This window comes from Mesorhizobium sp. WSM4989, from assembly GCF_029625795.1.
Lineage (GTDB): Bacteria > Pseudomonadota > Alphaproteobacteria > Rhizobiales > Rhizobiaceae > Mesorhizobium.
On sequence record NZ_JARTVN010000001.1, the window covers coordinates 1,353,980 to 1,411,178 of the forward strand.

General features: G+C 64.0%; 47 protein-coding genes, 1 tRNA gene and 4 pseudogenes (1 of these 52 only partly in view). 26 read left to right on the top strand and 26 right to left on the bottom strand.

The genetic code is table 11. From position 1 onward, the window contains the following. On the bottom strand, nt 1–516 hold the 5' portion of the coding sequence (locus P9217_RS06595) for a DNA-3-methyladenine glycosylase I (protein WP_278055314.1). The gene continues 123 nt to the left of window position 1, outside the view; only the first 516 of its 639 coding nucleotides appear in the window; the start codon lies at nt 514–516; the stop codon falls past the left edge of the window. A 216-nt stretch (nt 517–732) separates the two neighbouring features. On the opposite strand from P9217_RS06595, the gene P9217_RS06600 reads away from it, so the two are divergent. Both P9217_RS06600 and P9217_RS06605 read left to right on the top strand, forming a co-directional pair. Then, nucleotides 733–1,473 (top strand): L,D-transpeptidase, encoded by a 741-nt coding sequence (locus tag P9217_RS06600; RefSeq protein ID WP_278086371.1) that lies wholly within the window; start codon nt 733–735, stop codon nt 1,471–1,473. Nucleotides 1,474–1,812: 339 nt separating this feature from the next. Beyond that, nucleotides 1,813–2,733: a bifunctional 5,10-methylenetetrahydrofolate dehydrogenase/5,10-methenyltetrahydrofolate cyclohydrolase gene (locus P9217_RS06605; RefSeq protein WP_095781901.1), complete on the top strand. Its 921-nt coding sequence runs from the start codon at nt 1,813–1,815 to the stop codon at nt 2,731–2,733. Here P9217_RS06605 and glcF read toward each other — a convergent pair whose 3' ends face one another. The 5 genes from glcF to P9217_RS06630 form a co-directional block, all read right to left on the bottom strand. Beyond that, the gene (gene glcF, locus P9217_RS06610) at nt 2,734–4,059 is read right to left on the bottom strand and encodes a glycolate oxidase subunit GlcF (protein WP_278086370.1); all 1,326 of its coding nucleotides are present in this window, start codon (nt 4,057–4,059) and stop codon (nt 2,734–2,736) included. Between the two features lie 69 nt (nt 4,060–4,128). After that, entirely contained in the window at nt 4,129–4,518 is a 390-nt protein-coding gene (locus P9217_RS06615) for a DUF4870 domain-containing protein (protein ID WP_067327357.1), read from the bottom strand. Further along, nucleotides 4,515–5,771 (bottom strand): glycolate oxidase subunit GlcE, encoded by a 1,257-nt coding sequence (glcE, locus tag P9217_RS06620; protein WP_278086369.1) that lies wholly within the window; start codon nt 5,769–5,771, stop codon nt 4,515–4,517. The genes P9217_RS06615 and glcE overlap by 4 nt, the downstream gene beginning before the upstream one ends. Before the next feature lie 64 nt (nt 5,772–5,835). Then, nucleotides 5,836–7,332, bottom strand: a complete 1,497-nt coding sequence (locus P9217_RS06625) for an FAD-linked oxidase C-terminal domain-containing protein (RefSeq protein ID WP_278086368.1) — start codon at nt 7,330–7,332, stop codon at nt 5,836–5,838. 286 nt (nt 7,333–7,618) lie between these two features. Beyond that, a complete protein-coding gene (locus P9217_RS06630) occupies nt 7,619–8,935 on the bottom strand; it encodes a DUF3422 family protein (protein WP_095826933.1) in 1,317 nt (438 codons plus the stop codon). A gap of 208 nt (nt 8,936–9,143) precedes the next feature. Here P9217_RS06630 and P9217_RS06635 point away from each other — a divergent pair, with 208 nt between their 5' ends. From P9217_RS06635 to P9217_RS06645, 3 genes are read left to right on the top strand one after another with little or no spacing between them, the layout of a single operon-like run. Then, nucleotides 9,144–9,947: an FCD domain-containing protein gene (locus tag P9217_RS06635; protein ID WP_278086367.1), complete on the top strand. Its 804-nt coding sequence runs from the start codon at nt 9,144–9,146 to the stop codon at nt 9,945–9,947. Nucleotides 9,948–9,970: 23 nt separating this feature from the next. Continuing rightward, complete coding sequence (locus P9217_RS06640) at nt 9,971–11,107, top strand: alpha-hydroxy acid oxidase (RefSeq protein WP_067327342.1); 1,137 nt, start codon at nt 9,971–9,973, stop codon at nt 11,105–11,107. Between the two features lie 59 nt (nt 11,108–11,166). Continuing rightward, complete coding sequence (locus P9217_RS06645; protein ID WP_067327338.1) at nt 11,167–11,943, top strand: metallophosphoesterase family protein; 777 nt, start codon at nt 11,167–11,169, stop codon at nt 11,941–11,943. Nucleotides 11,944–11,989: 46 nt separating this feature from the next. Here the strand turns inward: P9217_RS06645 and P9217_RS06650 are convergent, their stop codons facing one another. Together P9217_RS06650 and P9217_RS06655 are read right to left on the bottom strand one after the other, a co-directional pair. Next, nucleotides 11,990–12,121, bottom strand: coding sequence for a hypothetical protein (locus P9217_RS06650; RefSeq protein ID WP_275955501.1), 132 nt, complete (start codon nt 12,119–12,121; stop codon nt 11,990–11,992). A gap of 288 nt (nt 12,122–12,409) precedes the next feature. Then, nucleotides 12,410–13,108: a type 1 glutamine amidotransferase gene (locus P9217_RS06655; RefSeq protein ID WP_278086366.1), complete on the bottom strand. Its 699-nt coding sequence runs from the start codon at nt 13,106–13,108 to the stop codon at nt 12,410–12,412. 88 nt (nt 13,109–13,196) lie between these two features. Here P9217_RS06655 and P9217_RS06660 point away from each other — a divergent pair, with 88 nt between their 5' ends. The 4 genes from P9217_RS06660 to P9217_RS06675 all read left to right on the top strand — a co-directional run bounded on the left by P9217_RS06660 (nt 13,197) and on the right by P9217_RS06675 (nt 17,074). Beyond that, nucleotides 13,197–13,844 (top strand): hypothetical protein, encoded by a 648-nt coding sequence (locus P9217_RS06660; RefSeq protein ID WP_278086365.1) that lies wholly within the window; start codon nt 13,197–13,199, stop codon nt 13,842–13,844. Between the two features lie 31 nt (nt 13,845–13,875). Further along, a complete protein-coding gene (locus tag P9217_RS06665) occupies nt 13,876–14,610 on the top strand; it encodes a 16S rRNA (uracil(1498)-N(3))-methyltransferase (RefSeq protein ID WP_095776386.1) in 735 nt (244 codons plus the stop codon). Between the two features lie 105 nt (nt 14,611–14,715). Beyond that, entirely contained in the window at nt 14,716–16,089 is a 1,374-nt protein-coding gene (locus P9217_RS06670; protein WP_127240019.1) for a glutamate--cysteine ligase, read from the top strand. A gap of 100 nt (nt 16,090–16,189) precedes the next feature. Beyond that, the gene (locus P9217_RS06675; protein WP_278086364.1) at nt 16,190–17,074 is read left to right on the top strand and encodes a DUF937 domain-containing protein; all 885 of its coding nucleotides are present in this window, start codon (nt 16,190–16,192) and stop codon (nt 17,072–17,074) included. A gap of 164 nt (nt 17,075–17,238) precedes the next feature. Here P9217_RS06675 and P9217_RS06680 read toward each other — a convergent pair whose 3' ends face one another. After that, entirely contained in the window at nt 17,239–17,529 is a 291-nt protein-coding gene (locus P9217_RS06680; RefSeq protein WP_095801090.1) for a DUF1127 domain-containing protein, read from the bottom strand. Between the two features lie 237 nt (nt 17,530–17,766). On the opposite strand from P9217_RS06680, the gene P9217_RS06685 reads away from it, so the two are divergent. Beyond that, entirely contained in the window at nt 17,767–18,723 is a 957-nt protein-coding gene (locus P9217_RS06685) for a LysR substrate-binding domain-containing protein (RefSeq protein ID WP_278086363.1), read from the top strand. A 4-nt stretch (nt 18,724–18,727) separates the two neighbouring features. Here the strand turns inward: P9217_RS06685 and P9217_RS06690 are convergent, their stop codons facing one another. Then, nucleotides 18,728–20,956: an EAL domain-containing protein gene (locus P9217_RS06690; protein ID WP_127240020.1), complete on the bottom strand. Its 2,229-nt coding sequence runs from the start codon at nt 20,954–20,956 to the stop codon at nt 18,728–18,730. 122 nt (nt 20,957–21,078) lie between these two features. Between P9217_RS06690 and xseA the strand changes: the two genes are divergently transcribed. Both xseA and P9217_RS06700 read left to right on the top strand, forming a co-directional pair. Continuing rightward, nucleotides 21,079–22,644, top strand: a complete 1,566-nt coding sequence (xseA, locus tag P9217_RS06695; RefSeq protein WP_095801092.1) for an exodeoxyribonuclease VII large subunit — start codon at nt 21,079–21,081, stop codon at nt 22,642–22,644. A 1-nt stretch (nt 22,645) separates the two neighbouring features. Beyond that, the gene (locus tag P9217_RS06700; RefSeq protein WP_095825794.1) at nt 22,646–23,764 is read left to right on the top strand and encodes a P1 family peptidase; all 1,119 of its coding nucleotides are present in this window, start codon (nt 22,646–22,648) and stop codon (nt 23,762–23,764) included. Nucleotides 23,765–23,808: 44 nt separating this feature from the next. On the opposite strand, the gene P9217_RS06705 is transcribed toward P9217_RS06700, so the two are convergent. Next, nucleotides 23,809–24,063 carry a DUF768 domain-containing protein gene (locus tag P9217_RS06705; RefSeq protein ID WP_067327302.1) on the bottom strand — a complete coding sequence of 85 codons (255 nt, stop codon included), beginning with the start codon at nt 24,061–24,063 and terminating at the stop codon, nt 23,809–23,811. Between the two features lie 483 nt (nt 24,064–24,546). Between P9217_RS06705 and P9217_RS06710 the strand changes: the two are divergent. Next, nucleotides 24,547–24,821 (top strand): annotated as a pseudogene (locus P9217_RS06710) (ABC transporter ATP-binding protein); the annotation flags it as partial. Nucleotides 24,822–24,932: 111 nt separating this feature from the next. Here P9217_RS06710 and P9217_RS06715 read toward each other — a convergent pair. Continuing rightward, nucleotides 24,933–25,009, bottom strand: a tRNA-His gene (locus tag P9217_RS06715). 342 nt (nt 25,010–25,351) lie between these two features. Then, nucleotides 25,352–25,813: a phasin gene (locus P9217_RS06720; protein WP_067327297.1), complete on the bottom strand. Its 462-nt coding sequence runs from the start codon at nt 25,811–25,813 to the stop codon at nt 25,352–25,354. A gap of 48 nt (nt 25,814–25,861) precedes the next feature. On the opposite strand from P9217_RS06720, the gene P9217_RS06725 reads away from it, so the two are divergent. After that, the gene (locus P9217_RS06725; protein ID WP_127248319.1) at nt 25,862–26,071 is read left to right on the top strand and encodes a hypothetical protein; all 210 of its coding nucleotides are present in this window, start codon (nt 25,862–25,864) and stop codon (nt 26,069–26,071) included. Further along, nucleotides 26,061–29,885, top strand: a complete 3,825-nt coding sequence (locus P9217_RS06730) for a PAS domain S-box protein (RefSeq protein WP_095801094.1) — start codon at nt 26,061–26,063, stop codon at nt 29,883–29,885. The genes P9217_RS06725 and P9217_RS06730 overlap by 11 nt, the downstream gene beginning before the upstream one ends. Nucleotides 29,886–30,141: 256 nt before the next feature. Here the strand turns inward: P9217_RS06730 and P9217_RS06735 are convergent, their stop codons facing one another. Continuing rightward, nucleotides 30,142–32,100: an acetoacetate--CoA ligase gene (locus P9217_RS06735; RefSeq protein ID WP_095801095.1), complete on the bottom strand. Its 1,959-nt coding sequence runs from the start codon at nt 32,098–32,100 to the stop codon at nt 30,142–30,144. A 261-nt stretch (nt 32,101–32,361) separates the two neighbouring features. Here P9217_RS06735 and P9217_RS06740 point away from each other — a divergent pair, with 261 nt between their 5' ends. Further along, entirely contained in the window at nt 32,362–34,254 is a 1,893-nt protein-coding gene (locus tag P9217_RS06740; RefSeq protein ID WP_067327284.1) for an AsmA family protein, read from the top strand. A gap of 32 nt (nt 34,255–34,286) precedes the next feature. Here the strand turns inward: P9217_RS06740 and P9217_RS06745 are convergent, their stop codons facing one another. The 6 genes from P9217_RS06745 to P9217_RS06770 all read right to left on the bottom strand — a co-directional run bounded on the left by P9217_RS06745 (nt 34,287) and on the right by P9217_RS06770 (nt 41,398). Beyond that, nucleotides 34,287–35,105, bottom strand: a complete 819-nt coding sequence (locus P9217_RS06745) for an ABC transporter permease subunit (RefSeq protein WP_067327282.1) — start codon at nt 35,103–35,105, stop codon at nt 34,287–34,289. Then, complete coding sequence (locus P9217_RS06750) at nt 35,102–36,064, bottom strand: ABC transporter permease subunit (RefSeq protein WP_095801097.1); 963 nt, start codon at nt 36,062–36,064, stop codon at nt 35,102–35,104. The genes P9217_RS06745 and P9217_RS06750 overlap by 4 nt, the downstream gene beginning before the upstream one ends. A gap of 10 nt (nt 36,065–36,074) precedes the next feature. Further along, the gene (locus P9217_RS06755; protein WP_278086362.1) at nt 36,075–37,214 is read right to left on the bottom strand and encodes an ABC transporter ATP-binding protein; all 1,140 of its coding nucleotides are present in this window, start codon (nt 37,212–37,214) and stop codon (nt 36,075–36,077) included. A gap of 179 nt (nt 37,215–37,393) precedes the next feature. Next, nucleotides 37,394–38,491, bottom strand: a complete 1,098-nt coding sequence (locus P9217_RS06760) for a polyamine ABC transporter substrate-binding protein (protein WP_095801099.1) — start codon at nt 38,489–38,491, stop codon at nt 37,394–37,396. A gap of 340 nt (nt 38,492–38,831) precedes the next feature. Then, on the bottom strand, nt 38,832–39,782 hold the full coding sequence (locus P9217_RS06765) for a DMT family transporter (protein WP_278086946.1): 951 nt from the start codon (nt 39,780–39,782) through the stop codon (nt 38,832–38,834). Between the two features lie 167 nt (nt 39,783–39,949). Next, nucleotides 39,950–41,398, bottom strand: a complete 1,449-nt coding sequence (locus P9217_RS06770; RefSeq protein WP_278086361.1) for an XRE family transcriptional regulator — start codon at nt 41,396–41,398, stop codon at nt 39,950–39,952. Between the two features lie 249 nt (nt 41,399–41,647). Between P9217_RS06770 and aceA the strand changes: the two genes are divergently transcribed. The 3 genes from aceA to P9217_RS06785 all read left to right on the top strand — a co-directional run bounded on the left by aceA (nt 41,648) and on the right by P9217_RS06785 (nt 43,911). Beyond that, entirely contained in the window at nt 41,648–42,937 is a 1,290-nt protein-coding gene (aceA, locus tag P9217_RS06775; protein ID WP_067327261.1) for an isocitrate lyase, read from the top strand. A 52-nt stretch (nt 42,938–42,989) separates the two neighbouring features. Continuing rightward, the gene (locus tag P9217_RS06780; protein WP_066989302.1) at nt 42,990–43,232 is read left to right on the top strand and encodes a hypothetical protein; all 243 of its coding nucleotides are present in this window, start codon (nt 42,990–42,992) and stop codon (nt 43,230–43,232) included. Nucleotides 43,233–43,494: 262 nt separating this feature from the next. Continuing rightward, the gene (locus P9217_RS06785) at nt 43,495–43,911 is read left to right on the top strand and encodes a response regulator (protein WP_164747267.1); all 417 of its coding nucleotides are present in this window, start codon (nt 43,495–43,497) and stop codon (nt 43,909–43,911) included. Nucleotides 43,912–43,924: 13 nt separating this feature from the next. Here P9217_RS06785 and P9217_RS06790 read toward each other — a convergent pair whose 3' ends face one another. Next, nucleotides 43,925–44,638 carry an HAD family hydrolase gene (locus P9217_RS06790; RefSeq protein WP_095781924.1) on the bottom strand — a complete coding sequence of 238 codons (714 nt, stop codon included), beginning with the start codon at nt 44,636–44,638 and terminating at the stop codon, nt 43,925–43,927. A gap of 182 nt (nt 44,639–44,820) precedes the next feature. On the opposite strand from P9217_RS06790, the gene P9217_RS06795 reads away from it, so the two are divergent. The 3 genes and pseudogenes from P9217_RS06795 (at nt 44,821) to P9217_RS06805 (ending at nt 47,747) form a co-directional block, all read left to right on the top strand. Further along, a complete protein-coding gene (locus P9217_RS06795) occupies nt 44,821–46,254 on the top strand; it encodes a glutamine synthetase family protein (protein WP_278086945.1) in 1,434 nt (477 codons plus the stop codon). A 128-nt stretch (nt 46,255–46,382) separates the two neighbouring features. Then, nucleotides 46,383–46,583 (top strand): annotated as a pseudogene (locus tag P9217_RS06800) (FAD-dependent oxidoreductase); the annotation flags it as partial. Nucleotides 46,584–46,844: 261 nt separating this feature from the next. After that, nucleotides 46,845–47,747, top strand: coding sequence for an SH3 domain-containing protein (locus tag P9217_RS06805; RefSeq protein WP_278086360.1), 903 nt, complete (start codon nt 46,845–46,847; stop codon nt 47,745–47,747). Nucleotides 47,748–47,788: 41 nt separating this feature from the next. Here the strand turns inward: P9217_RS06805 and P9217_RS06810 are convergent, their stop codons facing one another. Then, entirely contained in the window at nt 47,789–48,535 is a 747-nt protein-coding gene (locus P9217_RS06810) for an SDR family oxidoreductase (protein WP_095801133.1), read from the bottom strand. Nucleotides 48,536–48,800: 265 nt separating this feature from the next. Here P9217_RS06810 and zwf point away from each other — a divergent pair, with 265 nt between their 5' ends. The 3 genes from zwf (at nt 48,801) to edd (ending at nt 52,857) form a co-directional block, all read left to right on the top strand. Then, nucleotides 48,801–50,270: a glucose-6-phosphate dehydrogenase gene (gene zwf, locus P9217_RS06815; RefSeq protein WP_095801102.1), complete on the top strand. Its 1,470-nt coding sequence runs from the start codon at nt 48,801–48,803 to the stop codon at nt 50,268–50,270. After that, nucleotides 50,252–50,968 (top strand): 6-phosphogluconolactonase, encoded by a 717-nt coding sequence (pgl, locus tag P9217_RS06820; RefSeq protein WP_278086359.1) that lies wholly within the window; start codon nt 50,252–50,254, stop codon nt 50,966–50,968. The genes zwf and pgl overlap by 19 nt, the downstream gene beginning before the upstream one ends. A gap of 65 nt (nt 50,969–51,033) precedes the next feature. Next, complete coding sequence (gene edd / locus P9217_RS06825; RefSeq protein WP_278086358.1) at nt 51,034–52,857, top strand: phosphogluconate dehydratase; 1,824 nt, start codon at nt 51,034–51,036, stop codon at nt 52,855–52,857. A 93-nt stretch (nt 52,858–52,950) separates the two neighbouring features. Here edd and P9217_RS06830 read toward each other — a convergent pair whose 3' ends face one another. After that, nucleotides 52,951–53,847: a LysR family transcriptional regulator gene (locus P9217_RS06830; RefSeq protein WP_127214509.1), complete on the bottom strand. Its 897-nt coding sequence runs from the start codon at nt 53,845–53,847 to the stop codon at nt 52,951–52,953. A gap of 107 nt (nt 53,848–53,954) precedes the next feature. On the opposite strand from P9217_RS06830, the gene P9217_RS06835 reads away from it, so the two are divergent. Further along, nucleotides 53,955–54,959, top strand: a complete 1,005-nt coding sequence (locus P9217_RS06835) for an NADP-dependent oxidoreductase (protein ID WP_278086357.1) — start codon at nt 53,955–53,957, stop codon at nt 54,957–54,959. Between the two features lie 51 nt (nt 54,960–55,010). Here P9217_RS06835 and P9217_RS06840 read toward each other — a convergent pair. The 3 genes and pseudogenes from P9217_RS06840 to P9217_RS06850 form a co-directional block, all read right to left on the bottom strand. Beyond that, a pseudogene (locus tag P9217_RS06840) lies at nt 55,011–55,136 on the bottom strand (transposase domain-containing protein); the annotation flags it as partial. A 48-nt stretch (nt 55,137–55,184) separates the two neighbouring features. Continuing rightward, nucleotides 55,185–55,373 (bottom strand): annotated as a pseudogene (locus tag P9217_RS06845) (transposase); the annotation flags it as partial. Between the two features lie 93 nt (nt 55,374–55,466). Continuing rightward, nucleotides 55,467–57,128, bottom strand: coding sequence for a VWA domain-containing protein (locus P9217_RS06850; protein WP_095801106.1), 1,662 nt, complete (start codon nt 57,126–57,128; stop codon nt 55,467–55,469). Between the last annotated feature and the right edge of the window lie 71 nt (nt 57,129–57,199).

The following is a 57,199-nucleotide window of genomic DNA, read 5'->3' on the forward strand; positions in this document are numbered from 1 at the left end:
GAAGCTCCAGCCGCGCTTCTTCAGGTCCTTCGAGATCCGGACCGAGACCGCCGTCGTCGGATTGGCGCGCAGATGCGCAAGGTCGACAACCGTCGGCCGCTCGTCAGGCCCCGGCTCGAACTTCCAGAACCAGGCGGCCAGCGAGCCGAATTCATCGGCCATTTCACGGGCGCGCCTAGCGTTGTTGATGGTCGAGACGATCTTGCCGCGATGGCGGATGATGCCGACATTGCCGAGCAGACGCTCGACATCCTTGTCGGTGAACGCCGCCACCCTGTCGAAGTCGAAATTGGCGAAAGCCTCGCGGAAATTCTCGCGCTTGCGCAGGATGGTCAGCCAGGAGAGACCGGACTGGAAACCTTCGAGGCAGATCTTTTCGAAGAGCCGGCGATCGTCCGCTACCGGCCGGCCCCATTCATGGTCGTGATAGTCCAGATAGTCCGGCAGATTGCCGTGCCAGAAGCAGCGCGCGATACCGTCGGGGCCATCGAGCAGGCCGGCATTTTCTTGTTCCATTGTTAGAAATCCGTCCGTTAATGCGCGCAAGCGTCGGTTTTACCGTGGCTTTACCAGATTCCTGAACCGGCCGGTAACCACACCACAAAGTTTACTGACAAGTCGGCATTTTACGCATTCCGATTCATGTTTTGCTTGCCGCTCAGCGCCAAGGATCGCCACGCCGAGGCCTTTTCCCCCTGCCTCGGACGAGTTCGACGATCAAGGTGCGTTCCGATGAAGACAGCGTTCACTTTCGTGCTCGGCGCAGCCGCGGTGCTTGCCGCCGGCGCGACGACCTCTTTCGCCAATGACCGTTATGCCGACAGGCCGCCCGTGATGGTGAGCCCCGATCTTTCAGCGCCTTGGGTGCTGCAGCTCGGCCATGCGCCAGGGATCGTGCGCCCGAGCCGCCGGGCGACCCAGCAGCCGCTGCGGCGGCTTTTCCAGGCGCAGCTCGACCAGCAGCGCACCGCAGCCGTGCGGCAGCCTGCCAAGCGCATGGTGATGCGGCCACAGATCAACCCGATCTACCTGCCTCAGGAAGTCGCCTATGACGGGCCGCAGAGGCCGGGCACGATCGTCATCGATACCCACCAGAACTTCCTTTATCTTGTCGAGAAGGACGGCAAGGCGCGCCGTTACGGTGTCGGCACCGGCAAGCCCGGTTTCGAATGGTCGGGCACGCACAAGATCACCGACAAGAAAGTGTGGCCGGACTGGCGCCCGCCGGCGGCAATGATCGCCCGCGAGGCGGCCAAGGGTCGCTACCTGCCGACCTATCTGGCCGGCGGCATCGAGAACCCGCTCGGCGCGCGCGCACTCTATCTCGGCACCACGGAATACCGCATCCACGGCACCAACCAGCCCTGGACGATCGGGGGCGCGGTGTCCTCCGGCTGCATCCGCATGCGCAACGAGGATGTGGTCGACCTTTACGAGCGCGTCAATGTCGGAACAACCGTCGAGGTGATATAATAACTGCGAATCAGCCGGTTAGGCGGCGCTGAGCAGTTTTGGCGCTTGCTGTTGCCCCCAAGCCATAGCGCGGTTTGGCGAGACATGTTTAGACTGGCATCGAGCTAACGGGGGACGGGCCGTGTGGGGATACGGTCAGTCACGAAGGGCAGCACGGGAGACCGCGCTGCCCTTTTCGTTTCGAGCCCGTCAACGGGTCGCCCCGGAAGCAGCATGTTTCGCATTCGGGGCTGATTTCCCAGCGCACCTCTGCTATTGCAGCGCACAATCTTGGTTTTACGCAATTCCGGACGGAAAACCGCCCTTCTGGAGTTGCTCCAGAAGGCAGAGGTTCCACCTATGACCCGGTCCGACGACAGCCGCTATCTCAGGGGCGGTCCGGTCGCCCAGCGCATCATCGCTTCGGTACGCGAGGAAGCGGCCATCGCCACAGCGGAAGGCTTCCCGCCGAAGCTGGTCTCGATCACCGTCGGCGACACCGACGCGGTCGACGTCTATGTGCGCAACCAGCGCGCCAAGGCCGGGCTTGCCGGCATCGGCTTCGAGGAACGGCGCTTTGCCGCCGACATCACGGCGGGCGAGCTGGAAGCCGCCATTCACGGCCTCAACGCCGATCCGCGCGTCACCGGTATCATCATCCAGCGGCCGGTGCCGGCGCATATCCCGATCAAGACGCTGCAGGCGGCGGTGCACCCGCTGAAGGACGTCGAGGGCATGCATCCGGCCTCGATCGGCAACATCGTCTACAACCAGCTCGATCTCGCGCCCTGCACGGCGGCCGCATCGGTCGAGCTTCTCAAGGAGACCGGCCTGGACCTCAAGGGGCTCGAGGTGGTGGTGGTCGGCCATTCCGAGATCGTCGGCAAGCCGATCGCCTTTCTGCTGATGAGCGAGGGGGCGACGGTGACGGTGTGCCATCACATGACGCGCTCGGTGGCGGCGCATGCGCGGCGCGCGGATGCGCTGTTCGTCGCCGTCGGCAGGCCGCGGCTGATCAAGGCCGAGATGGTGAAGCCCGGCGCCTGCGTCATCGACATCGGCATCAATTCGGAAATCGGCCCGGACGGCGAGAGCCGCATCGTCGGCGATGTCGACACCGAGAGCGTCAAGGAGGTCGCCTCCTGGATCACGCCGGTGCCGGGCGGCGTCGGCCCGCTCACGGTGGCGATCCTGCTGCGCAACACCATGGTGGCGCTCAGCCGTCAGCGCGCGCTCTACCGCGCGACCTACGGTGTGGCGGACCAGCTGGCGGCTGAGTAGCTATTCCGCGCCACCCAGGCTGTTCTCGGAAACGCCATCGGGCTTCGGGCCGCCATAGGCCCAGTCGAGCAATTTTATCGTGTGCACCACCGGCAGCTTCGCCGCGGACGCGATCTGCGTGATGCAGCCTATATTGCCGGTGGCAACGATTTCGGCGCCGGTCGCCTCGATATTTTTCACCTTGCGGTTGCGCAGCTTGGCCGAAATGTCGGGCTGCAGGATGTTGTAGGTGCCGGCCGAGCCGCAGCAGAGATGCCCCTCGCGCGGCTCGCGCACGACGAAGCCCGCCTTGGCCAAAAGCTCCTTCGGCTGACGGGTAATCTTCTGGCCGTGCTGCATCGAGCAGGCGGAATGATAGGCGACGATCGTGCCCGGCTTGCGCACCGGCTCAGGCAGGTCGAGGGCAGCGAGATATTCGGTGATATCCTTAGCCACCGCCGAGACACGAGCCGCCTTTTCCGCATAGGCCGGATCGAGACGCAGCATGAAGCCGTAATCCTTGATGGTGGTGCCGCAGCCGGACGCGGTGATGATGATGGTGTCGAGCCCGCCCTGGTCTATCGCGCGCGTCCAGGCGTCGACATTTTGCCTAGCCGACGCAAGAGCCTGAACCTCGCGGCCCATGTGGTGCACCAGCGCGCCGCAGCAGCCCTCGCCTTCCGGCACCACGACCTCGACGCCGAGCCGCGTCAGCAGCGAGACGGCCGCCTCGTTGATGGCGGGATCGAGCACCGACTGGGCGCAACCGGTGAGGATGGCGACGCGGCCGCGTTTCGTGCCCTGCCCCGCATGCACCCCGGGCGAGGCGATCGGCGATGCCGGCGGGATCGACGACGGCGCAAGCTCTAGCATGGCGGCGACCGGCTTCAGGGTCGGCAGCTTTTCCAACAGGCCGATCAATGGCCGGCCGAGCCGGGCGAGCTTCAGCGCGGCGCGGAAGCGGCCTGGATAGGGCAGCACGAAAGCCAGCATGGCGCGGATCAGCCGGTCGAGCAGCGGCCGTCTGTAGGTCTGCTCGATGTGGGCGCGGGCATGATCGACCAGATGCATGTAATTCACGCCTGACGGACATGTCGTCATGCAGGCAAGGCAGGAGAGGCAGCGGTCGATATGGGTGACGATCTCCTTATCCGCCGGCCGGCCGTTCTCCAGCATATCCTTGATGAGATAGATGCGGCCGCGCGGCGAATCCAACTCGTTGCCGAGCGTTACATAGGTCGGGCAAGTCGCGGTGCAGAAGCCGCAATGCACGCATTTGCGCAGGATCTTCTCCGATTCCGCGACATGCGGGTCAGCGAGCTGCGCGGCTGAAAAATTGGTCTGCACGAAAAATGTCCTTATCGTCTAAGCATGATCTTTTCCGCAAACCGGTTTTCACTTTGCTGGATCATGCTCTCATTGACCGAGAAGCCAGCTTTGCGGGTCCCTGATCGGCTCGCCACGCTGCAGCGCCTGCAGGCCGAGAATGCAGCGGACGATGAACCAGACGGCAACCGCAAACATCAGCAGGAAGCCGATCGCGAGCATCATCAGGACCACCGAGATCAGCGCGTAGAGAAGGCCGATCCAGAACGTCCTGATCAGGAATGTGTAGTGGCTTTCGACATAGCCGCCCGCCTTGCCGCGATTGATGTAGGCGAGCACGATTCCGATAATGCCGGTGACGCCGACGACAAGGCTGGCGAGATAGAGAATGTAGATGACCAGCGCGTTGGTCTGACCCGGCTCAAGCCAGCGATCGGTCTGGCGCGAGCCGCTGCCCGGGCCTGGATTGGCATTGCTCATGGTGCTGCTCCCTCCGTTGACAGAGAAAGAGTAGCAGAGCTGGAAGTAGGCGCCATGCGGCCGGGGTTGAGAATGTGCTTCGGGTCAAACTCGGCCTTCACCCGCGCGGAAAGCGCCGCCAGATACGGCGGTTGCGGTTCGAAAACGGGGAGCGCCGCGCGATGCGAGGCAGATGCGCGCGCCAGCGTCGCGTGGCCGCCGCCATATTTGCGAATAAGACCGCGCAGCAGTTCCGCGTCCGGGTCGTCCTCGCGCATCGAGAGCCACGCGAGACCGCCCTGCCAGTCATAAAAGGCGTCAACCGCCGCCTGCATGCGCAGCGCCATCACCATATGATGCGCCTCAGACGGCGGCATCGAGACGCGCCAGACCGGCCTTGCGGCACCATCGGCGAAGGGCGCGCAGTCGCGGATGTCGCGCCAGATCGCCTTCGACGCTTCGCCGGCAATTTCCTGCAGCGGGCCGGCCTTGCTGAGCAGGTTTCGCAATGCCTCGGTACGGTAGACGACCGAGGGGCCAAAGCCTTCGACGCGCAGCAGCGTCGCGGCATCGCTGCCGAGATGGCCGGCGGCGACGCGCGCCGCGATCCGCTCGGGCAGGTGCGCGGCGCTCGAGACCTCGGCGCTGGAGCCCAGCGCCAGCGCCATAGCCGCAACGGCAGCATCGTCGAGCAGGCCTCGAATGGCCAAAGTCACCTCGGTTTCCGCCGCCGGCAGCACCTTGAAGGTGACGTCGGTCAGCACGGCAAGCGTGCCCCAGCTCCCCGCCATCAGCTTGGAAAGGTCGTAGCCGGTGACGTTCTTGACGACCCGGCCGCCGGACTTGAAGGCTTCGCCGCGGCCGGAAACCGCCGATATGCCGAGAATGTGGTCGCGTGCCGCACCCGCCTTGAGCCGGCGCGGACCGGATAGGTTCGAAGCCAGCACGCCGCCCAGCGTTCCCTTACCCGGCTCGCCGCCGAGCAGCGGCCCGTAATCCATCGGCTCGAAGGCGAATTGCTGGCCGTTCTCGGCAAGCAGCTTTTCGACTTCGGCGAGTGGCGTGCCGGCGCGTGCCGAAAGCACCAGCTCGGCCGGCTCGTAGAGCGTGACGCCGGTGAGCGTCGACAGGTCGAGCGTATGCTCGGTCTGCAGCGGCCGGCCAATGCCGCGCTTGGAGCCATGGCCGAGGATTTCGAGCGGGCTTTCCTCCGCGGCGGCCCATTGGATGGTGGAGAGGACTTCGGCGGGGCTGGATGGGGTGAAGGTGGTCATTGCAATCTCCGGTTCCTCCCCCCGCGAAGCGGGGGCGAGGAACCCAGATTCTGAGACGTTCCCATCAAAACCTCGGAATGTCCGGAAACGCCACCTGGCCCCGATGCACGTGCATGCGGCCGAGCTCGGCGCAGCGGCGGAGCTGCGGGAAGACCTTGCCGGGGTTGAGCAGATGGCTGGGATCGAAGGCGCATTTGACGCGCATTTGCTGCTCGAGATCGGTCTGGCTGAACATTTCGGGCATCAGATCGCGCTTCTCGACGCCGACGCCATGCTCGCCGGTGAGCACGCCGCCGACCTCGACACACAGCCGCAATATGTCGGCGCCGAAACTCTCGGCCTTGTCGAGCTCCCCCGGCACGTTGGCGTCGTAGAGGATCAGCGGGTGCAAATTGCCGTCTCCGGCGTGGAAGACATTGGCGACCCCCAACCCGTATTTTTCGGAGAGATCGCGCATGCCGGCGAGCACCCTCGGCAGCTCCTTGCGCGGGATGGTGCCGTCCATGCAGTAATAGTCGGGCGAGATGCGGCCGACGGCCGGGAAGGCCGCCTTGCGTCCGGCCCAGAAGCTCAGCCGCTCCTGCTCCGACTGCGATATCCGGCAGGTGGTCGAGCCATTGCGGTAAGCGATCGCCTCTACGAGACCGATCAGATGATCGACCTCGACGCTCGGCCCGTCGAGCTCGACGATCAGCAGCGCCTCGACATCGAGCGGATAGCCGGCATGGACGAAATCCTCGGCCGCGTGGATCGCCGGGCGATCCATCATCTCCATGCCGCCCGGGATGATGCCGGCGCCGATGATGTCGGCGACGCATTGGCCGCCCTGCTCGCTGGTCGGAAAGCCGATCAACAGCGCGCGTGCCGTCTCCGGCTTCTTCAGGATGCGCACCGTCACCTCGGTGACGACGCCGAGCAGGCCTTCCGAACCGGTCATGACGCCGAGCAGGTCATAGCCTTCCTGATCGAGATGGCTGCCGCCGAGCCGCACCACCTCGCCATTCATCAGCACCATCTGGATGCCCAGCACATTGTTGGCGGTAAGCCCGTATTTCAGGCAATGCACGCCGCCGGAATTTTCCGCGACATTGCCGCCGATCGAGCAGGCGATCTGGGAGGATGGATCGGGGGCGTAGTAAAAGCCCTCCTGCTCGACGGCGGTGGTGATGCCGAGATTGGTGACGCCCGGCTGGGCGACGACGACACGGTTCGGATAGTCGATCGCGAGGATGCGGTTGAAGCGGCTCATCACCAGAAGCACGGCATCCTCGAGCGGCAGCGCGCCGCCCGACAGCGACGTGCCGGAACCGCGGGGCACGACGCGGATGTTGCGCTCGTTACAATATTTCAGCACGCGGGAGACCTGCGCCACTGTCTCGGGCAGCACGACCACCAGCGGCAGTTGGCGGTAGGCGGTCAGGCCGTCGCTCTCGAAGGCGCGCATCTCGGTGGCCGTGTCGACAACGCCCTCGCCCGGCACGATGATGCGCATGTCGGCGACGATCTCGGCGCGCTTGCGCAGCGTCCCGGCATCTGGCTTGGGCATGGCAAGGCCGGACATCGAAGCCTCCTCCACTCGACTGGTCAAAATCTTTTACCAGCCGGGAGCATTCCTTGCAAACGCTGCTTTGGTCGAAATCGGATGGCGAACGACGGCCGAGCTTTCGCAGCGGCAATCTGCCGCTGGCTTCTGCCCGCTTGAGGGACCCTCGAGGGGAGATGGCCGCGAAGCGGTCAGGGGTTCGCCTCACGTAACCGCCGGCTCGTCTGGCGTCGAGGAAGATCCTGGAGCTTCTCGCGCCGCGGCCCTCTGTTGTCTTCGGGAAATCTCCCGGTCGAGGGGAAGTTTACTCGCCCGGATGCTTGGCCGGCTCGGAGTGCATCTTGCGCACGCGGCGCACGCCCCACCAGACGAGCAGGATGGCGACCGGCACCGAAGCCGCGGTGACGACTTCCGGCGGGAAGGCATGGCCGAAGCTCGACGCGCCTTTGGCGACATAGCCGATGAGGCCGACGACATAATAAGAGACGGCAGCGACGGAGAGACCTTCGACCGTCTGCTGCAGGCGCAACTGCAGCCTGGCGCGATTGTTCATCGAGGCCAGCAGGTCGCGGTTCTGCTTCTCGACGTCGACATCGACCCAGGTGCGCAGCAACGTGGTGGCGCGAGTGAGTTTTCGCGAGAGGTTCGCCTGGCGCTCCTCCACCGAGCGACAGGTTCGCATCGCCGGCGCCATGCGCCGCTGCAGGAAGCCTGCCCAGGTGTCGTAGCCCTGTACCGACTCCTCATCCAGCGCCTCCAGGCGCTCGCTGACGATGCCGTCATAGGCGCGGCTGGCGCCGAAACGGTAGAGGCTGGATGCCGCATCGGCCTCCAATTCGGCGGCAAGTTCGGTGAGGTCGGCGAGCAAGGTCTGGCTATCGCGGGTCTCGACCGCCTTCATTTCAAGCGTCGTCTGCGCCAGCCGGTCCTCGATGCGGCGGGCGCGACCAGACAGCGTCAGCGCCAGCGGCAGGCCAAGCATGGCGAGCGTCCGGTAGGTCTCGATGTCGATCAGCCGTTGCGACAAGGCGCCGGTGCTGGCCGGCGTCAGGCCGCGGTCGAGCACCAGCATGCGGGTCAGCCCGTCACCATCCTGGCGAAAGTCCGTGACGATGGCCGCCGCACCGCGCTCGACCAGCGAATAGCAGAGGCTGGTCGGGTCGAAGCCGGCGATCAGCTTCTCGCTCGCCTGCGTCCATTTGCGGATTTCGAGCCGGATGCCGGAAATCACCGTTCCCGGCGGCGAGAAGCCGTTGCCGAAGGGCGAATCCTCCTGGCCCCGGCTGCTTTCGGCCAGCGGCCCTTCCCAGAGATAGGTCGAGAACTCCGTATGCCGTTCCCAGCGCAAGGTGCCCTTGCCCCATTTCATGGCATGGTGGCGGGCATGGCGTTCGGGCGCTGCGATGCCCAAGCGCCGCGACAGGTCCGACAGCACGGCAAGGTCGACGGCCGAGCCGCCTTCGGTCATGAAGGAGAGTTGGATGAGCACGCGCGGCTTCTCGACCAGCGGGTGCGGACGAGCATGGACCTCGCCTAGCGCGCCGGGGCGACCCTCATGGGCCGGAAAGCCCATGACGCTGCCCTGGGCACGCGGCTGGAATTCGAGATTGGCGTCCGACACGGCTGGTCCCCCTGGTTTCGACCCTTCGTGCAATCGCGTTGTCTTGCGGCAATCGGCAGGGGCCGTAAACAGCAAATTTCAGTTGCAGCCGATTCACAAAGCCGCCGGGGAGTCGACCTGATTCGGCGAATTGGATAAATAATTTGACCAGTTGGCGACGGAGGCTTAGATCTGCGCGACATCCATTCCGTTTCCAGGCGCGCTTCCATTGAGCGATATCTTCTCCAGGATCGAGCATTCGCGCACCGCCGACGAGGTGGTGCAGCAGATCGAGAGCCTGATCCTCGAGGGCGTGCTGCGCACCGGCGACCGGCTGCCGGGCGAGCGCGAGCTGGCGCGTCAGTTCGACGTGTCGCGGCCGATCCTGCGCGACGCGCTGAAGGCGCTGGAAGGACGCGGGCTGCTGACCACCAGACCGGGCGGCGGCACGCATGTCGCCGACGTCATCGGCCAGCTTTTCACCAAGCCGGTGACCGATCTGATCTCGATGCACCGCAAGGCGGTGACCGACTATTTGGAATACCGGCGCGAGGTCGAGGCAATCGCGGCCGAATACGCGGCGCGGCGAGCGACGCCCGAGGATCTGGCGCTGCTCGACCGCATCATGGCGCGCATGGACGAGGCGCACCGTACCGGCGACTTCGACGACGAGGCGGAAATCGACGTCGAATTCCACCACGCGGTCTGCGAATGCGCGCACAACATCATCCTCCTGCACACGCTGCGCTCCTGCTACCGGCTGCTCTCCGAGGGCGTGTTCCAGAACCGGTTGCTGGTCTTCACCGTGCCCGGCGCGCGCGAGGCGTTGCTTGAGCAGCACCGGGCAATCCACGCCGCGATCAAGTCGGCGGATCCTGCCGCCGCCCGCAAGGCGGCGATGGACCACATTACCTATGTCGAGCGCTCCATGGCTGAGGCCGAGCGCAGCGGCGACTGGCAGCGCGTGTCACGGCTGAGGCTCAGGCAGCGCTCGGAAGCCGGCGACATCGAACCGACACGCAAACGCTCCTAAGCACTGATCACGCGGGGACTACCATGAGCGACATCCTCACCATCGCCGACCTCAAGGACATGGCGCGCCGCAAGGTGCCGAAGATGTTCTTCGACTATGCCGATTCCGGCGCCTGGACGGAGAGCACCTACCGCGCCAACGAGGAGGACTTCGGCAAGATAAAATTCCGCCAGCGCGTGCTGGTCGACATGAGCAACCGCTCGCTGGAATCGACCATGATCGGTGAGAAGGTGGCGATGCCGGTGGCTTTGGCACCGACCGGGCTGACCGGCATGCAGCATGCCGACGGCGAGATGCTCGCGGCGCAGGCGGCTGAGGAATTCGGCGTGCCGTTCACGCTCTCGACCATGAGCATCTGTTCGATCGAGGACGTCGCCTCGGTGACCAAGAAGCCGTTCTGGTTCCAACTGTACGTGCTGCGCGACAAGGATTTCGTCGTCAATCTCATCGACCGCGCTAAGGCGGCGAAATGCTCGGCGCTGGTGCTGACGCTTGACCTGCAGATCCTCGGTCAGCGTCACAAGGACGTGCGCAACGGGCTGTCGGCACCGCCCAAGATGACGCTCGCCAACATTATCGATCTCGCCCTCAAGCCGCGCTGGTGCCTGGGGATAGCGGGCACGCCGCGCCGCACCTTCCGCAACATCGTCGGCCACGCCAAGGGTGTCGGCGACGTTTCTTCGCTGTCGTCCTGGACGACGGAGCAGTTCGACCCGCAGCTGTCCTGGAAGGATGTCGCCTGGATCAAGGAGCGCTGGGGCGGCAAGCTGATCCTGAAGGGCATCCTCGACAAGGAGGATGCGTTGATGGCGGCCGAGACGGGAGCCGACGCGATCATCGTGTCCAATCATGGCGGGCGGCAGCTCGACGGCGCCGCCTCCTCGATCTCAGTGCTGGAAGAGATCGCCGACGCTGTCGGCGATCGGATCGAGGTGCATATGGATGGCGGCATTCGCTCGGGTCAGGACGTGCTCAAGGCGCTCTGCCTCGGCGCCAGGGGCACCTATATCGGCCGGCCGTTCCTTTACGGACTCGGCGCGATGGGCAAGGCGGGCGTCACCAAGGCGCTGGAGATCATCCGCAAGGAGATGGACATCACGCTGGCGCTGTGCGGTAAGCGTCTGGTAACCGACATGGGCAAGGACCAGCTGCGGCGCTAGGGGCTTATTCACCGATCCGCCCTAGTTTCCCGTGATGACAGACACGGGAAGACGTCGCCTTGACTGAAGCCGGCATCCACTATCTCGACGCGCGCGGGCCGAAAGGCATACGCATCTATGCCATCGGCGACGTGCATGGCCGTCATGACCTGCTCGCCGCCATGCACAGCCGGATAGCAAGCGATCTGGAGTACGGACCAAAGTCCGATTGGCGCATCATCCATCTCGGCGATTATGTCGACCGCGGACCGGACTCGAGGAACGTCATCGAATTCCTAATCGAGGCGCGGAGCCGTGATCCCCGCAACATCATGCTTGCCGGCAACCATGACATCGGCATGCTCGATTTCCTTGCCAAACCCGATCCGGAGGGTCTGTTCATGCGCTATGGCGGCGTCCAGACGGCGGCGTCATACGGGGTGAAGCTCTCGACCGGCAGCAGCTGGTTCGGCAGGTCGGACGAGGCGCTGGCGCACGGACACGCGGCCTTGGTCGAAGCAGTGCCGCAAGCCCATGTCGACTTCCTGCGCTCGCTGTCTTTTTCAGCGTGCTTCGGCGACTTCTTCTTCTGCCATGCCGGCATCCGGCCGGGGGTGCCGCTCGAAAGCCAGAACGAGCAGGACCTGATCTGGATTCGCGACGTCTTCCACAATTACCCGGGGCTGTATCCCAAAGTGATCGTGCACGGGCATACGCCGGTGCCGGACGTCGAGGTGATGGCCAACCGCGTCAATCTCGACACGCTCGCCTGGCAGGCGGGAACGCTCAGCGCACTTGCCGTCGACGGCGCTGAAAAGCGCATTCTGACGGTCGAGGGAATGGCGTTCTGGCCATGACCCCAAGTGTGGGATCAGCTTTCCCTTTGTCGGGAAGGATCAGGCTCTAGCGAAGCGCGGCGGTGACGCCGTAGCCGTCGACGGCCTGGTGATTGTTTGCAGCGTCGGCAGAATAAATGCCGAGGCCGCACACGACGATGGCAGACAGCATTACAAAGGACAAAAGCGCTGCTTTCACGGACGTCATCTCTGGTTGAGCTTTCTGCATCTGTGCACGAGGCGGTTACCAATGCGTTGAAACGATAAAATGCGTCTCAATGTTTCGACGATTTCGCGCTTCTAAGCAGATTCTGTATCGCCGGTGTGTCGCTTGGATCACACAACAGGTTCATCGCGGTTGCACGGACGATACAGAGGGCGCCCTCTTAGGCGGGCGGCCGGACACAAACCAAGAATGAAGTGCGTTTTCCCCAGGCGGAACTGCCGCCGCGTGCCAATTATGTCACGCTCCGCGGCGGTGCGACGGTCAGATCGTCGCCACCCAGGCACGCGCGATCGCGAGCCCTGCGGCGTCGGCGTGCGGTCCGTTGCTAGCCATCTCGTAGTCGAGCCTGCCGGTCCAGTCGGGATGGCGCTCGGCGATCAGCGCCGCGAAGGAGGTGCTCCAGTCGCGCACCAGCGGGCGATCCGCCTCGAAATGGAACTGGAAGCCATAGACGGCGCGGCCAATACGAAAAGCCTGGTTCGCCGCGACATCATTGCCCGCAAGCCGCACGGCCTTCTCGGGTAGGTCGAACGTATCGTCGTGCCATTGGAAAGTCGGGAACTTTTCCGGCAAGGTGCCGAGAACAGGGTCGTGCTTGGCTTCGGCCGTCAGCGACACCCCGCACCAGCCGAATTCAACCGCACCGCCGATGTGGTTGTCGGCGCCAAAGGCGCGGGCGACGAGCTGGCCGCCGAGGCAGATGCCAAGCACCGATCGGTCCTTGCCGGCGAAATCGCGCGTCAATTCGAGCAAGGCGGGAAAATAGGGATAGTCGTCGTCGGCCAGCGCATTCTGCCCCCCGCCAAGAACCACCATGGCATCGTGACCGTTCGCGTCCCGGGGCAGCGGATCGCCTTGGTAGGGGCGGCGCAAGTCAAGCTTGGCGCCAGCCTCCGCGAGAGCGGCGCCGACTTGGCCAAGGCCGGTATTGTCGTAGTTCTGGACCACCAGCACCCGCATCCGCGAATCCCTGCTGACATGAAAATGACGGTGGGAGCGATATCATGCCGCCTCAGTTTCAGCCAAGCCGCGCGCCGGAGAGAAAGCTATGCCACTGCAGAACCGGGTCGATCCGTTCGGCGCCATCCATGCCGTGCCCGAGCGCGGCCTCTTCACCGGCAATCGCGGTATCATCCATGACCCCGAGACAAAGACGCTTCTGAGGAAGCGTTGGGCGCTGCCGGCCTGGATCATCTGCGTCTGCCAATTCCGCGGCGTGGGACGCGAGCCGATGGGCCGCAATCGGCCTGGAGGAAAGGCCGGCTGGACCGAGCTGTTCTTTCTCGACGAGGTGACGGCGCTCGCGGCCGGTCACCGGCCCTGCTTCTACTGCCGGCGCGACCAAGCGAGAGATTTCGTGCGGCGCTTCGGAAAGGTCTTCGGCATTGCCGAACCGCGCGCGCCGATGGTCGACAAGCGGCTGCACAAGGAGCGGCTGGCCTCCGGCGGGCGTCCGCCGACCGTCTCATCGGACGAACTCGCCGGTTTGCCGGATGGAGCAGTCGTGGCCGAGGGTGAGACCGCCTACGCGCTCCGCGCCGGCAAGGCGCTCGAATGGTCCTTCGCAGGCTATGCCGAGCCCTTCTTGTTCAATCGCCTCGCCGGGCGATCGCTGCGACTGCTCACGCCTGCCACAAGTGTTTCGGTGCTGAGACATGGTTACGCGCCGGTCTGGCATGCGTCCGCCGATACTTGACGACAACCCGCGCCTCGCCCATTGCTCGGCCATGCGCGCCAACTACAAAATGCAGCGGCTGTTCGTGCCGGACGATCTCGGACCGGGCTTCGAATTCGATGCTGGACAGCAGCAGAGCCACTATCTCGCGCATGTGATGCGGCTCGGCGAAGGCGCGGAGGTCCTGCTCTTCAACGGCCGCGACGGCGAGTGGTCGGCTTCGATCGCCGCCAAGACCAAGAAAGCCGTGCGGCTCAAGGTGCTTACCCTGCAGCGGCCGCAGCCGCCGCTGCCCGATCTTGTCTATTGCTTCGCCCCGCTGAAGCAGGGCCGGCTCGACTATCTGGTGCAGAAAGCGGTCGAAATGGGCGCCGGCATCCTGCAACCGGTCATCACTCAGCACACACAAGTGGCCAAGCCTGGCATTGATCGGCTGCGCGCCAATGTCGTCGAAGCGGCCGAGCAATGCGGCATCCTGGCGGTGCCAAAGGTGTGCGAAGCAGAGAAGCTGGAGCGGCTGCTCGGCGGCTGGGACAAGGAACGGCGGCTGATCTTCTGCGACGAGGATGCCTCGACCAACAATCCACTGCCAGCCTTGCAGAAGGTAAGCGAGAAGAAACTCGCGCTGCTGGTGGGGCCGGAGGGCGGCTTTTCCGATGACGAGCGCAGGATGCTGCGGGCGCTGCCCTTCGTCAGCGCCATTCCGCTCGGGCCGCGCATCCTGCGCGCCGACACGGCGGCGGTCGCGGCGCTCGCGGTGATGCAGGCGACGATCGGCGACTGGTGATCAAATCCAGTTGAGGCGTGGCTCAGGATTTTTCGCTTGATCGGCTACTGACATTTCGTCCATCTAGCGCCCGGCGGCTAGCTGACGGCTGCGGAGGGCTTTCTTATGGCGCGCGACACAACCGATATCCAGCCCATCGAAGGCATCGACGAACTCGTCGGCTATCTGGCGGCGGGCAACAAGCCGCGCGACAAATGGCGGATCGGCACCGAGCACGAGAAGTTTCCCTTCTATGTCGATGGCAACGCGCCGGTGCCCTATGGCGGCGAGCGCGGCATCCGCGCCATCCTGGAAGGCATGCAGGAAAAGCTCGGCTGGGATCCGATCATGGATGCCGGCCGCATCATCGGCCTGGTCGAGCCGACCGGCCAGGGCGCGATCTCGCTGGAGCCGGGCGGGCAGTTCGAGCTCTCCGGCGCGCCGCTGGAGACGATCCACCAGATCTGCCGCGAGGGCAACGCGCATCTGGCGCAGGTGCGCGAGATCGCCGAGCCGCTCGGCATCCGCTTCCTCGGCCTCGGCGGCAGCCCAAAATGGTCGCTTGCCGAAACGCCGAAAATGCCGAAGTCGCGCTACGAGATCATGACTCGCTACATGCCCAAGGTCGGCTCCAAGGGCCTCGACATGATGTATCGCACCTGCACGATCCAGGTGAATCTCGACTTCGAAAGCGAATTTGACATGCGCCGCAAGATGCAGGTGTCGCTGAAGCTGCAGCCGCTGTCGACGGCGCTGTTCGCCAATTCGCCCTTCACCGAGAGCCGGCCGAACGGGCTGCAGAGCTGGCGCGGCGACATTTGGCGCGACACCGACAACCAGCGCTCCGGCATGCTCGAATTCTGCTTCGCGCCGGATTTCGGGTTTGCCGACTATGTCGAATGGGCGCTCGACGTGCCGATGTATTTCGTCATCCGCGACGGGCAGTATCACGACATGACGCGCTACACCTTCCGCCAGTTCATGGCGGGTGCCGCGCGCACGCAAGTGCCCGACGGCCTGCCGACGATGGGCGACTGGGCGAACCACCTCTCCACCCTCTTCCCCGATGTGCGGCTGAAGCGCTTCCTCGAGATGCGGGGCGCCGACGGCGGACCGTGGCGGCGCATCTGCGCGCTGCCGGCTTTCTGGGTCGGCCTGCTCTATGACGAGCAGGCACTCGACGCCGCGGAGACGCTGACCTCGAGCTGGACCTACGAAGAAGCGCTGGCGATGCGCAACGCCGTGCCGGAGCACGGGATTTCGGCGCCATTCCGCAACGCCACCTTGCGCGAGGTTGCCCGCGACGTGCTGGCCATCGCCCGCACGGGTCTGAAGAACCGCGCCAAGAAGAACCGCGACGGCTATGACGAGACCTCGTTCCTCAACACGCTCGACGAGGTCGTGGCGCGCGGCACCACCAGCGCCGAGGAGATGCTTTCGGCATATCACACGCGCTGGGGCGGCTCGATCGAGCCGGTGTTCATGGAATATGCCTACTGACCGTTCGCCGGCCACCTGAGCCGTGGCTCGGCAAAAGCTGCTTCAATCGGTGATGGAAACGCAATAGGCTCCTCCGTGAGGATATTGCGGAGGAGATCTCATGCCTTCCCTGTTCGATATTTTTTTGCAAGCCCAGAACGGCGCCGGCATGCAGGCGCTGGCCCAGCAGTTTGGCCTTTCGATGCAGCAGGCGCAGGCCGCGGTGCAGGCGCTGCTGCCGGCCTTCTCACAGGGGCTTCAGCGCAACACCGCCGATCCCTATGGAATGGGTGCTTTCATGACGGCGATGGCGAGCGGCCAGCACGCCAAGTATTTCGAGGACGCAACCCGGGCCTTCACGCCGCAAGGCATCGATGAAGGCAACGGCATTCTCGGCCATCTGTTCGGCTCGAAGGACCTGTCACGCGCTGTCGCGGCCCAGGCCGCGCAGGCGACCGGCCTTAGCCAGCAGGTGCTGCAGCAGATGCTGCCGGCGATGGCGTCGATGATGATGGGCGGATTGTTCAAGCAGACCAACAGCCAGATGCGGGCCGCCGGCGGCTTCGGTGGCGGCGGCAATCCTTTCGGCGAGATCATCAAGGAGATGATGCGGCAGGCGGGAGGCGGCGCACAGGCCCCGCAGCCGGCGCCAAATCCCTATGGCGACAATCCGCTCGGCAAGGTGCTGCAAGACATGTTCGGCGGCGGCGCCCAACAGCCGCAAAGCCAACCGCAGCAGGCGCCGAACCCTTACGGCGACAATCCGCTGGGCAAGATGTTCGAGGAAATGCTGCGGCAAGGCGGCGGTTTCGGCACGCCAGACGGACAGCAGGCGCCGCAGCAATCCCAGCCGCAGCCGCAAACCAATCCGAGCGGCCGGCCGAGAAATCCATTCGACGACATCTTCGGCAGGATGTTCGAGACCGGCGCGCAGCAGCGCGACGAATATCAGAAGGGCATGGAGACGATCTTCGACCAGTTCAAGCGCGGGATGGTCCGACGATAGGGCGCTCAACTCAAAAGAAAAATGCCCGGTCCTGGAGGGGAACCGGGCAATGTGCAGGCAGGCCGGCGGGGAACCGGCAGGGAGTGTGGGAGCCTGCATGAAACTTGGTCGCGCCGAGCCCTCGAAAGGTTCAGCGCGAGCGCAAACGCAGCCGGCGAAGCCGCTCAGGCGACCTTGCGGGCGAGGTCCTCGATCATATCGACGCGCTCTTCTGCGATTGCGCGCAGCTTCACCGTCGGATCGCGGCCGAAAGGCACGCTGACGGCGACGTGGAGGTCGGCGCGGGTCAGGCCGATGTCGGCAAGCTCGGCATCCGACATCTCGCCAAGGCGATAAAAGGCGCGGCGGTTTTTCCAGGCGCGGAAGGCATCGGCGACCGCATTGAGCACGCGGGTCGCAACGGCCGGACGCGTGGTGATGCGCGGGGTCTCGGAGGCGAATTCGATCGTGGTCATGTCAGTCTCTCCTTTGGAGTCGAGCGGACGAAACCATGCAATCGGCGCCTGGGAAGAGCGCCGTTGCGGTCTCGATACATTCAAAGTGACGCATGTCGTTGCCCCCCAAAACCGGGGGCCACTTTTGGGCGACATGCAGTGCCTTCATGTGAACAATGGCAATTTGCCACGCCGCGATTGATTAATCCAACGAATGTTTCTAATCTTTAGCATCAACACGAATGATGGATTGGACCGATGAAAGCGCCGCTCGATCTCGATCAGTTGCAGACCTTCATCTCGATTGCCGACACCGGCAGCTTCACGCGGGCTGCCGAGGAGGTGCACCGGACACAGTCTGCGGTGTCGATGCAGATGCGCCGTCTTGAGGAGCGGATCGGCAAGCCGCTGTTCGAAAAGGATGGTCGCACCAACAAACTGACTGAGGAGGGCGACAGGCTGCTTTCCTATGCAAGGCGGCTGATCTACCTCAACCGCGAGACCTTGGCGGCGTTCGACGACCAGCGGCTCGAAGGCACGATACGCATCGGCACGCCCGATGACTATGCCGACCGCTTCCTCCCCGAGATCATGGCGCGCTTCTCGCGCTCCAACCCGCGTGTGGAGCTCACCGTCATCTGCGAGCCGACGCCGGGCCTGGTCGAGCACATCAAGCGCGGCAATCTCGACCTCGCGCTGGTGACGCACAACGACACGCGCGGCCAGTCGGAGGTGGTGCGGCGCGAGCCGCTTCTATGGGTCACCTCGGCCAATCATGCCACGCATGAGCAGGAAATCCTGCCGATGGCGTTCGGCCGGCCGAACTGCATCTGGCGGCGCGCGGCGGTCGACGTGCTCGACCGGCAGAACCGCGAATACCGCGTGCTCTTCTCCAGCTTCTCGGCGACCGTGATCACCGCCGCCGTGCTTTCCGGCCTCGCCATCTCGGTGCTGCCGGAATGCGCGCTCAGGCCCGGCATGCGCGTGCTCGGCGAGGCCGACGGGTTCGACGCGCTGCCGGATTGCCGCATCGGCATCATGCGCGGCCAGACCTCGCAGCCGGAGATCGTCGATGCTCTGGCCCGCCATATCGCGGAAAGCCTGGACAATATTTCCGTGCCGGTCAGCGAAGAGACGGGAAGCTTCGACTTCGCGGCACTCGCCTTCGCCAAGATGAAGCGGACCAAGGCAAGCCAGATCCTGCCTGGATGGTAGGGGTTCAGGCGCGAGCGGCGGCGGGCTGAATCTCGTCCGGCGAAGCTAGACCAGAAAGGCCGAGCAGTTGGACCGGCTCAAGCGGCGGCGACAAGAAATAGCCCTGGAGTTGCCGGCAGCCCATTGCGACCAGCAGCATCTTCTGCGCCTCGGTCTCCACGCCCTCGGCGGTGACGTCGACCCCGAGCGCCATGGCAAGATCGATCAGGGCCTTGACGATCGCGGCCGAGTTGCCGTCGCCATCGAGAAGCCGCACAAAGGAGCGGTCTATCTTGAGCTTATCGATGGCGTGGCGACGCAAGTAGCTGAGCGATGAATAGCCGGTCCCGAAATCGTCCAGAACGATGCCGACGCCCAACTGCCGCAAGGTGGTCAGAGCCGCCCTCGAAGCATCGCTGTTGTCCAGAAGCACGCTTTCGGTGATCTCGAACTGCAGGCGCTGCGGCGCCAGCCCGGTGTCGGCAAGGATCGACGCGACCTGTTCGGGAAAGCCGGCGTCGCGCAACTGCAGCGGCGATACGTTAACGGCGAGCCACGGCAGGTCGGTTCGCACGGCGAAGCGGCAGGCCTCCTGCAGCACCCACGCGCCGAGTTGGCCGATCATGCCGCGCTCCTCGGCGATGGCGATGAATTGCGCCGCCGGCAATGCGCCATGCACATCATGCCCCCAGCGGATAAGCGCCTCCGCGCCGAGGATCGTCTTGCCGTTCGCCGCGAACACCGGCTGGTAGGCGAGCCTGATGCCGGAGCCGCCGTCGAGAGCCTTGCGAAGCTCGGTCTCGACTGTGCGCTTGCGCAAGAGCAGATCGTCCATGTCGCCGGCGAAGACCTGGTGCCGGCCCCGGCCGTTCTTCTTGGCTTCGTAAAGCGCGATGTCGGCCTTGCGCAGCAGATCGTCGGCATCCGTTTCGCCGCCGTCCGATAGCGCGATGCCGATCGAGGCGCTGACGAAGACCTGATCTTCCATGAGCTTGAACGGCTCCTGCAACTTCTGCAGCAGCCGCTCGGCGATATCCTCGGCGGCACGGATATCGCGGATGTCGACGAGGATCAGCGCGAACTCGTCGCCGCCCAGCCGCGCCACGGTATCCACCTCGCGAACGGTGTGCTGGAGCCTGGCCGCTGTCTGACGCACAAGCTCATCGCCTGCCGGATGGCCGAGCGTGTCATTGATGTGCTTGAAGCGGTCGAGATCGAGATAAAGCAGCGCCACCCTTCCCATCTCATGAACCGCCATATCCTGGCTGGTCCTGAGCAGGGCCCGCCGCAAGCGGTCCTCGAACAAAGCCCGGTTGGGCAGGCCGGTGAGCGTGTCGTGGAAAGCGAGAAATTGCGCCTCGTCCTGGCTTGTCTGCAGCGCGGACGAGGCGCGGCGGAGCCTGCGCAGCAGAAACGCCAGAACGCCGGCCGCGACAAGCAGCGCCAAGGCCAGCGCCGGGGCCATCTTGCGCACCAGCGTGAGACCTGGCCGTTCCTGGTCCCAGCCGACATAACCGAGGATGATACCGCGGGAATCGACCAGAGGCACCGCAGCGGCTCCGACCGATTGCGACAGCGGCACGAGACGCGCGCCGTCGAGCAGATATTTTTTGGCGATCTTGCCGATGACCGCGTCGTTGATGAACTCCACCGAAACGTGCAGATATTCGGTTCCGGGCGCCTGCGTGACCCGGTCCGTACTCGGCACCAGCGCCATGACGCTCAGGATCGCCGGTTTTCCTTGGAGCGACACAAGGTCCTCCGCGACCATCTTGGCCGGCTGGCCGGAAGCGTCCGCCTTCTGTGGCTCAGCCAGCATGCGGCGCAGCTTCTCGATGGATGGCTGCAAGGCAGGCTTGTCATCGCCATAGGCGGACGCATCGACCACCTTACCTTCCTGCATGGCATGGACCGGACGATTGGCGGCATCGAGAATGTAGACCCGGTTGTGACCGTAATAGGTATACATCCAGACGCTGAGGTTCTCCTCGATCCAGGTCCAATTGCCGGCCCTGACATTGGCGACCGCGTCATCCCAGACCGCAACGCTTTCCTGCTCACGCTGAACAGACGCAATCTGGTCCTTCAAACCCTCGTCGATGAATATCTTCTGCCGTTCGAGCGAGGCGTTGTCAGCCTGAGCCGCCGCGTAGATGCCGAAGCCGACGACCATGGCCAGCGCGAAGACGGCCAACGTCAGCACGGTCAGCGTCACCTGATGCGTCAAAGGTCTGGTGTTGGCGGTTGCGCTCATGTGTTTCCGGCTGGCTCTTGCTACCGCCAGTCAAAGCAAATCGGGCTTAAGATCGCGTTATAATATTAGCGAGATTTCAGCTCTGCCTTGACGCCGCCCGATAAGCGTTCCCCAATCAGAGCATGAGCGAAGCAGCAACCGAATCACGCAGCAATGCCACCGAATATACGGTGAGCGAGATTTCCGGCGCGTTGAAGCGCACGGTCGAGGATGCTTTCGGCAATGTGCGGGTGCGCGGCGAGATTTCCGGCTACCGCGGCCCGCATTCCTCCGGACACGCCTATTTCGCGTTGAAGGACGACCGTGCGCGGATCGAGGCCGTGGTCTGGAAGACCACGATGGCGCGGCTGAAATTCCGCCCCGAGGAAGGGATGGAAGTGATCGCCAGCGGCAGGCTGACGACCTATCCCGGAAAATCCAACTACCAGATCGTCATCGACAATCTGGAGCCGGCCGGCGCCGGCGCGCTGATGGCGCTGCTGGAAGAGCGCAAGCGGCGGCTGCAGGCCGAAGGCCTGTTCGATGCCGGCCGCAAGCGGCGGCTGCCATTCATGCCGCGCGTCATCGGCGTCATCACCTCGCCCACGGGCTCGGTGATCCGCGACATCATCCATCGCATCAAGGACCGTTTTCCGCTCACTGTGCTGGTGTGGCCGGTCCGGGTCCAGGGCGACACGACCGCAAAGGAAGTGACCGCAGCCGTCAACGGCTTCAACGCACTGACCTGGGACGGCGCAATCCGCCAGCCCGATCTCCTGATCGTGGCGCGCGGCGGCGGCAGCCTCGAGGACCTTTGGGGTTTCAACGACGAAGGGCTGGCGCGCGCCGTCGCCGCCTCGCGCATTCCGATCATCTCGGCCGTCGGACACGAGACCGATTGGACGTTGGTCGATTTCGTCGCCGACATGCGGGCGCCGACGCCGACGGGCGCCGCCGAGATGGCAGTGCCGGTCAAGGCGGAGCTCGAAGCGACACTGGCAAATCTCGGCGCGCGGCTTAGTGCCTGCACCTCGCGGCACCTGGATCGCAAGCGCCAGGCGGTGCGCGCCGCGGCGCGGGCTCTCCCCTCACCCGACCAGCTGCTGGCGTTGCCGCGCAGGCGCTTCGACGAAGCGACGAGCCGGCTCGGCCGCGGGCTGACGGTGAGCATCGAACGCAAGCGCGCAAGGCTGGAGCGGCAGCGGCTGACGCCGGCCACCTTGTCGCGCCGCCTCAATGAGACGCGCAGGCTGACAGGCCGCGACATCGCCCGCGCGCGGGCCGCGTTCTTCGCAGTCGTTCGGCAAAGCCGGGCGCGCTTTCAGCGCAACTCGGCAAGGCTGTCGCCGGCGCCGGTCGTCAGGCGCCAGAAGCTGCAGGCCGACACGCTGGCCGGACTGACCCGCCGCCAAGAGCAGGCGATGGCGCGGCGGCTTGACCGCCTGCGTGCCGCTCTTACCCAGGCCGACCGGCTGCTCACCACGCTGTCGCACAAGGCCGTGCTGGCGCGCGGCTTCGCGCTGGTCAAGGACGCCGATGGGACCGTCGTCAAGCGCGTCGCGGAGCTGGCGCCGGGTGCGGCGCTGCAGCTGGAGTTCGCCGACGGCAATGCAGAGGCCATCGCCACCAGCGGCGGCGCGCGGCCGAAGTTGGCCGCCAAGCCCTCGGGCAAGGCCAAGGAGCCGGGCAACCAGGGCTCGTTGTTCTGAAATGAGCAGGAGCGACCCGCATCTGCGCACGCCGTCGGGCAAGCCGCGCCTGCGCTCGTTCAACATCGCACTGGACGGCACGCCCGGCCGCTTCAACGCCATCACCGACGTGCCGGGCGTCGCGGTCGGCTATACGACGCTGATTGCCGGCGGGGGCCCGCTGCAAGTCGGGATAGGACCGGTGCGCACCGGCGTGACTGCGATCCTGCCGAGACCTGTCGGCGAACTGGCGACGCCGGTGTTTGCCGGCGTGTTCAGCCAGAACGGCAATGGCGAGCTGACCGGCACGCATATCATCGAGGAGACCGGCGCCTTCAACCTGCCGGTTACCATCACCAACACCCATTCCTGCGGCCTTACCCGCGACGGAACGCTGCGTTGGATGAGCCGGGTGCTGCCGGCGGCGCTCGACAGCGCCTGGGGCCTGCCGGTGGCGGCGGAGACCTATGACGGCTTCCTCAACGACATCAACGGCCACCATGTGAGCTTCGAGCATGTCGCCTCGGCGCTCGACGGCGCGACGGACGGCGCGATCGAGGAAGGAAGCGTCGGCGGCGGCACCGGCATGATCTCGTTCGGCTTCAAGGCCGGGTCAGGCACCGCCTCGCGCATCGTCGAATGGCAAGACAGAAGTTACACGCTCGGCGTGTTCGTGCAGGCGAATTTCGGCAAGCGGCGCAACTTCACCATTCGCGGCCGGCACGTCGGGCCGGAACTCACCGAGCCGGCGATCCGCGAAGGCACGCCGCGCGCCGAAAAGGGCTCGATCATCGCCGTCGTCGCTACGGATGCGCCATTCCTGCCGCACCAGATGAAGCGCCTCGCCAGGCGCGTGCCGCTCGGCATCGCCCTGGCCGGCGGCTACGGCTACCACAGCTCGGGCGATATCTTTCTTGCCTTTTCGACCGCCAATCGCGAGGCCGCGCTGGCGGCTTCAGGCCGCGTCGCCCGCGCGGAGTTCATTCCCGATGTCGATATCGACCCGTTCTTCGATGCTGTGGTGCAAGGGGTGGAGGAGGCGATCCTCAACGCGCTCGTCGCCAATGAGGACATGACCGGGCGCGACGGCAATTTCGTGCCGGCGCTGCCAAAGGCGTGGCTGAAGGACAATTTCGGCTAAGCCGGACGCCCGGCTGAGGTCAGACAAACCGCGCGCACGGTATCTTATTCGGACGGCTTGTCCGACGTCGTCTGTTGCTCGCTCTCCTCGGCGACTTCCTCAAGGCGCGAAGCGATCAGTTCCTGGATGTCGCCGACCTCTTCCTGGATGTCTTCCAGAAGGATGCCTTCCTCGGCGGCCTTGGCGCAGCACTCCTTGGCGAGAGTTTCGGCCTGCTCGTCGATCTTCACCGGCGAATGCTGGCATTGGACCTTTTCGCCAATCCATCCGCGCAAGAACTCGATCGCATGTTCACTCATACTGCTTTTCCCTAGCGGCAATGCCGGTTGGTAGTCATGAACGCTCGCGTCCCGCCACGGGACGCAGGCCCATTCGAGCCGAGTCGGCCCCTGCCGGCAAGACGTCTTGCCAATGGGACAAGATGCCTTGCCCATGGGACAAGATGTCTTGCCCAGGGTCCGCGGAGCCGAAGGACTGGAAAGGTTCGAGGGACACGTTCAGATTGTTGAGGATGATGCTTAGGCCAGGACCGTCAAAGATCCGCTCTGTTGTTTTTACTTGCTTTCTTCCGGTTTTTCAGACCGATTTCCGTCACAACACCACGCATTTACGGCGATCTCGCAGGCGCAGCCAAGGTGCGAGAAACCGAAAGCCGCCGCTATATAGTGATATCCCCATACAATGTCGACTCTGATCGTCGTGCCTGCTTCTTTCCGCCGCGTCAGGCAGGTGGCGGACAGCCTTCGGGGAAAGGTCTCGGCACCCCTGCTGCGCATCTGGGCATGACGCTGCGCCATACTTGGCAGGTGGCGATGACCATCGCCTCGACTTTCGTTGCCGCGACGCTGCAGCTTCTCATTCCACATTCGTTGCGGCGCGCCATCGACCAGGCGCAGGGCGTGATGGTTGCGGGCGGCGGGACGGCTGCCGAACAGGCGCTTCGGAACACGGCCGTGACACTGCTTGCAGTCAGTGTCGTGCAGGTCTTTTCACGATGGCGCAGAACGAGGCCGTCGGCCATCAGACCGGCTATGAGAGGCGCCTGGCCTTCTGCGAGGTGCGCGGGCTGCTCAGCCTGAGCTGCCCTTCGTCGCCCGGCGATGCTTCGTCACCCAATAGAGGATTGGGACGCGGCGGCCGGAAAAGCGACGTGACCGCCAGGAATCGATGGTACCGTTGGCTGGGCTCGAACCAGCGACCCCCAGATCCACAATCTGGTGCTCTAACCAACTGAGCTACAACGGCACATCCGCCTGAGCGCAATCCGAGGAGAAAATCATTCCCCGTGTCCGCTCCGTCGTCGGCGATGCGTCCAATACGGATTATCGGAGTCTAATTCAAGGCCTTTGATGAGGCAAAGATCCGATGAACGAACCCGCGCAGTCCTGATTGGGCAAAGAAAAGGCCGGCGGGAGGAGGTGCCGGCCTTTTCCTGTTACGAGCCAGCGGGAGGAGGAGCTGGCTGGTCACCCCGGAGAGTAAAGGGAGGAGGTTTCACACTCCGGGTATTCATCTCATCAATTCATCGCACATCTATTTGTCTGACGAAATGCGACGTTTTGATGCATCGTTGAGTTGCGCCTGAAATCAGGCCGCCTTGATGTCCTTGAACGCCTTCTCGAAAGCGGTCTTCACCGGCTTCGAGACGTCCTCGACAGCCTTGGAGGCGACGGCCTGAAAGTCCTTGGCCTGCTCGACGGCCATCTCAGCGCGCTTGCGCAGGAAGGCAGTCTGCAGCTCGACGACTTCCGACAGCGTCTTGGCGCCGACCAGGGCTTCAAGGTGCGAGAAGCTGGCCTCGGCATTGGCGCGAAGGATGGCAATGGTCTTCAGCGAGACATCGCCGGAAACGGTCTTGGCGGTCTCGTAGGTCGACTCCAGAACCTTCTGGGTCTCCTCGGCGCCGTTCTTCAGTTTGGTGTAGGCCTCTTTCGACTGCTCGACGCCCTTCTCGGCGAAGGCGCGGATCTGGTCGGTGGCTTTGGAAGCGTCAAAGCTCGGGAATTCAACGTTCTCGATGGTCTCAGCGGTCTTGGCAGTCTTGGACATTTTCCAACCTTTCAAGGGCAGCGGCTTTGACGGAAAGCCGTCTCGTTCATGTATGATGGCAATATAAAGGCAAGTTTTGTGCATTGCAATATCTTTGTTGCACTGCACCATAAAAAAATCGCCCCGCCATTAACCAAGAGCCCAGAGATTTCGGCCGATACACGGCATGGCTTGTGGACCTTGGTCCCGTACGCTTTTATTAACAAAGCGTTAACTCAAAAAGCCCGCCTGGAAGGTCTGCCAGCGCATGCCGCCTGAAAACTACTCCTTCCTCGACGTCGCCGTGCTCGACGCGGTGCGCCAGCGCTTCGCCGCCGGCGACGCGCTGGCCATACTCTCGGCCGATCTCGAGCAGGTGATCTGGGCCAACGGGCCAGGTGCCGCGGTATTCGGCTATCCGGACATCGAAGCAATCATCGGCGCTTCCGCGCGGCTGCCGCTAGTTGCCAGGCGGCAGATCATGGCGACCAGCGGCTTTCCGGATATCGGCAGCGACCGCGCCGTCACCGTGCGGCTGGCGACCGGCATGGTCAGCCGCGCCGTCGGCTTGCTCGCCAGCGCGGTAACGATGCCGGACGGCGAAAAGGCGATCATGCTGGCGATGCCCGCGGCGCAGACCGGCTCGCGCGGCGCCGCCGAAATCGCCAGCCGCGCCATTGGCGGCTTCACCGAGGCCGGACATTTCATCGCCTTCGTCGATGCCCAAGGCCATGTCGAGGCGGCTTCGGAGGGATTTGCCGCGCTCGGCATCAGGCCGGAGACGCTCGCTGCCCTGGTCGCGGACGTGGCAAGTGCTGGAGACCGCATCGTCAAGCGGCTTGTTCCCGGCGCAAGCACCTCCTACCCGGCCGGGCTTGCGCGCTTGACCGACGCGCGCCATCTCCTGGTGGTGATCGACGAAGACCAGCTCGACGGGGAGCGGAACGACCAGCCCGACGCCGGTAAGTCGGCAGCGCCGGAAGGCGCGCCCACCGTCTCCGAAGACAAAAACACCACAGTCATCGCCGAGCCGAGCCGAGAGAACAATACCCAGTCTCCGGCCGCGGCAACGGGCGAAAAGGCAGACGTGGTCCCGCCGGCGGCCACGGATGACGCCCGGCCAACGCAAAGGACCGCGGCCACGGCCGACCGCGCGCCGGATGCTGCGCTGGTAGGCGGTGCCGGCCCGGCGCAGCATGACCATTGGTATTTCAATGCCGGCGGCGACGATGTGAAGGGGCCGGAGAGGCCGCCACAGATCGGACCGGCGGAGGTCGCGGCCGCAAGCCGGCAGCACACCGCCGGAACGGCGGCCGAGCCGAGCGCGGCGCGCAACATCGACCGTTCGGCGCCGCCGCTGCGTTTCGTCTGGCGGACCGACGCCGAAGGTAAGTTCAGCGCGCTGTCGCCGGAATTCGCCGATATCGTCGGCAAACCCGCCGCCGATGTGATCGGTCGCCGCTTCAGGGATGTCGCGACGACTTTCGGCCTCGACGCATCGGGCGAGATCGCCACTCTGCTCGAGCGGCGCGATACCTGGTCGGGACGCTCGGTGCTGTGGCCGGTGGCGGGCACGGACCTGAAGATCCCCGTCGATCTTGCGGCGCTGCCGGTCTATGGCCGCAGCCGCGCCTTCGAAGGCTTCCGCGGCTTCGGCGTCGCGCGCAGCGGCGACGCCGTTGTCGACCCGGAAGCGCTCGGCATGGCGCTGGTGCCCAATGGCGCCGCTCCGACAGAACCCGAACCTGCCGCCGGGCAACCCGCGGCCGAGCCGGCGAAACCTGCCGACCCGTTCCTGGGCGAAGTGCCGGCGCTGACCATCGTGCCCAAGCCGGAGCGCCGCTATGCCGACAAGGTGATCCGGCTGGCCGAGCACAGGCAGCCGGCCAACGACAAGCAGCCGGGAAATGACAGGCCGGCGAGTGAGAAAGGGCTGTCGATCCTCGAGCGCAGCGCCTTTCGCGAGATCGGCGAGCGGCTGCGGAAGGACAGTTCGGGACCGGCCGAGCCGCCAAGCGGCGCAACCGCGGGTGCTCAAAAGCAATCAGATGCGGCTGCAACCGCCGACAAGGCTGCTCCCACGGCCGAACAACCGTTGGCCGGTGAGAGGAAGACCGATGGTACGGCCGAAGCGGAGACCGAGGCGGAAGATCAGAAGGATCTGGCTCGGCTCGATGGCCTCGATGTTCCCGAGGCAGCCGCTGGGAAAGACGAAACGCCCGCCGCCTCCGGGTCGCTGCTCAACTATGCCGGGCGCGAGAAAGCCGCCGATGAAGCGGAGGAAGCGGGTCCCGACAGGCGCCAAACCGCAGCGGCGGACAGGGCAGCTGAACCGACGGCCGAGCGGCCAGGAGCCGAAGCCCCTGCCCCTGAGGCAGGCGCTAGCGACGACGACGGCATGACCGCCGACGATTTTCGCGACGCGGAAGACAGCGAGGACTGGGTCGGTTCCGACCGGGATGGCGCCCTGCCCGCGGCTGAACAGCCTGGCGAAGCGAAAGCGCCGCCACCGAAAAGGCCGCGCCTCACGGTGCCGCCGCTCAAGCTCGAGGGCTTCGTGCCCTCGGCTTTCTCCACCGGGGAAGACGGCAGGGCTCCCGATACGTCCATCCTCGCCAGGCTGCCTGTGCCGCTGCTCATCCATTCCGGCGACGTGCTGCACTATGCCAATGAGGCGTTCCTGGAGCTCACCGGCTACGACGCGCTGGAAGACCTTGCCGATGCCGGCGGGCTCGGCGCGCTGTTCGCCGACCATTACGCCGATGATGGCGAGACCGACGAAAGCGACCGTTCGCTGAAGCTCACAACCCGCCAGAGCCAGGAATTCCCGATCGATGCGCTCCTGCGCTCGGTGCCGTGGCGCGGCGGTAAGGCGCTGATGCTGGTGGTGCGCCGCTCGGGCGAGGACGAGGCGCCCTCCGCCCATCTCAGCGCGGCCAATGACGAGCCGAACCAGCAGCCGGACGTGTCCGAGCTGAAGTCGCGAATCGCCGAAATGCGCACCATCATCGACACCGCCACCGACGGCGTGGTGCTGATCGGCCGCGACGGCAACATCCGCTCGATCAGCCGCCCGGCTGAAGCCCTGTTCGGCTTCGACAGCGACGAGATCGCCGGCAAGCCCTTTGCCTCGCTGTTCGCCATCGAGAGCCAGCGCGCAGCGCGCGACTATCTCGTCGGCCTTTCCGAACCTGGCGTGGCGAGCTTGCTGAACGACGGGCGCGAGGTGATCGGCCGCGAGGCGCAAGGGCGCTTCATCCCGCTGTTCATGACCATCGGCAGGCTGCCCAACGACAGCGGCTTCTGCGCCGTCGTGCGCGACATCACGCAGTGGAAGCGGGCCGAGGAAGACCTCACCCAGGCGCGCGCCGTGGCCGAGCGCGCCTCCTCGCAGAAGACGGATTTCCTCGCCCGCATCAGCCATGAGATCCGCACGCCGCTCAACGCCATCATCGGCTTTTCCGAACTGATGGTGGACGAGAAGTTCGGACCGGTGGCCAACGACCGCTACCGAGACTATCTGCGCGACATCAACCGTTCAGGCAACCATGTGCTCGACCTCGTCAACGACCTGCTCGACATCTCCAAGATCGAGGCCGGCCAGCAGGAGATGGCCTATGAGGCGGTGTCGCTCAACGACACGCTGGCCGAAACGGTGGCGATGATGCAGCCGCAGGCCAACCGCGAGCGCGTCATCATCCGCTCGAGCTTCGCCTCGCGGCTGCCGGAAGTGGTGGCGGATTTGAGGAGTGTGCGCCAGATTGCGCTGAACATACTTTCCAACGCCATCCGCTATACCCAGGCCGGCGGCCAGGTGATTGTGTCCACCGCCTACGAGACCTCCGGCGACGTCGTCATGCGCGTGCGCGATACCGGCATCGGCATGACGCCGGCCGAGATCGAGCAGGCACTGAAGCCGTTCAAGCAGATCAATGCGCTCAAACGCGGCCGCGGCGACGGCACTGGCCTCGGGCTGCCTCTGACCAAGGCGATGGTGGAGGCCAACCGTGCCCGCTTCACTATCACATCGACACCTGGCGAAGGCACGCTGGTCGAGGTCGTCTTCCCATCGACGCGCGTGCTGGCCGAATAACGATCCGCAAGACCGAGCTTCGGCCAAAGAAAAAGGCGTCCTGGAGGACGCCTTGGAAAATGGGATGCTGTCACAACGGGGCTTGAGCTGAACCTCAGGGGACGAGGAACGGGATTTCTCCCTCAAGTTACACGCGACTATCGGCGCCGTCCCTTAACAAGTCCTTACCGGGAGCCAAAAAAATTTACGAATGTGTACCACTCGTGAAATCTAGGTAAATTGGACCGACACTATTTCTTAACCATGCCGGGGAGGCCTAATCAGCAAGCTGCGGCAGGTTCCTGAACAGCTCCAGCGCCTCCGGATTGGCGAGCGCTTCCTTGTTCTTGATGGCGCGACCATGCACCACGTCGCGCACGGCAAGCTCGGTGATCTTGCCCGACTTGGTGTGCGGGATGTCGGTGACGGCAACGATCTTCGCCGGCACATGGCGGGGGCTGGCGCCCGAGCGGATTCTGGCGCGGATGCGCTTTTCCAGATCCTCATCGAGGCTCACGCCGGCGGCCAGCCGCACGAACAGCACGACGCGCACGTCGTTGTCGAAATCCTGGCCGATGCAGAGCGCCTCCAGGATTTCCGGCATCTGCTCGACCTGGTTGTAGATCTCGGCCGTGCCTATTCTCACCCCGCCTGGATTGAGCGTGGCGTCGGAGCGGCCATGGATGATCATGCCGCCATGCGCGGTCCATTCGGCGAAATCGCCATGGCACCAGATGTTGTCGAAGCGCTCGAAATAGGCCGCGTGGTACTTCTTGCCGTCCGGATCGTTCCAGAAGCCGATCGGCATCGACGGGAATGCCTTGGTGCAGACGAGTTCGCCCTTCTCCTGCCGGATCGGCTTGCCGTCGTCGTCCCACACGTCCACCGCCAGCCCGAGGCCCGGCCCCTGGATCTCGCCGGTCCAGACCGGCTCGGTCGGGACACCCAGCACGAAGCAGGAAACGATGTCGGTGCCGCCGGATATCGAGGCGAGATGCACGTCCTTCTTGATGCCGTCATAGACGAAGCGGAAATCCTCCGGCGACAGCGGCGAGCCGGTGGAAGAGATGGTCCGCACGCTTGCAAGGTCGTGGCTGTCGATCGGCTTCAGCCCTGCCTTGCGTAGGGAATCGATGAATTTCGCCGAAGTGCCGAAATAGGTCATCTTCTCGGCATCAGCGAAATCGAACAGCGCATTGCCGTCGGGGTAGAAGGGCGAACCGTCATAGAGCAGCAACGTCGCCCCCGAGGCGAGGCCCGAGACCAGCCAGTTCCACATCATCCAGCCGCAGGTGGTGAAGTAGAAAAAGCGGTCCCCGTCGAGCAGGTCGGCATGCAGCCGCTGCTCCTTGACGTGCTGGATCAGCGTGCCGCCGGCCGAGTGCACGATGCATTTCGGGGTTCCGGTCGTGCCGGAGGAGAACAGAATGTAGAGCGGGTGCGAAAAAGGCAGCCGCTCGAAGGCGAGCGGCCTGGCGGCAAAGGGCGAGAGCGCTCCTTCCAGCGCCTCGGCCTGGTCGATGGTAGCGGCGACATCGGCCGACGTGCCGAGATAGTCGACGATCAGCACCTTGCGCACGGTCGCGAGTTTCTCGGCCACCGCGCGGATCTTGTCGGCGACTTCGATGGCTTTGCCGTTGTACCAATAGCCGTCAGGCGCGATGAAGACGACCGGCTCGATCTGGCCGAAACGGTCGAGCACGCCCTGTTCGCCGAAATCAGGTGAGCAGGAAGACCAGACCGCGCCGATCGAGGCGGCAGCCAGCATGGCAGCGACCGTCTCCGGCATGTTCGGCATCATGGCGGCGATGCGATCGCCCTCTCTGACGCCGATCGACAGGAAGAGCTGCTGCAGGCGCGAAGTGAGCGCATGGAGCTCGTTCCAGGACAGCCGGCGCTCGACCTTGTCCTCGCCGCGGAAGACGATAGCCAGGCTGCCGCCGGTTTTTTTCAGAAGGTTCTCAGCGAAATTGAGTTTCGCGTCGGGAAAGAAGGCGGCGCCAGGCATCTTCTCGCCATCGACCAGAGCCCGCTCGCCCTTGTCGCCGACAAGTCCGCAAAAGTCCCACACGAAGTCCCAGAACGCTTCGCGGTCGTCGATCGACCAGCGGTGGAGCTCGGCATAGCTGGAGAAAGCCTGGCCAGACTTGCCAGCCGCAGCTTTCATGAAGGCAGTCATGGGCGCGGAGGCGATCCGGTCCTGCGTCGGCGTCCACAAGGGGGTGTCGGCAGCCATATCGTTCCTCCCAAAGCGCGTCGCGATTGCGGCAATTAAGCCTGATGTCGCCTGCGTCGTTGTCCAAAAACCGGCGTGGCGTTGGCGGACCGGACGGGCTTATCGCTTATGCATACCGCAGCGCAGCAGAGCAAGATTTTGTTGAAATGGCCGGCAAGGACACGGCGCAAACGCCATCGGAGGGCCATAAAGACTTGAAAAGCGTCGGCGCTCGGCTACACCCGTCGGGCGATTTGTCGGCAATGGAACTCACGGGGCGAGATGAGATCATCTTTGATCCGGCGCGGGGTATGGGTAATCGGCGTTGCGGTGCTGGTCATCGCGCTCGCCGTCGCTGCCTTGCCGCTGATTGCCTCGACGCGCATCGTACGCGACCGCATCGCTTGGGAATTGAGCGCCTGGAGCGGCTTTCGCGTGACGATCGACGGCTCGCCGCGCATCGAGGTGTGGCCTAAGTTCCGGGCAATCCTCAGCGATGTGACGCTGTCGCAATGGACGGAGACCGACGCGCCGCCGGTGATCGAAGCCGAGCGCGTCGAAGTCGATCTCTCGGCCATGGCCGCCGTGCAGGGCGACGTCCAATTCTCAACGGCAAGGCTGGTGCGGCCGACCATCAGGGTGGAGCGCAAGGCGAACGGCCTCTATCTGCCGCCGCTGCCGACCGGCGGCCGCATCACGCGCTCGATCGACACTGCGCGCGGCGTGGTCACCGCGAACCCGCAGAAGCCCGACCTCGGCAGACTCCCTTCCGATCCGTTCGGCATCGTCGAGTTCCGCGACGGCCGCGTCGTGACCTCGGTTGGCGGCAAGGATACCGAGATCCTGAGCAGCCTCAGCGGCCAGGTGAACTGGGCGGCGATGAACAGCGACGCCGCGCTCACGGCGACCGGCATATGGCGCGGCGAAAGCGTCCAGATCGATTTTTCCTCGGCGAAGCCGCTGGTGCTGTTTGCCGGAGGGGTCGCCCCCGTCACGCTCGCCTTCAAGGCGGCGCCCGCCACGCTTTCTTTCGACGGCGTCGCCTCGATGTCGGAGAACGGCTATCTGGACGGCCAGGCGAAATTCACCGCCCCGTCGCTGCGACGCCTGCTTGAATGGTCGCAGGCCGGCATGGCGCCTGGTGCTGCGATCGGCTCCGTCTCGGTCGCGAGCAAGGTGGCGGCCTCGGCGGGGCGCGCGAAGTTCGAGAACACGACGGTGGCGCTGGACAACAACCCCGGCATGGGAGCGCTGGACTTTTCGTTCAGCGAGCCCCTGCCCGTCATTTCCGGCACGCTTGCGTTCGATACGCTCGATCTTCGATCGGTCCTTTCCGCTTTCACGCCGATCGCTCCCGCCGGCCAGGCAGGCCCCGGCGAGTTCGACACCGGCTTCGCCGACAAGATCAACCTCGATCTCAGGCTGTCGGCGGCGCACGCCACTGCCGGCCCGATCCAGCTTGCCGATGTCGCCGCGACCGCGCAGGTCAAGAACGGGCTTGCCGTCTTCGACATCTCCGACGCGTCGGCCTTCAACGGCAACATCCAGAGCAGCCTGCGCTTCGACCGCAAGCCGGACGGCACTCAGGTCGAGTTGCGGCTTTTGGCATCGGACGTCGACACCGGCGCCTTCGCCACCGCGGCGGGGATGACGCGGCTGGTGCCGGCCGGAACCGGAACCGTCTCGGTCATTCTGAAGGGGCCGGGCAAGGCCTGGGACTCCATCTTCGAGAACGCCGACGGGTCTTTCTCGGCGACGTTCGGGCCGGGCTCGCTCAACGGCCTCAACCTGCCTGCCTTTCTCAAGCGCAACGAACAGGGCGGATTCTTCGCCCTCGACGACGTCGCCGACGGCTCGCTGCCTATCGACGGCGCCGAGATCAAGGCGAGCATCTCGAAAGGTGTGGCGCGGCTGGACAAGGCCGAGGTCAATGCACAGAAGTACAAGATCTGGCTTTCGGGCATCGCCTCCTATACCGGGCGCGGGCTGGCGCTCTCGGGCGGCATCATCCCAAATGGACAACCTGCGCAGCAACAGCCGGCCCAGCAACCGCCTACCGCCGGTCAGACAGCGGTGCAGGCGCCGCAGCCCCCAAAGCAGTCGTTGTTCTTCGTCGGCGGCAACTGGAGCACTCCGTTCATCTCGCCGATCAGCCGCGGCGTTTCAGGCCAATAGAACAAGGCGCAGGTCGCCCCCGTCTTTGTTCCCTATCCGCGTTGCGCCGCCTGCTCATCGCGCTGGCGCTGGACCTCGCGGCGCTTGTTGGCGATCGAGGCAATGATGACGCCGATCGCGACGACGGCGATTAGGATGGTGCAGGCGGCATTGATCTCAGGCGTCACGCCGAGGCGCACCTGGCTGTAGATCTTCATCGGCAGCGTCGTGGCGCCGGGGCCCGAGGTGAAGGAGGCGATGACCAGATCGTCGAGCGAGAGCGTGAAGGCCAGCATCCAGCCGGAGATGATCGCCGGCAAGATGACGGGCAAGGTGATCTGGAAAAAGGTCTTCACCGGCGGCGCGCCGAGGTCCATCGCTGCTTCTTCCAGCGAGCGGTCGAAGGAGACCAGTCGCGACTGCACGACGACGGCCACGAAGCACATGGTGAAGGTGATGTGGGCGAGCGTGACGGTGAAGAAGCCTCGGTCAAGCCCGACGGCCACGAAGAGCAAGAGCAGCGACAGGCCGGTAATGACTTCCGGCATCACCAGCGGCGCAAAGACCATGCCGGAAAATAGCACCCGCCCCTTGAAGCGTGTGTAGCGGGTCAAGGTGATCGCCGCCAGCGTGCCGAGCACGGTGGCAACGGTCGCCGAGATGACGCCGACGCGGGCTGTCACCCAGGTGGCGTCCATCAGGCCCTGGTTGTGGAACAGCGACACGTACCATTTCGTCGAAAAGCCGCCCCAAACGGTGACGAGCTTGGATTCGTTGAAGGAAAAGACGATGAGAAGCACGATCGGCAGATAGAGAAAGGCAAAGCCGAGCACGATCGAGGTGATGTTGAAGCGGCTCCAGGTGGCGTTCATTTGCCTTGCTCCTGGGCTTTCGCTTGAGCCTGCTGGAAGAACATGATCGGGACGGTCAGCACCAGAAGCAGGATGACCGCCACCGCCGACGAGACCGGCCAATCGCGGTTGGCGAAGAATTCGTTCCACAGCGTCTTGCCGATCATCAGCGTCTGCGAGCCGCCGAGGAGGTCCGGTATGACGAACTCGCCGACCGCCGGGATGAAGACCAGCAGGCAGCCGGCAATCACGCCCGGCAGCGACAGCGGGAAGGTGATCTTCCAAAAGGCACCGATCGGCGGGCAGCCGAGATCCTGCGCCGCCTCTATCAGCGAATAGTCCATCTTCTCCAGCGACGAGTAGAGCGGCAGCACCATGAAGGGCAGATAGGAATAGACGATGCCGATGAAGATCGCGGTGTAGGTGTTGAGGATGACCAGCGGCTGGCTGATCAGGCCAGTGGCGAGCAGCACCTGGTTGAGCAGCCCTTCGGGTTTCAGGATGCCGATCCAGGCATAGACGCGGATCAGGAACGAGGTCCAGAACGGCAGGATCACGAGCATCAGCAAGGTCGGCCGGATCGTCGCCGGCGCGCGCGCCATGCCATAGGCGATCGGATAGCCGACGATCAGCGTCAGCACCGTCGAGATGCCCGCGATGATCAGGCTGGTCACATAGGCGTTGAAGTAAAGCGCGTCCTGGGTCAGCCACGTGTAATTGTCGAAGTTGAGCTCGCGAAAGCCGGCGAAGAATCCGGAAATACCGTCGCCGAAATCGAGCACCGGGGTGTAAGGCGGCATCGAGATCGCCGTCTGCGACAGCGAGATCTTGAAGACGATGATGAACGGGACAAGGAAGAAGAACAGCAGCCAGAGATAGGGAATGATGATAACGAGACGGTCGACGAAGCCCTTCGCCAGCTTGGTCGGCAACTGAGCGGCGGTTTCAGCCGAGGAAGAGGCGGCGGCGATATTGGTCATGGCCGCCCTGTTACCTTGTCAGCACGACGCCGGCGTCCGGCCGGAAGGAAACCCAGGCGCGATCGTTCCAGGTCAGAGGGTCGTCGCTGACGCGGGCAGCGTTCAACGCGCTTGCCCGCACCATCTGTCCGTCGTCGAGCTTGATGTGGTAGACGGTCATGTCGCCAAGATACGCAACGTCATAGACTTCGCCTTCCAGCGCATTGACGGCATCGGCCGGCTTCCTCGACGATACCTTGATCTTCTCGGGCCGGATCGCGAAGACGATGTCGGCGCCCTTGGTGGTGTCGGCGGCATTCTCGACAACGATCTGCGCACCGGTCGCGCCGGTGATGCGCGTCGTATTCGCTGCCCGCTCGGCAACCTTGCCCTCGAACATGTTCACATTGCCGACGAAATGCGCCACGAAGCGCGACGTCGGGGCCTCGTAGATTTCCGCCGGCGTCGCCACCTGCATCACCTCGCCCCTGTCCATGATGGCGATGCGGTCGGCCATGGTCATGGCTTCCTCCTGGTCGTGGGTGACGACGACGAAGGTAAGCCCAAGTTCCTGCTGCAGGTCCATCAGTTCGAACTGCGTCTCCTCACGCAGCTTCTTGTCGAGCGCGCCGAGCGGCTCGTCCAGCAAAAGCACCTTCGGCCGCTTGGCGACCGAGCGGGCAAGCGCCACGCGCTGGCGCTGACCGCCGGAAAGCTGGTGCGGCTTGCGCTTGGCGAACTGCTCGAGCTTGACCAGCCTCAGCATCTCGGCGACGCGCTTTTCGATATCGGGAGCGGGCATGCCTTCCTGCTTGAGGCCGAAGGCGATGTTCCTTTCCACCGTCATATGCGGAAACAGCGCATAGGACTGGAACATCATGTTCACCGGCCGCTTATAGGGCGGAATGCCGCGCAGGTCCTGGCCGTCGAGCAGAATGCGCCCCGCGGTCGGCTCCTCGAAGCCGGCGAGCATCCTGAGCAGGGTCGACTTGCCGCAGCCCGAGGCGCCGAGAAGGGCGAAGAACTCACGTTCGAAGATGGTCAGCGACAGATTGTTGACAGCGGTGAAGTCGCCAAACTTCTTGGTCACCTCGTCGAACTGGATATACGGCTTGGCGCTCGGATCATTCCATGGCGCGAAATCCCTGCGGATGCTGCCAAGCGATTTCATGTCCCACTCCGGGTCTGTTTCGTTCCGTTGGAACGGTTCATGGTTTCGAGAAAACGCCGAACCGCTCCAGCTTTTTGTTTTTGACGCAATTCCGGGCGGAAAACCGTCCCACACTGTTGCTGGAATTGCTTCTAAAGAAAGCGACCCCGGCAGTTTCTGCCGGGGTCGCGTCTCGATGCTTATTGGCCGGTGACGATCTTGGTCCAGGTACGCGTGATGATGCGCTGTGTCTTGGGATCGTAGGGCTGCACGGTGTAAAGCTTCTTGGTCGTCTCCTCGTCCGGATAGACCGAGGTGTCCTCCAGCAGTGCCTTGTCGACGAACTGCTGCGAGGCCTTGTTGCCGTTGGCGTAGAGCACATAATTCGAGGATTTGGCGATGACTTCCGGGGTCATCATGTAGTTGATGAACTCATGCGCTTCCGCGACATGCGGCGCGTCGGCGGGGATCGCCATCTGATCGAACCACATCTGGGCGCCTTCCTTGGGCACCGAATAGCCGATCTCGACGCCCTGCTTGGCCTCCTCGGCGCGGTTTCGCGCCTGGAACACATCGCCCGACCAGCCGATCGCCAGGCAGATGTCGCCGTTTGCCAGCGCGTTGATGTATTCCGAGGAATGGAACTTGCGAATATACGGGCGGACCTTGAGCAGGGCCTCCTCGGCCTTGGCGATATCGTCGGGCGAGGTGCTGTTTGGATCGAGGCCGAGATGTTTCAACGTGGCCGGAATGATGTCGGAGGGGGAATCCAGCACATAGACGCCGCAATCCTTGAGCTTGGCGAGGCTCTCCGGATTGAAGAACACGTCCCAGCTGTCGATCTTGTCGGTGCCGAGTGCCGCCTGCACCTTCTTGACGTTGTAGCCGAGGCCGACCGTGCCCCACATATAGTTGACCGAGTACTCATTGTTCGGATCATACTTTGCGGTGCGCTCCGAAATGACATCCCACATGTTGGAGATGTTCGGCAGCTTGGACTTGTCGAGCTTCTGGAAGACGCCGGCCTGGATCTGGCGCGCCAGGAAATTGGCGCTGGGCACCACGACATCATAGCCGCTGCCCCCGGCCAGCAGCTTCGTCTCCAGGATCTCGTTGGAATCGAAAGTGTCGTAGACGACCTTGATGCCGGTCTTCTTGGTGAAGTCCTCGATGATCGAGCTGTCGATATAGTCCGACCAGTTATAGACGTTGACGACGCGGTCGTCGGCATGGCCGCTCGCGGCGAAGAGCGCCAGAAAGGCCGAAGTCGCCGAAAGCAAAAGCGCTTTGCGGATCATGATATTCTCCTTTGGTGAGTGTTCCCGTGCCGGCTCGTCGCGACATGGGCGCGGGACGGCGTTTGTTTCAGACTATGGAGATTTCCGGAGAGCCACAAGCGCGCGCGCCTGGCAGTGCGCCGGATCGTTGAGTGACGGGCGCCGCCCTTGCCTCCTTTCCAGGAAGCTGTTCGGACGGCCTCAGCGGCGTTGGCCGCGGCGTAAGCAGAGATGTAACGATGCGGTCCGGCCTCGATGAGGCCGGCGGAGTCACTTGGCAAGATACGCCTGTCTTGTTGTTGCCGTAATTGCAGCCTGCCCGGCCCGCAGCGGAGTTGTCAATGGGGAAGACACGCGAGCATCAATTGGGAGACGGCAGCCCGGTGATGCCCGGCCGATCGGGCCGGGTCTGCCGCTTGAACTCAAACGCAATATGAACAAGCAGCGCGGCGATGACGACCGCGCCGCCGATGATGGTGCGCCCCGACGGCACCTCGGAATGGACGAGCCACACCCAGATCGGACCGAGGATCGGCTCGAAAGTGCCGAGCAGCGCCGCGACGGCCGCGGGCACCAGGCGGGCGCCCATGGCGAAAAAAGCAAGACCGACGCCGAGATTGATGACGCCGAAGGCGAAGAGAAAGCCCATGTCGCGCCCGGAGACGGTGAATTCCGTGGCTTGCGAGGCAGCAAAAGCACCGGCGAGCAATGCGCCGAGGCAAGTGGCCGGCACCATGCGCACATGGGCAAAGCGCCGGGTGATCACGGTCGCGAACGACAACATCACCGCGATCAGCAGCGCCAGGCCATCGCCGATCGGCGAGACGGCGCCGTCAAGCGATTTCGAGACCATGATGGCCACGCCGGTGATGACGGCGGCAATGGCGACCCAGGTTCCTGGGGTCACGCGTTCGCGAAACAGCACCCAGGCGAGCATGGCCGCCAGAAGCGGGACACCGGCCTGCATCAACAAGATGTTGGCGACCGTCGTGTAGGCGAGCGCGACGATGAAGCTCGTGGAGGCGGTGGCGAAGCAGAGAGCGACGCCCAGCCCAGGCAGGCCCATGTCGCGGAACAATCTCCAGGTGCCGCGCCAGCCGTCGCGCCAGAGCATGAAGGCGACGAGGAAGCCCACCGCCCAGATCGAGCGCCAGAACACCACGGTCCAGCTGTCGCCGACATGGATGAAGCGAGCGATGGTGCCGCCAAAACTCCACATCAGCGCCGACAGGAAGACCAGCAGCATGCCGATCCGCTCCTCGCGCGGCGAGACGGCGGCCAAGGCAACGCGAGACGAGGCGGTATCGGTCATAGGCGAGACTGTCAGCGATTTGCCGGCGGCACGATCCACCACGGACGACCACACCATATCCCATTCGCGTAGCGCAAATGCTGGAGCCAGGCGTGATCCAGCATCCGCTGAAATGTAGGACAAAGCCGGCTTGCGGGTCGCTGAACCGCTGCGGCTGGCGGGGGGTGCTACCCCTGGAAATCGAAGGCGCTGAGACCCGTCGCCATCTCGTCGAGGCCAAGCGGCCGGGTCACCGGCGGCTCGGCGCGCGCCAGGCAGCCGACGCGCTCGCAGAGCCTGCAGGCCGGGCCGACCGGCGTTGCATATGCCGTGCTCTGCGCGGCCTTGGCGGCGGACGGTCCGGGCAGCGCCGCGCTGTAGACGATCTCGTCGCGAAAGCCGATGTCGCAGCCCAGCAGAAGCGCCGTGCGCCGCGGCCGCTCGGAAAAGGCGCCTTGCGGCCCTTCGAGCGTGCGGGCGATGCAGAGGAACTCGGTCCCGTCCGGCATTTCCACCGCCTCGACCAGGATCCGGCCCGGCTGCGAAAAGGCCGCATGGACAGGAAGCTTCGGACAGGCGCCGCCGAAACGGCTTTGCGGATAGCCCAGGCTGCCCGCCTTGCGGAAGCGGTTGCCGGCACTGTCGACCTCCAGCATGAAGAACGGTACGCCTGAGGCGCTCGGCCGCTGCAGCATGGTCAGGCGGTTTGCCGCCTGCTCGAAGGAGACGCCGAAGCGCGAACGCAAGACGTCGACGTCGTAGCGGGCGCGGACGGCCGCTGCATGAAAGGCGTGATAGGGCATCATCAGCGCGTGCGCCGCATAGCGGCCGAGCTCGAAACGGGCTAAGCGGCGCGCTTCGTCCGTGCCGAGCTTCAACGTCTGGATCTCGCCCGCCACGGCCACCGTCATGCGCATCAGGCTCGCCTCCATGGCGACCTCGCGCAGCTGATCGAAGGGGGAGAGCCGCTCTGACAGGAACAGGCGTTGCGAATGGCGATCGTAGCGCCTGCGCCAGTTCGGCATGGTGGCCACCGGCAGCACCTTGACCACGATGCCGTGCTCGCGCCTTAGCCACGCCTTCAGCGTGCCGAACAGGTCGTCGCCTGGATCGAGCAGCGAAATGAAGGCCTCGGCTTCCTCCTCCAGCGCGGCGAAATGGTTCGGCCTGCGCTCGAAAGTCTCGTGCACTTCGTCGACAGGCAGGCGCGTGCCGGACAATGCGGTCGCCCTGCCCTCCCGCGCCAGGAGTTCATTGAGATCCGACAGCCGATCGGCCTGCTCGCGATAGGCGCGAAACAATTTCACCATCGCGGCGGAAGCGTTCGGCGCGATCTCGGCGAGGTCGATCAGTTCCTGGTCGCCCGGCAGTTCGCCGGCCAGCAGCGGATCGCCGAACACTTCCTTCAGCGCCGCGATCGATCCTTTGGTCTCGCCCTGCAATTCGTGCGGGTCGATCTTGTAGGCCGACGCCAGCTTGAGGATCAGCTGCACCGTCAGCGGCCGCTGGTTGCGCTCGATGAGATTGAGGTAGGACGGCGAGATGCCCAGGCCTTCGGCCATCGCCGTCTGGGTCAGGCCCTTGGCGTTGCGAAGCCGGCGGATGCGCGGCCCGGCGAAAATCTTCTGCTCGGCCAATCGGCTACCTTGAAAAGAGTTTTACATAACGGCGCGCCGTCGCGGGCTCATCCAGCTTTTTACAATCATGACAGATTTACAGCCCCGACCTGTCAAACGCAACACCAGTTTTCCCGTATTTTAGCGGGCAAGCTCCGGTTTTTCTGGCGACTTTTGCGGCGCAATGTAAACAATGTAACACGTGAACGGCCCACAGATACGTCCCTCAAACGGGCCATCTAAACAAGCAAGACTGACCTGGAGCAATCGATGACTGATTTTTACAACCTCGTCCCGTCCGCGCCGGAGGGCCGTTTCGACGGCATCGAACGGCCCTACTCGGCGGAGGACGTGAAGCGGCTGCGCGGCTCGGTCCAGATTCGCCATACGCTTGCGGAGATGGGCGCGAGCAGGCTGTGGAAGCTGATCCACGAGGAAGATTTCGTCAATGCGCTCGGCGCCATGTCGGGCAACCAGGCCATGCAGCAGGTCAGGGCGGGCTTGAAGGCGATCTATCTGTCGGGCTGGCAGGTCGCGGCCGACGCCAACACCGCGTCGGCCATGTATCCGGACCAGTCGCTTTATCCGGCGAATGCGGCGCCGGAGCTGGTCAAGCGCATCAACCGCACGCTGCAGCGCGCCGACCAGATCGAGACATCCGAAGGCAAGGGTCTTTCGGTCGAGACCTGGTTCGCGCCGATCGTCGCTGACGCCGAAGCCGGCTTTGGCGGGCCGCTCAACGCGTTCGAGATCATGAAGGCCTTCATCGAGGCCGGTGCCGCTGGCGTCCACTATGAGGACCAGTTGGCGTCGGAGAAGAAGTGCGGCCATCTCGGCGGCAAGGTGCTGATCCCGACCGCAGCGCATATCCGCAACCTCAATGCGGCCCGGCTTGCAGCGGACGTGATGGGCACGCCGACGCTGGTGGTGGCGCGCACCGACGCGGAAGCCGCCAAGCTGCTCACCTCCGACATCGACGAGCGCGACCGGCCTTTTGTCGACTATGACGCCGGCCGCACGGTCGAGGGCTTCTATCACGTCAGGAACGGCATCGAGCCCTGCATCGCGCGCGCCGTCGCCTACGCTCCGCATGCGGACCTGATCTGGTGCGAAACCTCGAAGCCGGATCTTCAGCAGGCAAGGAAGTTCGCTGAAGGGGTGCACAAGCACCACCCGGGCAAGCTGCTCGCCTATAATTGCTCGCCGTCGTTCAATTGGAAGAAGAACCTGGACGACGCGACCATCGCGAAGTTCCAGAAGGAACTCGGCGCCATGGGCTACAAATTCCAGTTCATCACACTGGCCGGGTTCCACCAGCTGAACTTCGGCATGTTCGAACTGGCCCGCGGCTACAAGGAGCGCCAGATGGCGGCCTATTCGGAACTGCAGGAGGCGGAATTCGCGGCGGAGGTCCATGGCTATACCGCGACCAAGCATCAGCGCGAAGTCGGCACCGGCTATTTCGATGCCGTTTCGATGGCGATCTCCGGCGGCCAGTCTTCGACCACCGCCATGCATGAGTCGACCGAGCACGCCCAGTTCAGGCCGGCGGCCGAGTAATGACAACACCAGAGGAAACGCCCGAAGGGCACTTACGTCGAGGAGAACAGCAATGGCATCGATAAGCCGGGTCAAGGAACGGGCCGAAGAACAATCAAGCGCGATGAGCGTCGATCAGCAGGCGACGATCCGCATGCTTGCCAACGACTTGCACAGGCTCAACCAGTCTGTGATGAAGGCGGTCGAAGCAGGTGTGTCCGTCGAGCTGGTGCGCTCTGCCAGGCACCATGGCGGAGACGGCAACTGGGGTGATCTTTTGATCCCAGTGATCGTCACCCATCAGAACCAAGGCTGACGTAACGTCAACAATCACTCGCGAGTGTCTCCCGTGTGCTATACGTTCCGGGAGACGTTCGTTTTTTCGAATTGTGGCCGTGGCGCCGGGGAGAACTTGCGCCGGCTTTTAGCAATTCTTGCTATATTATCATTTTCCATTATTTTTGCTTGACACCGCTGGCGATCTCGCGCCAATTGCGCGCTTAAGGTTTCAACCCTGCATTGAACCAGAGCCTCCGCCATACATGTGTCCCGCCAATCGTGACGACTCTGAAAAACCAATGAAACCGGCGGACCGTGGCGCGGCGGCCCGGCTGCCGGCGGATATCTCCAAGGTGCTGGTGGTCGGCAAATCGTCGATCAACCGGGTCGTCGTATCGAAAATCGTGGAAAAGTCCGGGCTGAAGCCGATTTCGGAGCCTCCGGAGGCGGCCGAGAAAGCTTTGGCCGGCCTGGTTCCCGGCGCAATCATACTCGACGGCGGACCCGACGACAGGGATTGCGACAGGTTGCTGTCCGGCATCGACGCGCTGCGGCGCGCTTCCGGCAAGGCGCGGCCCGCCGTGATCCTGCTTTCAACCAGGAATGGCACGCCGGACAGCCTCGGCCTGTCGAGCGTGGTCGACGCCGTGGTCGCCAAGCCGATCACGCCCGAAAGGCTGCAACCAGTAATCGATCGCCTGGTCGGCCGCGGCTAGGCAGAGGCGACGCTCAGCCGGGCTTCGCTATTGCCTCGACCAGTGCCGGCAACTCGCCGAGATCTGCGATCTCGCGAAAACGCGGCGCCGCGACAGGCGCCTCGGCGTGTTCGATCGCCCAGGTCAATTCGTGCGGCACATGGATGCCCCAGCCACCGGCCTCGATGGCGGGAACAACGTCGGACTTGAGCGAGTTGCCAACCATCATGCTGTTCTGCGGACCGTCGCCATGGCGGCTGAAGATGCGGGCATAGGTGGCTGCGCTCTTGTCGCTGACGATCTCGACGGCATCGAAGAGATCACCCATTCCCGACTGCGCGAGCTTGCGCTCTTGATCGAAGAGGTCGCCCTTGGTGATCAGCACCAGATGGTAGGAGCCCGCCAGCTTTTCGACCGTCTCGCGGGCATGCGGCAGCGGCTCGATCGGATGGCTCAGCATCTCGCGGCCGGCAGCCAGGATTTCGCCGATGACCGAACCGGGCACCTCGCCGTTTGTGATCGCGACGGCCGTCTCGATCATCGACAGCGTAAAGCCCTTAATGCCGAAGCCATAGAGGGCGAGGTTGCGCCTTTCCGCTTCGAGCAGCCGTGCCGCGATGTGCTCATGATCGCCGTGCTCGGCCAGCAAGGCGGCAAAACGCTTCTCGGTCAGGCGGAAGAACTGCTCGTTCTGCCACAGCGTGTCGTCGGCATCGAAGCCGATGGTGGTCAAACGTGGAGCGGACATGTGCGACCCTTTGCTTACAGGCTCATCTAGACCCTGTGGCGCTGCGCCGCCAGCAAGAAGACAGGCACGCCGGTTCCTTTGGGCTGCGGCTCGGCTTGCCTGTGGCGACGCGGGCGCCTCCCCTTTCCTTCCGCCACGGCGCCCGGCTATACTTTGAAATCCGCAACACAATCTGGTGAATGATGCCGCCTGAAAAAAAGGAAGTCCGTCCGTCGAGCCGGGGGGGACGCGCCCGCACGCCTGCCTTCTTGAAAAACGAACGCGGTGTGAAGAACTGGAAGGAAGCCAGCGCCTGGCTGGAATGGCGCGGCATCGAGGACATCGAGTGCATCACGCCGGACCAGGCCGGCGTCGCCCGCGGCAAGATGATGCCGTCGAAGAAATTCACCTCCAACACATCGCTGGCCTTACCTTCGGCCGTCTTCATGACGACGATATCCGGCGGCTATCCGGAAGACGGCAATGGCTTCCACTATCCGGAGGACGACGGCGACCTGAAGCTCTTGCCCGATCTCTCGACACTGACCGTCGTGCCCTGGGAGGAAGATCCGACCGCCGCGGTGATCTGCGACCTCGTCCACCAGGATGGCCGCTCCGTCGAATTCACGCCGCGCAACGTGCTGAAGCGCGTGCTGGCCGCCTATGACGACCGGGGGCTGAAGCCGGTGGTGGCGCCCGAGATCGAATTCTATCTGGTACGCAAGAACCCCGATCCGGACTATCCGCTTACGCCGCCCGTCGGGCGCTCAGGGCGGCCGATCGGCGGCGGCGCCGGCTATTCGATCGCGGGCGTCAACGAGTTCGACGAACTGATAGACGACATCTACCATTTCTCGGAGCGGCAAGGCCTGGAGATCGATACGCTGATCCACGAGGAGGGCGCCGGCCAGCTCGAGATCAACCTGCGTCACGGCAATCCGATCGAGCTTGCCGACCAGGTCTTCATGTTCAAGCGCACGATCCGCGAGGCGGCGCTGAAGCACGAAATCTACGCCACCTTCATGGCCAAGCCGATCCAGGGGCAACCTGGCTCGGCCATGCATATCCACCAGTCGGTGGTCGACAAGAAGTCCGGAAAAAACATCTTCTCGGCCGAAGACGGCGCCGAGACGGATGCGTTCTTCCATTTCATCGGCGGCATGCAGAAACACGTGCCGAACGCGCTGGTGATGCTTGCGCCTTACGTCAATTCCTATCGGCGGCTCACGCAGGCTGCGTCGGCGCCGGTCAACAACAAGTGGGGCTACGACAACCGCACGACGGCTTTCCGCGTGCCGCGTTCCGATCCAGCGGCGCGGCGCGTCGAAAATCGGATTCCGTCCTCGGACGCCAATCCCTATCTGGCGCTTGCCGCCTCGCTTGCCTGCGGGTTGATCGGCATGAACAACAAGGTCCAGGCCGAGCCGCCGGTGCTGACGACCGCCAACGAGGACGAGATCGACCTGCCGCGCAGCTTGCTCGAGGCCGTGGACCTTTTCGAGGCCGACAAGGAGCTTGGCGCCATCGTCGGCAAATCCTTCGCAGCCACGTATGCGGCCATCAAGCGAGCCGAGTTCGAGACATTCATGGAAGTGATCAGCCCTTGGGAGCGGGAGTATCTGTTGCTGAATGTGTGAGCGGCCACTTCGTCGAGTGAATGGGTGAATAGTGAATGGTGAGTAATTTCATATTGGATGGGTGAACGCAGCCAGAGCGCTCTAGCAAAGCATTCACTATTCACCATTCACCTGCGTTTCCGCATGCCTCGATGGGCGGGTATTCCGGCCACGGCATCATGCTGTCCAACTTCTTCGGCAAGCTCTACGCCGAGACGGTCGCGGGCAATCGCGACCGCCTGAAGCTGATCGAGTATCTGAAGATTCCCGCCTTCCCGGGCGGCCGTCGTTTACGCGCACCGCTGCTGTTTCTGGCGCTCAACTGGTTCGCACTGCGCCGCAGGATCTGAAGCCGGAACATGTGCAGAAGCTGTTAATTCGACAAGTCCGCTTCCCTAACGGCACGTTGCGGAATCCTTAACAAACGCGCAGAATTTCGCAAAAAGGCGCACTGATGCCATAATCGGCGGTAAAAGATGCCGGTTCTGGGCGATAAGACGGGGATTTGCGCGGGCCTGCCCGCTGGAAATTTCGGGACCGATGCCGATCGGCCGCGAACGGTTTGCGGCAAGATCGAAAGAACGTCGGCCCGGTTGTTGGAGGTGGTTTAGGTGAACGAGCCCTTCAGTTTCGGTGCGCCGGAACGACGGCACTTTGCCGTGCGGTTCGGCTATGACATGCGGCCCTCGTTCTGGCAGGGCCTGCAGTCGAACGCGCATCTGGTGATCGCGGCCGTCGGCACCGCGGCGCTGCTTGGCGTGGCGGCGGTGGCGCTTTGGCTGGCCTTGCCGGCCAATGAGCGGCAGGCGATCGCGAAAACGGAGCAGACCGTCCCCGCGATCCCGGTCAAGACGAAGAAAATCGCTCCGACGGTATCGAGCGCTGTCAGTGTCGCCGCCGCGCCGCAAGCCGCGCGCAAGGCCGATGCGGTTTCGCCCATGACTGCATCCCGAGAAGCCGCCATCCCGGCACTGGCTTCCAACAATCCCCGCTGGAACGGCACGGTTGGTGAGCCTGCGCCCGCGGCGGATGCTCCGCCGGCCTCATCCGCTCAGGCAGCGGAGAAGCCGGCGACGCAGAACGACAAACCGGCGGTTGCCGCCTTCGCCGAATCCGGGTCCGGAAACGATGCTTCGGCCGCCCTGGATGAGGTCGCGGCGCCAGCGCCGGCGGCTGCCCAACCGGCAGACGCAAAAAAGCCTGACGACAAAATGGATGCGGCCCAGACCGCCGCCATCCCGGACGCGAAGCCCCAAGTTGCCGAGGCCCAGCCGGCGTCACCCGAGGATGCGGCACAGGACGAGCCGAAGCCCGAAAACGCCGGCACTGGCACCAATGGACGCGTCCTGAGGGCTGTTACCATGCGTTCCGGCCCGAAGAACGGCGCCGCCGCGATCGTCACTGTGCCTGCCAAGTCAGCCGTGCAGGTGATGAGCTGCAAAAAATGGTGCGAGATCGTCTATAACGGCAAACGCGGCTGGATCTACAAGAGCTTCGTCAAGACCGGCGCCTGATTTGGACGCTCTTGGCGGCCTGACGCCGCCGCGACGTCGGTTCAGATGCAGCGCCCGCCGTCGACCTCCAGCGCCACGCCGGTGATGAAGGCCGCCTCGTCCGAAGCCAGCCAGAGCGCCGCGTTGGCGATGTCGAGCGGCGTCGACAGCCGGCCGAGCGGGATAGAGGCGCGGAATTTTTCGCGGATCTCCGGCGTGTCGGCGCCCATGAACTTCTCCAGCATGCCGGTCTCGCCGGCGACCGGGCAGAGGCAATTGACGCGGATGTTCTTCGGGGCGAGTTCGACCGCCATCGACTTGGTGGCGGTGATCGCCCATCCCTTGGAGGCGTTGTACCAGGTGAGGCCCGGCCGCGGCCTGATGCCGGCTGTCGAAGCCGTGGTCAGTATGACGCCGCCGCCCTGCCGGTCCATGATCGGCACCACGGCAAGCGCGGCATGATAGATCGCCTTCATGTTGACAGCGGTGATCAGGTCGAAGGTTTGCTCGTCGACGCCGAGCATGTCGCCGTTGCGATGGGTGTAGCCGGCATTGTTGACCATGATGTCGACGCGGCCGAAGGCGCTTTTGGCGGCATAAACCATCTCGTCGAATTCGGAGCGTTGCGAGACGTCGGTCTGGGTCCAGATCGCGTTGTCGCCGATTTCCTTCGCCACGCGCGCTGCGCCCTTGGCGTTGAGGTCGGCAACCACGACGCGCGCGCCTTCCTCGGCGAAGCGCTTCGCCATGCCCTCGCCGAAGCCCGACGCCGCGCCGGTGATGATGGCAACCTTGTTTTGCAGACGCATGGTTTTCCCCATCATTGAAGGGCCGGCGGTCGCCATTCTCCCTTAGCTTTCGTCACATTCAGGTTCTATGTTGCAGGCGCGAACGCTTCCGGAAAGCTGTTGCTTGCCGACAAGCCTCCCGGTGGCGCCAGTGTCAAGGCCGCATTTGGGCCCAATCGATTGTCCAGCGATTGGTCTCGGATGTGACACCATGACACTGGACGATTTAAATCGATTAGAATATATCAGCCCCGCTACCGGCTAGCGGCATCAAACCGGACTGACCATGACCAGCCAGATCATCCCTGTCGAGCCTTTCGACTTCATCATCTTCGGCGGTACCGGCGACCTGTCGGAGCGCAAGCTTCTGCCCTCGCTCTACCACCGCCAGCGCGACCACCAATTTTCGGAGCCGACGCGCATCATCGGCACGTCGCGCGCGAAGATGAGCGATGCCGAGTTCCAGACCTTCGCCAAGAAAGCGATATCGGACCATGTGAATCCGGCCGACATCGAGCCGAAGGAACTGGACACATTTCTTGCTCGGCTTTCCTATGTCTCGGCGGACGCCACCTCCGGCGTCGGCTTCGACAAGCTCAAGAAGGCCATCGGCGACAGCGACCGCATCCGCGCTTTCTACCTCGCGGTGGCGCCGGCGCTGTTCGGCGACATCTCGCATCAGCTCAAGGAACACAAGCTGATCACCCCGAACTCGCGCATCGTGCTGGAGAAGCCGATCGGCCGTGACCTCGCCTCGGCACGGGCGCTCAACGACGCTGTGGGTGACGATTTCCACGAAAGCCAGATCTTCCGCATCGATCACTATCTCGGCAAGGAAACGGTGCAGAACCTGATGGCGCTGCGCTTTGCCAACGCGCTTTATGAGCCGCTGTGGAACTCCGCCCATATCGATCATGTGCAGATCACCGTGGCCGAGACCGTGGGTCTCGAGGACCGCGTCACCTACTACGACAAAGCCGGCGCGCTGCGAGACATGGTGCAGAACCACATCCTGCAGCTGCTTTGCCTGGTTGCCATGGAAACACCGTCCTCGATGGACGCGGACGCCGTGCGCGACGAGAAGCTGAAGGTGCTGCGGGCGCTGAAGCGCATCAACGGCAACGAGGCGCCGAAACACACGGTGCGCGGCCAGTATCGCGCCGGCGCCTCCGCCGGCGGGCCGGTCAAGGGCTATGTGGAGGAACTCGGCAAGGACAGCAACACCGAGACCTTCGTCGCCCTCAAAGCCGAGATCGGCAACTGGCGCTGGGCCGGCGTTCCTTTCTATCTCAGGACCGGCAAGCGGCTGGCGACCCGCGTTTCGGAAATCGTCATCGAATTCAAGCCGATCCCCTATTCCATCTTCGGCGACAGCGCCGGGCCGATCTTCGCCAACCAGCTGGTGATCAGGCTGCAGCCGGACGAAGGCGTCAAGCAGTACATCATGATCAAGGATCCGGGGCCGGGCGGGATGCGGCTGCGCCAGATCTCGCTCGACATGAGCTTCGCGCAGTCCTTCCACAGCCGCGCGCCGGACGCCTACGAGCGGCTGATCATGGATGTGGTGCGCGGCAACCAGACGCTGTTCATGCGTCGCGACGAGGTCGAGGCGGCCTGGAAGTGGATCGATCCGATCCAGAACGCCTGGGAAAGCGCCAGGCAGGAAGCGCAGGGCTATACGGCCGGCACCTGGGGCCCGTCGGCCTCCATCGCGCTCATCGAACGTGATGGACGGACATGGCACGAGAGCAATTGAGCGGGGCCGCTTACGCCTGGAACGGCTTTGCCGACCGCCAGCAGCTGGCGGCGGCCCTTGCCGGCCACGTCGCCGCCCGCCTGACCAAGGCGATCACCGACCGCGGCACGGCGCTGCTCGCCGTATCCGGCGGCACGACGCCGGCAAAATTCTTCGCCGCGCTCTCTTTAATCCCGATCGCCTGGGACAAAGTCACCGTGACGCTGGTCGACGAACGTTTCGTGCCGCCCTCCTCGCCGCGCTCGAATGCCGGGCTGGTGGCGGCCAACCTGCTCCAGAACAAGGCAGCGGCAGCGCGCTTCGTGCCGCTCTACCATGAGGCGGCGAGCATCGAGGAAGCAGCGGCGTCGGACAGCGAGGTCCTGCAATCATTGCCCTGGCCGCTGGATGTGGTGGTGCTTGGCATGGGTGCCGACGGACACACGGCCTCCTTCTTTCCCGATGCCGGCAATCTCGCCGAGCTCATCGACCCGTCCTCACCGCGGATCGTGTTGCCCGTGCATGCGCAAAGCGCCGGCGAGCCGCGGCTGACGCTGTCGATGGCGCGGATCGTTGCCGCCGGTTTCATCGCGCTCCACATCGAGGGAGAGGACAAGCGCATCGCCTTCGACGGCGCGATGGGAGCGGGCATGAAAAAGCCCGTCCGCAACGTGCTCGAGGCGGCGCCGATACCGGTAGAGGTGTTCTGGGCACCCTGATTTCACCAAAGGAACAGCCCCGGAGGCCGTGGGAGGACGTTTTCCGGGGCCCGAAAGGACCAGCCATGACAGCCAGACGCGACATCGAAGCCATCACGGAACGCATCCGCCAACGTTCGAAAGCCGGCCGCGAAGCCTATCTCGGCCGCATCGCGGAGTCGTCGGGACGCGCCGCCAACCGCGCGGTGCTCTCCTGCGGCAACCTCGCCCACGGCTTTGCCGTCTGCAGCCCATCGGAGAAGGTGGCGCTCGGCGGCGATCGCGTGCCCAACCTCGGCATCATCACCTCCTACAACGACATGTTGTCGGCGCATCAGCCGTTCGAGACCTTTCCGGCGCTTATCAAGAACGCGGCACGCGAGGCAGGCGGCATCGCCCAGGTCGCCGGCGGCGTGCCGGCGATGTGCGACGGCGTGACGCAAGGCCAGCCAGGCATGGAACTGTCACTGTTCTCGCGCGACGTGATCGCCATGGCAGCGGCGATCGGCCTTTCGCACAACATGTTCGACGCCGCCGTCTTCCTCGGCGTCTGCGACAAGATCGTGCCAGGGCTGGTGATCGCGGCGCTCACCTTCGGGCACCTGCCGGCTGTCTTCATCCCCGCCGGACCGATGACGTCGGGCCTGCCGAACGACGAGAAGGCCAAGGTCCGCCAGCTCTATGCCGAGGGCAAGGCGGGCCGCGCCGAGCTGCTCGAGGCGGAGTCCAAATCCTATCACGGGCCGGGCACCTGCACCTTCTACGGCACCGCCAATTCCAACCAGATGTTGATGGAGATCATGGGCCTGCACACGCCCGGCGCCTCCTTCGTCAACCCGGGTACGCCGCTGCGCGACTCGCTGACCAGGGAGGCGGCGAAGCGCGCGCTGGCGATCACCGCGCTCGGCAATGCCTATACGCCGGTCGGGCGCATGATCGACGAGCGCTCGATCGTCAACGGCGTGGTCGGCCTGCACGCGACCGGCGGCTCGACCAACCACACCATCCACCTCATCGCCATGGCCGCGGCAGCCGGAATTTCGCTTACCTGGCAGGACATCTCCGACCTGTCGGAGGCCGTGCCGCTGCTCGCCCGCGTCTACCCGAACGGACTCGCCGACGTGAACCATTTCCACGCCGCCGGCGGGCTCGGCTTCCTGATCCGCGAGTTGCTCGACGAAGGCTTGCTGCACGAGGACGTGCAGACGGTCTGGGGCGAAGGCCTGCGGCCCTATGCTGTCGAGGCAAAGCTCGGCGCCGACGGCAGCGTCGTGCGTGAAGCGGCGCCGCTCGAGAGCGGCGACGAGAAGGTGCTGGCGCCGTTCAAGAAGGCGTTCCAGCCGACCGGCGGACTGAAGGTGCTTGCCGGCAACCTCGGCCATGCCGTGATCAAGACCTCTGCGGTCAAGCCCGAACGGCGCGTCATCGAGGCGCCGGCCAAGGTGTTCGACAGCCAGCAGGGGCTGAACGAAGCTTTCAAGTCGGGCACGCTGACCGGCGACTTCGTCGCCGTGATCCGCTTCCAGGGGCCGAAGGCCAACGGCATGCCGGAACTGCACAAGCTGACCACCGTGCTCGGCGTGCTGCAGGATCGCGGCCAGCGCGTCGCGCTGGTGACCGACGGGCGCATGTCGGGTGCTTCCGGCAAGGTGCCGGCGGCGATCCATGTGACGCCGGAAGCGGTCGAGGACGGGCCGATCGCCAGGATCCATGACGGCGACATCATTCGCCTCGACGCCGACGCAGGCACGCTGGAGGTGCTGGTGCCGGGAACGGAGTTCGCGCTGCGCCGCACGGCGGATGCCGACCTGATCGGCAACGAGTTCGGCTTCGGCCGCGAGCTGTTCGCCGGCTTTCGCCAACTGGTTGGCCGCGCCGACCACGGCGCCGCCGCCTTCGCAAATGCCTAACCTCAATCTGCTAAAAAAAGAGCGGCTCGGTGCCGCCGCTCGGAGCCGCCCTTTGTCGTAAGCGGTGTGCCATCGGCACCTAGACAAGAGGTCTCACGAGGTATTCTTGCCACTGAAGACCTCCGCCAAATAGTCAATAAACACCCTGACTTTACGTGGGGTGTGACGTCGCTGAGCGTAGAAGGCGAAGATCGGTTGCTCCATGGGTTCATGATCCGGCAGCAGCCGCACGAGGCGGTTCTCCGCTATATCCTGGGCGACCATGAAATCGCCCAAGAGGGAGTACCCCCCTCCCGCTAGGCAGGCGTTTCTCACCGCTCGCGCTGAGTTCATTGTCAATTGCTGCGGCACTTCGAAGTCAATGACCTTTCCTTGATGCGAAAACTTATGAACGCGCCCCCATTCCCCGCTGACCTGAGTAACGGATGGGCACGCTCTGATCTCGTCCAAGGTCCTGGGTGTCCCATATTGCTGGCAAAACTGGGGTGTCGCGACGAACACGATCCTCTGCGTGAAAATCCTCTGCGCAATCAGGGATGAATCGTTCAACGGTCCTACCCGGATGGCGACATCGAAGTGCTCGCCAATGAGATCAACCAAACGATTGCCAAGGTCGATTGAGACATCGAGCTGCGGGAACCGTCGCACGAACTCAGGAACCACTGGTGCCAGGCACTCATTACCAAAGGCCGTTACGCAGGAGACGTGGAGTTGGCCGCGAGGAGTTTCGTGGCGTTCGCGTACTGCGCTCCGCATCTGATCAAGCTCCTCCAGGAGGCCGGTGCTCTTTTGCACGAACTCCATCCCGGCATCCGTCAGATTGATCTGCCTGGTGGTGCGGTTAAAGAGACGTACGCCCAGATCGGTCTCCAAGTCCGCCACAATGCGGCTTACCGAGGCAGCGGAAAGGCGCAAATCCCGGCTCGCAGAAGAGAAGCTGTTATGCCTGGCGACTGCCACGGCCACCTTCATGGCCTCGATCATATCCATCCGCCATTCTTCCGAAATTCAAAATAATGTCTCTCACCGTGCGCTCTTTAACACGGAAGCCGAAATCATGCATCAATGGGGCGAACGCTCAAATTGAGGAGACGGACATGTCCAAAAATCCTAGCTGGATACTTCGCAGCTACCCTTCCGCAATGCCCTCCGTCGAGAACTGGAGCCTGGAGGAGCGTTCAATTCCCGATGCCGCGGATGGTGAGCTGCTGGTGAAAACTCTGTGGCTCTCCGTCGATCCCTATATGCGCGGTCGGATCAGCCCCGCGAAGAATTATGCTGCTGGTTTTAGAATTGGCGACCTGATGTGTGGCGGCGGAATTGGCGAGGTAATTACGTCTGAGTCTCCAGACTTCAAGCCAGGCGACCTCGTGATGAGCGATCATTTTGGTTGGCAGCCGTTCAGCGTGATCCCGGCCGCGTCAGCCAAGCCCGTGACGACAACCGACGCTCCGATTCAGGCCGTACTGAGCTATCTCGGCATGCCCGGTCTCACCGCCTACTTTGCCCTCCTCAAAACCGCAACTCCGAAGGTGGGGGAAACGGTGTTGATCTCTGCCGCTTCAGGAGCTGTGGGGCAGATTGCGGGACAGATCGCGCGGATCAAAGGGTTCGACCCAGTCGCTGTTGCGGGCTCGGACGAGAAGCTGGAATGGTGCAGGGAGCTTGGATATCGGACTGGCGTCAATCATCGACGCTCCGCTGATCTCGTGGCAGATGTCGCGACCGCATGCCCTAGCGGCGTCGATGTCTTTATCGACAACACCGCCGGGCCGATTCACGATGCAGCCATGTTAAACCTCAACATCTTTGGCAGAGTGGTGATTGTCGGCACTATTGCCTTGGCCAACCGGTTTGACCAACCAGATATCGGTGTCAGGCATCTCAGAAGGACACTAATCACCCGTGCGCGGATAGAAGGATTCTTGCTCGACGACCACGAAGGAGAACACGAGACCGCGATTGCCGATCTGCTGTCATGGTACAAACAGGGACTGCTTCAGACACGGGAAGATGTTGCGGAAGGGATCGAGACCGTGCCCCACGCTTTCGTTCGGATGTTGAAGGGAGAGAACTTCGGCAAGCAACTGGTCAAGCTATGACGCTCTAACCAGGGTTGTCCGCTTCGGCCCGGCCCGATTTTTGTGCACGCGTTACTCGAGCGGATCGTTCCAAGGCAGCAGCTCATCGATCCGCCTCCGCTTGTGGCCGTTGACGATGGCGGTAAGCGTGGTGGTCAAGTAGGCCTGCGGGTCAACAGCATTGAGTTTGCAGATCTCCTCTGGCGCAGGCAAAACTAGGTTGCCCTGCCGGGCCAGCGTTCGCCAGGACGACAGATGGTTGGCCTCCAGCCCGTGGCGCTCCGCTACTTCGTTCACCGTCACGCCCGGACGCAAGCCCTCCGAAACGATCTGTGCCTTGACCTCATCCGGCCATTGGCGATGCGCCTCACGTCGGCCCCGCCGTGTCGTGAGAACCTCCAATGTCGTGTCCTGGAGAAACTGCTTCTCGCTCATCCATGGAACCTTGATCACAGATCAGGCGTCAGCGGACAACGTTGGGGGCAAAACAGCGGTTACCCTTTTTCGTTCGTTTGCGGACGGCGATGCCTACTGAACGGTGATCTCGCTCCGCTCACCGGCCTTGATCGTCACCGGCATTTCCTTGTCCTGGCCCTGATCGGACATGTGCCGCACGACGACATAGTCGCCGGCGGGGATAGTCTGTTGCCAGCTGTCGCCATAGGTCAGGCCGAGCGACTTGCGCTTGCCCTCAGCATCCTTCTTTGACGAGAACACCTCGATCGAATAGGCGCCGGGCGCCGACATTGCCAGCACGCCGGCGCCGAGAGCCACCTTCACATCCTGGTTGTCGCCGGCCTTGATGCTGAAGGGCTGTTCGACAACGGCGAGATCGAGCGTGATTAGCGCGACATAGTCGTCCGGCGGCAGCCAGAACTTGCTGTCCGGACCGTAGGAGTGCTCCACGCTTTCACGCGAACCGTCGATCTTCTTCTTCGCCTTGACGATCTCGAAGCCGATGCCGGAATTGTCGGCCTTGTCGCCGCCGGCGGTGTAGTAGGCGTTAAGCACGGCATGGCCGACGCCGACCACGATATCCTTCTCGACCGTCTGTCCGGCGGCAAGCTGGATGGTTTCGGTCACCGTGCCGGCGCCGATCTGCACCGTCACCTTTTGCTCGCCGGCGGGCACGGTGGCCTTGGTGTCGCCATAGTGGGTCGTGCTGCCGCCCGGATAGGCGAAGTCGACACGCGCCTCGCCGCTGATCTCCGAGCCCTGGCTCGCATGCGGGTGGATAACCAAGGTTCCGGCGTTCAGCGTGAACAACGGGCTGTAGGTCTGGCCGGCTTCGATCTTGATCTTCTGCTCGCTCCTTGCCTCGTCGGCGCGACCGACGACAATGTAATCGCCCGGCTCGAGATTGATCTTGAGCTCGCCATACTCGGTCATGACCTGATCGCCGCGCGAGCCGTCGGACTTGGCCTTGTAGATCTCCCAGGCATTGCCGTCGGTGATGGCATCGCCGCCTTCAGCCATGACGACGCTCGGCGTGAAGTTGAATTCAGGCTTGGCGGGTTCGGGTGCAGGCGCCGGCGCCGGGGCCGGAGCAGGCTCTGGCGCGGGCGCCGGCGCCGCGACGGTCTCGACCAGCGCTTGCTGCAATGCCTTCTCGTCGGAGGCCTGGATGTATTTTCCGCCGGTGTTCTCGGCGAGGCAGGCGATCTGCCTGCCTTCGTCGGCGGTCAGGCCGAAGCCGACTACGTCGGCGGTGAAGTCGACGCCGGTCTCCTTCAGCTCCTTGCCGAGCGCGCACGGATCGCCACCGCAGGTCTCAAGACCGTCGGTGATGAGAACGACCGTGGCCTTGTCCTCGGTGTATTTCAGCGCTTCGGCGGCCTGCTTGACGGCCGCCGTCAGCGGCGTCTTGCCGAGGAATTTCATGCTGTCGGCGGCCGCCGAGATCGCGCTCGCCGAACCCGCCTGCGGCGGCACGATCAGCTCGATGTCCGCGCAGCTACCTTTCTGGCGATGCCCGTAGGCCATGAAGCCGATCTCGTCGTCGCCCGGCACCGACTGCAGCACCGTGCGCAGCGATTCGCGCGCGATCTCGAGCTTCGGCTTGCCGTCTATCTGGGCCCACATGGAGCCGGATGCATCGAGAATGATGATGACCTTGTTGGCGGCAAAGCCAAAGGTGGTCATCGACAAAAGGAGGATCGCCGCAGCAACGCTCCGTGCCAGTCCCGCCATGAAAATCTCCTGAGTGAACCCCCGTCCGCGCCGGGAAAGCTATTTGAGCCGGGCTTTGCAGACAAGTCCGA

Excerpts from the sequence above, each read along its gene's own strand:
- P9217_RS06735 (WP_095801095.1), bottom strand. The coding sequence starts at position 32,100 with ATGGCTGCCGACACCCCCTTGTGGACGCCGACGCAGGACCGGATCGCC.
- P9217_RS06640 (WP_067327342.1), top strand. The coding sequence starts at position 9,971 with ATGAGCGACATCCTCACCATCGCCGACCTCAAGGACATGGCGCGCCGC.
- P9217_RS06810 (WP_095801133.1), bottom strand. The coding sequence starts at position 48,535 with ATGCGTCTGCAAAACAAGGTTGCCATCATCACCGGCGCGGCGTCGGGC.
- P9217_RS06625 (WP_278086368.1), bottom strand. The coding sequence starts at position 7,332 with ATGTCCGGCCTTGCCATGCCCAAGCCAGATGCCGGGACGCTGCGCAAG.
- P9217_RS06670 (WP_127240019.1), top strand. The coding sequence starts at position 14,716 with ATGGCGCGCGACACAACCGATATCCAGCCCATCGAAGGCATCGACGAA.
- P9217_RS06700 (WP_095825794.1), top strand. The coding sequence starts at position 22,646 with ATGAGCAGGAGCGACCCGCATCTGCGCACGCCGTCGGGCAAGCCGCGC.
- zwf (WP_095801102.1), top strand. The coding sequence starts at position 48,801 with ATGACCAGCCAGATCATCCCTGTCGAGCCTTTCGACTTCATCATCTTC.
- P9217_RS06685 (WP_278086363.1), top strand. The coding sequence starts at position 17,767 with ATGAAAGCGCCGCTCGATCTCGATCAGTTGCAGACCTTCATCTCGATT.
- P9217_RS06615 (WP_067327357.1), bottom strand. The coding sequence starts at position 4,518 with ATGAGCAATGCCAATCCAGGCCCGGGCAGCGGCTCGCGCCAGACCGAT.
- P9217_RS06835 (WP_278086357.1), top strand. The coding sequence starts at position 53,955 with ATGTCCAAAAATCCTAGCTGGATACTTCGCAGCTACCCTTCCGCAATG.
- P9217_RS06725 (WP_127248319.1), top strand. The coding sequence starts at position 25,862 with ATGTATGATGGCAATATAAAGGCAAGTTTTGTGCATTGCAATATCTTT.
- glcE (WP_278086369.1), bottom strand. The coding sequence starts at position 5,771 with ATGACCACCTTCACCCCATCCAGCCCCGCCGAAGTCCTCTCCACCATC.
- P9217_RS06690 (WP_127240020.1), bottom strand. The coding sequence starts at position 20,956 with ATGAGCGCAACCGCCAACACCAGACCTTTGACGCATCAGGTGACGCTG.
- P9217_RS06675 (WP_278086364.1), top strand. The coding sequence starts at position 16,190 with ATGCCTTCCCTGTTCGATATTTTTTTGCAAGCCCAGAACGGCGCCGGC.
- P9217_RS06660 (WP_278086365.1), top strand. The coding sequence starts at position 13,197 with ATGCCACTGCAGAACCGGGTCGATCCGTTCGGCGCCATCCATGCCGTG.
- P9217_RS06605 (WP_095781901.1), top strand. The coding sequence starts at position 1,813 with ATGACCCGGTCCGACGACAGCCGCTATCTCAGGGGCGGTCCGGTCGCC.
- xseA (WP_095801092.1), top strand. The coding sequence starts at position 21,079 with ATGAGCGAAGCAGCAACCGAATCACGCAGCAATGCCACCGAATATACG.
- P9217_RS06730 (WP_095801094.1), top strand. The coding sequence starts at position 26,061 with ATGCCGCCTGAAAACTACTCCTTCCTCGACGTCGCCGTGCTCGACGCG.
- P9217_RS06760 (WP_095801099.1), bottom strand. The coding sequence starts at position 38,491 with ATGATCCGCAAAGCGCTTTTGCTTTCGGCGACTTCGGCCTTTCTGGCG.
- P9217_RS06765 (WP_278086946.1), bottom strand. The coding sequence starts at position 39,782 with ATGACCGATACCGCCTCGTCTCGCGTTGCCTTGGCCGCCGTCTCGCCG.
- P9217_RS06850 (WP_095801106.1), bottom strand. The coding sequence starts at position 57,128 with ATGGCGGGACTGGCACGGAGCGTTGCTGCGGCGATCCTCCTTTTGTCG.
- P9217_RS06655 (WP_278086366.1), bottom strand. The coding sequence starts at position 13,108 with ATGCGGGTGCTGGTGGTCCAGAACTACGACAATACCGGCCTTGGCCAA.
- P9217_RS06600 (WP_278086371.1), top strand. The coding sequence starts at position 733 with ATGAAGACAGCGTTCACTTTCGTGCTCGGCGCAGCCGCGGTGCTTGCC.
- aceA (WP_067327261.1), top strand. The coding sequence starts at position 41,648 with ATGACTGATTTTTACAACCTCGTCCCGTCCGCGCCGGAGGGCCGTTTC.
- pgl (WP_278086359.1), top strand. The coding sequence starts at position 50,252 with ATGGCACGAGAGCAATTGAGCGGGGCCGCTTACGCCTGGAACGGCTTT.
- P9217_RS06680 (WP_095801090.1), bottom strand. The coding sequence starts at position 17,529 with ATGACCACGATCGAATTCGCCTCCGAGACCCCGCGCATCACCACGCGT.
- P9217_RS06755 (WP_278086362.1), bottom strand. The coding sequence starts at position 37,214 with ATGAAATCGCTTGGCAGCATCCGCAGGGATTTCGCGCCATGGAATGAT.
- P9217_RS06665 (WP_095776386.1), top strand. The coding sequence starts at position 13,876 with ATGCGCGCCAACTACAAAATGCAGCGGCTGTTCGTGCCGGACGATCTC.
- P9217_RS06785 (WP_164747267.1), top strand. The coding sequence starts at position 43,495 with ATGAAACCGGCGGACCGTGGCGCGGCGGCCCGGCTGCCGGCGGATATC.
- P9217_RS06705 (WP_067327302.1), bottom strand. The coding sequence starts at position 24,063 with ATGAGTGAACATGCGATCGAGTTCTTGCGCGGATGGATTGGCGAAAAG.
- P9217_RS06780 (WP_066989302.1), top strand. The coding sequence starts at position 42,990 with ATGGCATCGATAAGCCGGGTCAAGGAACGGGCCGAAGAACAATCAAGC.
- P9217_RS06720 (WP_067327297.1), bottom strand. The coding sequence starts at position 25,813 with ATGTCCAAGACTGCCAAGACCGCTGAGACCATCGAGAACGTTGAATTC.
- edd (WP_278086358.1), top strand. The coding sequence starts at position 51,034 with ATGACAGCCAGACGCGACATCGAAGCCATCACGGAACGCATCCGCCAA.
- P9217_RS06745 (WP_067327282.1), bottom strand. The coding sequence starts at position 35,105 with ATGAACGCCACCTGGAGCCGCTTCAACATCACCTCGATCGTGCTCGGC.
- P9217_RS06740 (WP_067327284.1), top strand. The coding sequence starts at position 32,362 with ATGAGATCATCTTTGATCCGGCGCGGGGTATGGGTAATCGGCGTTGCG.
- P9217_RS06750 (WP_095801097.1), bottom strand. The coding sequence starts at position 36,064 with ATGACCAATATCGCCGCCGCCTCTTCCTCGGCTGAAACCGCCGCTCAG.
- P9217_RS06830 (WP_127214509.1), bottom strand. The coding sequence starts at position 53,847 with ATGGATATGATCGAGGCCATGAAGGTGGCCGTGGCAGTCGCCAGGCAT.
- P9217_RS06795 (WP_278086945.1), top strand. The coding sequence starts at position 44,821 with ATGCCGCCTGAAAAAAAGGAAGTCCGTCCGTCGAGCCGGGGGGGACGC.
- P9217_RS06790 (WP_095781924.1), bottom strand. The coding sequence starts at position 44,638 with ATGTCCGCTCCACGTTTGACCACCATCGGCTTCGATGCCGACGACACG.